We start from the raw sequence: 55,839 nt of genomic DNA on the forward strand, positions 1-55,839 counted from the left end.
ATTAAGAGAAAGAGGAAAAGGGCATTACGTAGCTGTTGGCGCCGTAGCCAGAAAGCTAACACATATTATTTTCGCCATATTACGAGATAACAAGCCATATGAACCACATGTTAAGTAAATAAAATTCGAACATACTTTCCCTTGAAACACCTCTCACATGAGGTGTATTTTCGCATGTCTTTTTTTAAATGAAAAATAATTCTTTAAAAATTACATCTTTATGGTTGACTTTCCATAGCTGGTCTTTCCGTGGGGTTTGCCCTTCAGCTAACTTTTTCGAGCAGAAACCGCTCGAAAAAGTTAGCTGAAGGGCAAACAGGTCCCACAGGAGTGGAAGTGGGCGGCCTTCGTTAAGATATACTCTGCAACACTTATCCGAAATCAGCCAGTCGATTTCTCCACCATATGTAGCAGAATTACATCCGATTAGCACTGTAACAAAACAGAAAAATATAGTATCATGATTTCATTTCTTACTATAATCAGAGAATAAAAATAGCGTAGGCAGAATACGGAGACTCCTGTGGGACTCACGAGAGCTGAAGATCCATTTTGTAAAGTGGTTTTCTTTGCAAAGTTAGCTAAAAACCGCCCACGGGAAAGCGCAGTATTCTGCCGGAGCGTATGGCAGTACTCATCAAATTCAGTACGGAAGAGAGCAAATCCATGTCCAGTTATTTCGCAGTATATGTATTTTGTACTGTTATTATATAAAGGAAAAACCCTGTAACTTTGGTGAGTTACAGGGTTAGTCGTTCATGTTTTGTAGTCGGTCGAAGAATAGGTCAGCTTCCTGTTCTACATCGATTTCGTTAATATCTTCTGGTAACGGTGGTAAATCATCAATAGAACTTAAGCCAAAATAAGTTAAAAACTCGATAGTTGTCCCAAACAAGATTGGTCTCCCTACACCTTCTTTACGACCTACTTCCTCAATTAATGCTCTGGAGATAAGGGTTTGTAATGGTCGTTCACTTTTCACACCGCGAATTTGTTCAATTTCCGTCCTGGTAATTGGTTGCAAATAGGCGATAATTGCTAGTGTTTCTAAGGCTGCTTGAGATAGCTTAGCATGCACTTTCGCTTCTTTCAATTTCGTAAAATATTCACTATGCTCTGGCTTTGTAGTTAAAAATAGCACTTGTTGTGATTCCATTAACATAATGCCTCGTTTAGCATGTTCATATTCAAACTTTAACTCATTAATTAAATGATCAGCCATATCTTTATCTAAATCTAACACTTTTCGCAGTTCTTTCTTATGTATCCCTTCGTCTCCGGCAGCGAATATTAATCCTTCCATTATCGCCTTAATATCATTTATATCCAACTTGATAACCTCCATCAATCATTAATCATTAGGATTGGTAACGATATACGATCAATTCATCCAATTGTTTTTCCTGTTTACAATTTATCTTTCCTTGTTTCATCAATTCCAGTATCGCAATGAATGTCGCAACAATATATGTTCTTGTTTTAGTTGGGAAAAGTTGATAAAAAGAAATAGGATGTTCGAATTCATCTAATTTCTCCATAATTTCATCCATCCGTTGATCAATTGGTATTTCTTGCCGTTGCACAGAGGTCTCCATTGGCCGGTTCCACTTTTTTCTTTCCAATACTTTTCCAATTGCTTCAATCATATCATATATATTGGCACCACCTTCAGGTAATGGATATGATTCTTCTTGCCCCATTTGCAGTGGTGGTCTTGTGTGTACTTGGCTTTGCTCTACTTCTCTTTCTTTAAGATGCTCCGCTGCTTCCTTATATTTTCGATATTCAATAAGACGTCGCATTAATTCTTCACGTGGATCTTCTTCATATTCTTCTTCAATTTCTACCGTTGGGTTAGGTAATAACAGTTTACTTTTGATTTCCAGTAATGTAGCTGCCATCACTAAATACTCACTAGCAATATTTAGCTCCAATTGTTGCATCGTATGGATATAAGCCATATATTGTGCGGTTATCTCTTTAACCGGAATGTCATAAATATCGATTTCATATTTATTAATAAGATGTAATAATAAATCTAATGGACCTTCAAATGTCTCTAATTTAACTTGATAATGGTCGGGCATAATGAATACCTCCAACATGAAAATAAAGATTTATAGGCTATTTCTTATAAACGCCTATACCATATAAATAAAATTGCATACATTAATGTTGAGAAATCAATTTTATAATTGATTAATTACATCTTTAGGAGGTTTGAAAATGGGATACTCATACGGCGGTGGCTTTGCTTTAATCGTTGTGTTGTTCATTCTTTTAATCATTGTTGGTGCAGCTTGGTTCTAGAATAAAGTTTACCATAGCTTATCACCAAATTGGTGATAAGCTTTTCTATTGGATAAAAAAATATACAATCCATACGGAAAAGAACCTTTGCTATTTCATGATTAGCAAAGGTTCTTTACGATTTTATTCATCCGTATTTGCATTGCATTTTTGTAGAAATTTTTCAGTTTGTTTATTTGCAATCACTTCATAAGTAGCACCATAATGTTTTTTTAAAGCATTGACCATTTTCTTTCCTATCCCCAAGTTGCGGTGGGATGGATTAACTGTTAAATGCTGAACAACTGCAGACTCGGATTCTTTATCCAGGTATACGCCAATTGCTCCTAGAACATCTTCTTCTTCTTTCCAAAGAAATAACTGCCAATCTTCATTTGATTCGTATTCTTTAATGGTATCTTGAAGTTTTGAAACTTCTTTTTCTTCGGGCATAAAGGAAAGTAAACCCATTGCTATTTTTTCAAATCTTTTTTTAAAGCGAATTAACATATTGAACCCCTCATTATTCATAACAATTCGTATATTGACATGTTATGTTTTCGTACAAAAGTCGTTACTATTAATCATTTCCAATTACTAGGAAGAAAATACAATCCCAAACCAATAATAACAACCCCACACAATACTTAAAATTAGTAAAACAAGAAAAAGTATACTATTTTTTCTACGCATATCTATCGTTCCTTCGAGTTCATAGAATATGAGCTTTCCTTCACTTACAATATTATATTCCCATTTGGATGTCAATCTTTATCTAATTATGGTAACTGAAGAAGTTGGTTTTATAATTCTGAAACGCGTACAGTTTTCATGGTATCTCCTTGACGGATACGAAGAACTGTATCCATTCCCTCTGTTACTTGACCAAATACAGTATGAACACCATCAAGGTGTGGTTGTGGCTCATGTACTAAGAAAAATTGGCTGCCACCAGTATCTTTCCCAGCATGTGCCATCGATAGTGAACCTGCTACATGCTTGTGCGGGTTGCCCTCTGTTTCACATTTTATTGTGTATCCAGGTCCCCCCATACCAGTCCCTGTCGGATCACCGCCTTGTGCAACGAAACCAGGAATTACACGATGAAAAATCACGCCATCGTAAAACTTATCATTTGCTAATTTTTCAAAGTTAGCTACCGTATTAGGAGCTTCTTCTTCAAATAACTCTATAACAATTTGTTCTCCATTTTCAAATTCTATTACTGCTTGTTTCATGTTTATCCTCCTATTCATATGACAAATCATTTTGGATCATATCTTTAAATGACTCTCGTTTAATAACTAGTTTATCTTGCCCATCTTCAACAAAAACTACAGCAGGTTTGGGAAAACGATTATAATGATTAGACATCGAGTATCCATAAGCTCCGGTTGATAAAACGGCAATAATATCATCCTGCGTGACTTTAGGTAATTCTATATCCCAAATCAGCATATCACCAGATTCACAACATTTTCCTGCAAGAGATATTTCTTCTTTATTCGTTCCATTGACATTATTGGCAATAACTGCATCATACTTGGCGTTATAAAGCGCTGGACGTAAATTGTCCGTCATGCCACCGTCAACGGACACATACTTTCTCACATTTGGTATTTCTTTGACCGACCCAATGGAATACAATGTTAATCCTGCATCTCCGACAATGGAACGACCAGGTTCTATCCAAATTTCAGGAAATGCCATCTCATTTTCATTTACTTGTTCGCGAATTTTATCAATTAAAGCTTTAACATAAGTTGAAAGTGGCAAAGGATCATCTTCAGCTGTGTACCTAATACCAAATCCACCGCCAACATTTAATACTTCCGATTCAAAATTATAACGATCTTTCCACCCTTTCAACGTTTGAAAAAGTCTTTCAATCGCCATTGTAAATCCATCTGTTTCAAATATTTGTGATCCAATATGACAATGTAGTCCTTTTACATGGATCTCATCAATTTTCATTAATTTCTGTAAAGCTTCTTCAGCTTGACCATTTGTTAAATCAAAACCGAATTTTGAATCTTCATTTCCAGTTAAAATATAATTATGTGTATGTGCTTCAATTCCAGGGGTAACTCTAATTAAAACATCCATCTTTTTATTCTGTTCTTTTAAAACATGCGCTAATAAATCTATTTCATAAAAATTATCGACAACAATACAACCTATATTATATTCTACAGCCATCGAAATTTCATCGATATTTTTATTATTCCCATGCATATGAATTTTTTCAACAGGAAAATCTGCTTGCAATGCTGTATATAACTCACCTTGAGATACGACATCTAAGCTTAAATTCTCTTGTTTAGCAACCTGCACCATCGCTACAGATGAAAATGCTTTACTCGCATATGCAACCTGTGCTTGCACACCTTCTTCTTTAAATGTATCTACAAAGGCTCTTGCATTTTCACGAATTTTATTGACATCATACACGAATAGTGGAGTACCGTATTTTTTAGTAAGATCAACTGCATCCAAGCCACCAATTGTTAAATGGCCATCGCCATTCACTGCAAACGGATGTAACATCTTGAACCCTCGCCTTCTCTCTAGCTTCTACCTCTATTCATCAAACAAAAATCCCTTATCCCCATCTTTCTTAAAGAAGACAGGTAGACAAGGGATAAAAGAATTCCCATTTCTACAAAATCTAACAAAGTATAAAGATAATTTATCACAGGCTTATCTCCAGTTCAAGTGTTTACAATTAAGATTATGCTTGTTTTTGATTATTTTTAGGTTTCACTATACTAGGTCTTGTTTTAGACAATGGCATCGACACCCGGAATAAAATTTGCCATAGGGCTTTGTCGTTAAAAGGCAGAAATGGCCATAAATATGGCGTTTGTAAGGATCTCGTCGAAATCAATAGCAAGAGAAAAATCGTCAGTCCAATAACTAGTCCTTTCACTTGAAAGATAAAAGTTAAAATAATTAAAATAATTCTTGCCATTTTATTTGCGACACTTAATTCATAACTCGGTGTGGCAAATGTCCCAACTGCACTTATCGCAACATATAAAATGACTTCTGCACTAAATAAGCCTACATCTATCGCAATTTCCCCGATTAATACCGCTGCAATCAAGCCCATCGCAGTTGATAAAGGCGTTGGTGTATGTATGGCTGCCATCCGCAAAAATTCGATACCAATATCTGCTAATAATATTTGGACAATGATTGGCACGTTCCCTGTTTCATTGGGACCGATAAATTGTAAATTATCAGGTAATAGTGATGGGTCTATCACTAATAATAACCAAAGTGGTAATAAAAATAAGGAAGCAAAAATCCCGATGAACCTGATCCAGCGGACAAATGTACCTACTGCTGGAGATTCTCGGTATTCTTCAGCGTGCTGCACATGATGAAAATACGTAGTTGGCATAATTATCATACTTGGGGATGTGTCAACCATTATGAGAACATGTCCTTCAAATAAATGGGTAGCAGCTACGTCTGGTCTTTCTGTATATCTGACAAGTGGATAAGGGTTAAAGCCTTGTTGCACCAAATATTCTTCTATAGTCTTGTCGGCCATTGACAGCCCATCTACTTCAATTTGTTCTAATTCATTTTTAATTAAATCTACTAGACCTTTATCAGCTACATCTTGAATATAGGAGATACAAATATCTGTCTTAGATCGTTCACCAACTTGCATCATCTCATGACGTAGGCGTTCATCCCTTATCCGTCTTCTGGTTAGGGCAGTATTTTCAATAATATTTTCGGTATAGCCATCTCTAGAGCCTCGTATGACTTTCTCTGTATCAGGTTCCTCCGGTGACCTACCGGGATAGTGACGAACATCAACGATAAAGCACTCGTCTTGACCATCAACTAAGATAACAAGTAGTCCAGATAACATTTGATCGACTGCTTCATCCATTGTTTTCGCCTTTTCAACCTGTTGATGAACGATACGATTATTCAATACTTCATAAATTTCACTATTGTATTCTTCTTCATCATTAATGGAAATTAGCTTTTTCATTACTTCAATCACAAAGTCAGTATCAACTAAGCCAGTAACATAATATAACTGGATTTTCTTCTCAAAAATAGTCAGTTCACGAAATCCGACATCAAAAGATACATCAATACCTAGCCTTGTTTCCATGTATTCTTGATTCTTTTTTAGTAACTTATTAACTGGTGTTTTATTTTTCTTTTTATTCATAATGAACTCCTTCTCTAAAAAATATCTACGAAGATGATCCAATGAAACAAAGACCCGGTTATTTTACCGATCACAATTGCCATTAATAACCATAGTAATTCTTTATCTATCCCTAATCTTTTCATCAAAATTGGAAAAACATTTAATACTTCTGTTAATGCAGCAGCCAACATTCCAATAAAAATACCGTGTAATAACCCCCAGAAACCTAAGATGTAAACTGGAAGGTTCAACGTCCACTCTGTGAAGGATAAATATGTACCTAGTAAGGCACCAACGATAACACTTGCTTGATAATGTTTCATCCAGTCAATTGATTTACTTAGCTGGACTAATCTCGGTATAATTCCTAATACAGTTAAAAAAGCTACAAAGCCCGCACCTACCATTAGCCCTGATCCAAATCCTATTGCGATTTCCACTACAATATATACTATTTCACGAGTCATTGCGCTTATTTAGAACATTCTCATGATATATTAAATAATGATCAAGGTCCTGTTGATAGTTAAACATTTCAACTTCTAACGGGCTTGGTTCTTCATTGAAACGTTTTTTGAAAATATGGTTAAAGAAAAGGATCATCCCTAAGCCTAAACCGATTGAATAGGGAATTTGAATCCATAGTGGTTTATTCTGTTGTTCCCCTGTTAACAAGAAATACAACCCTTGATGTACCTCTTCCATACTGACATCATAATGGAAATTCATAATCGCCATTGCAGAACCAATGCAAAGAAGTAGCCAGATTAACAGGATTAAAAAGATATTAGCTTTTTTGTCATTTTTTTTAATCTCTACAATTACTTGATTTGAGCCTAACAATTCAACACTAAGGAAAGGATAAGTTTCTACTAGGGTATCTAATAAATGGAAACCATCAATAACAGAAACATTTTGATCTTTCTCTGTAATTTGATAAATTTTTAAAGTTTTTAATTCTTTCAGATAATCAATATTTCCGGTGATAAAGGCAATATCGTTTAAAGTAATTAAATGTTGTTTATCCACTTCAATCTTTTTTTTGAGTCGTATATATACTTTTTCTTCCTGCACATTACATCATCCTTTAACTTTTAGCTTGCTTGTGAGGAAAATGGTGTTCTTAGTATAAGTTGATTTTAAATATTCATTCATAACAGCACAGAAAAACAACACACTCTATTTAGAAATGTAGGTACATCCTGCGAAGTAATGAAAATACTGTTTGTTCGAAACTAAATGCACAGTCGCCTATGTAGTAATTTTGATATATATCGTGATCATAACCGCCACTCCGGGTGCCCACTTCCCTTTCCGTGGGGTTTACCCTTCAGCTAACTTTTTCGAGCAAAAACCGCTCGAAAAAGTGGATCTTCAGGTCAAACAGGTCCCACAAGAGTGGAAGTGGGCGGCCTTCGTTAAGATATGCTCCATAACACTAATCCAAAATCAACCAGTCGATTTCTCCAACATATATAGCATAAGTTCTAGTATGCTACAGGGGCATTCACAGCCGATTAACACTGTAACAAAACAGAAAAGTTTAGTTCCATGAGTTCATTTCTTTCTATAATCAGAGAACAAAAATAGCGTAGGCAGAATACGGAGACTCCTGTGGGAACTCACGCGTGCCGAAGATCCACTTGGTAAAGTGCTTTTCTTTACCAAGTTAGCTGAGGACGTGCCCACGGAAAGCGGAGTATTCTGCCGGAGCGGTTTGTCTCACTCTCTAAGTCAAGAATGGAAGAGAGCAAATACAAAGTTACTTCTTAGTTTATGAATATTTGTAAATTTTCCATAAAAAAAGACTATCCCGGAGGATAATCTTAATTTGTGATTTCTTCTTTTATTTTTTCTAATATTTTCTTTTCTATTCGGGAAACCTGAACTTGTGATATTCCCAGTCGGTTTGCAACCTCTGTTTGGGTTTTATCCTTATAATATCTTAAGTATACAATCAACCGCTCTCGTTCATCTAGATCTTTAATAACCTGTTCCATCGTCATTTTATCAAACCAATTGTCATTGACGTCTGCAATCTGATCCAGTAACGTAATAGGATCACCGTCATTTTCATACACGGTTTCATGAATGGATTGCGGTTTCTTTGTCGCTTCTTGCGCATGGATGATATCTTCAGGCGTAAGATCTAGCTTTTCCGCAATTTCTTGCACTGTCGGGGCTCGAGCGAGTTCTTTGGTTAGCTCATCTGTTACCCTTCTTATCTTATTGCCAATTTCTTTTAAGGAACGACTAACCTTTACTGTTCCATCGTCTCGTATGAAACGTTGGATTTCACCAATAATCATCGGTACAGCATAAGTGGAGAATTTGACATCGTATTCTAAGTCGAATTTATCAATTGACTTTAGTAAACCGATGCAACCAATTTGAAACAAATCATCTTGATCATAACCTCTATTGAGAAAACGCTGAACAACAGACCAAACGAGGCGAATATTTTTCTCTACCAATAATGATCTTGCTTCCTCATCTCCTTGTTGACTTAACTGGATATACCTCTTTACATCTTTATCATCTAAAGGCGATGCGTTAGACATTTGTGTTTTCATAGGCATCACCTAATTACACATGGTTTTGCTAGTTTGAAAATCTTTTGTCATTCTCACCTTTGTGCCTTCTCCTGGATGTGAAATAATTTCGACTTTATCCATGAAGTTTTCCATAATCGTAAAACCCATTCCTGACCGCTCAAGTTCTGGTTTAGAGGTATATAGTGGTTCTTTCGCTAAATCGATATTATCAATTCCCATTCCTTCATCCTCAATTAAAATGGATAATGTCTGATCAGTTAAGGAACAAGAGATATAGACGTATTGGTTTGGGTCCTCTTCGTAACCATGAATAATAGCATTAGTTACTGCTTCCGAAACAACAGTTTTGATTTCTGTTAATTCGTCCATATTTGGATCAATTTGTGATACAAATGCAGCAACTGAAACTCTAGCAAATGCCTCATTTTCACTGACACTTCTAAACTTTAATTCCATTGCATTATTCATGATGCCACCCCCAAACTGGAAAGAGCAAAATCTTCATTTGACTCTAGCCTAACAATTTTGAATAATCCCGACATATTAAATAACCTTTTTACTGCTGGGTTGACAGAACAAACAATCATTTCTCCTCCTAATTGCTTTACTTCCTTATAACGCCCTAATACAACCCCTAAACCTGAACTGTCCATAAAATGTAAGGCATCAAGATTTAAAATGACGTGCTTAATCCCCTCTTGATGCAGGCGATCTTGCCATTCTATTTTTAATCGAGCAGCAGAATGGTGATCTAGTTCACCATCCAATCGGACGATTAATACATCTTCGACTACAGTAAATTGAGTCTGTAATTGCATATATTTCCCTCCCAGTTTTTTTCTATATTACTTTTTTCTATATCTCTCATCCCTAATCCTGCTAATTGACAAAACTAGAACGAAATCGTCTAAATAAGCTTATATTCGACCTATTCTTTTCTTTTCATTAAAAGAATGATTGAAATGTTCGTTTAAACAGCTGAAGTACATTAGCATGCTTAATATCTTCTAATACAATTAAATCTGTTTCACTAATAATGTCTTCTCCCTCTACCACTTGGAGCTTACCAACCATTGTTCCTTTTTCTAGCGGTAACTCTACATCTTGATTAATTTTTATTTTCGTATCGATTTCATCTAAATTGGTTCCTTTAGGATAAAGAATCGATACTGAGTCGTTGGTAACAACATCCACCTTCTGTTTATTTGCTTTTAACCATTCGAATGACGTCACAGCCTGATTTTTCTCATATAATGGCTTTGTTTCGAATTTCGCATAAGCATAATCTAACAATTGGCTTACATCACTATTTCGATCTTTCGTACTTTCTGCTCCCATAACAACAGCTATAGTTCTCATACCATTTTTCTCTGCAGTTGCCGTCAAACAATATTTCGCTTCGTTTGTGTATCCTGTTTTCAGACCATCTACACCTTCATAGAAACGAACTAGTTTATTGGTGTTAACAAGCCAAAACTCATCTTCAGTGTCTTTACGCAAATAATCCTCATAAATACTTGTGTAATGTGTAATATCCTCGTACTTTAGTAACTCCTTAGCCATAATCGCCATATCATGAGCAGTACTATAATGATTTTCTGCAGGTAAGCCAGTTGAATTTTGGAAATTAGTAGATTTAAGCCCCAATTCTTCAACTTTTTCGTTCATCATTTCCACAAAAACTTGCTCACTGCCAGCAATTCTTTCTGCCATTGCCACACTAGCATCATTACCTGATGCAATAGCAATACCCTTTAACAAGTCATCTACTGACATTTCTTCTCCAGCTTCTAGGAAGATTTGTGATCCCCCCATTGATGCAGCATTTTCACTGACTCTGACTTGTTCATCTAAGGATAATTCCCCCTTTTCAATAGCTTCCATAATAAGTAGCATAGTCATAATTTTAGTCATACTAGCTGGTGGTAATTCTTCGTTAGAATTTTTATCATATAATATATTACCTGTATCACGCTCAATAAGTATCGCTGATTTCGAATTTGTGGCTAAATCTAATGATTCACTTTCACTTACTTCACTTGATACGTGATTTTCTTCATGGTGAGCAAATACGTTTCCTTGACTGACCACCACCATACTTATAACAATGAGTATCATTATGCTTATTCTTTTCAACATCTTCACCTCCGATTTATAACATTTCTATTTTTTCCAAAATAATCTAAAAGTATAACTTGTACTTTGAAATATTTTAAAAAAGACAGCAAAAAAGATAGCGAACATCGTCGCTATCTTTTCTACTCCCTATTTTATGACTTCATAAATCATTTTTTGGCGGGTTGCTTTTTCAGGTTTTATCGTATAAGCATTTTTTACAATAGAGATGATTTGTTCGACATCTTCTTGATCACTGTTTAATATAGCTAAAGTATCGCCTTGGTCTACATAATCACCGATCTTCTTTTGGAGGGTAATGCCAACCCCGTGATGAATAGCATCATCCTTGGTTGCTCTTCCAGCACCTAGATGCATAGCAGCCACCCCTATTTCATCTGCCTCCATTTCATGTATATAGCCGCCTTGATCAGCTTTCACTTCCATGTGATAAGATGATCCAGGGAGTTGAGACAGGTCTTTAATAACAGTTATATCACCGCCTTGTGCTTCTATAAAGTCCATAAAGTATTGTAACGCGTCACCGTTATCGATTAAGCTTTCTAATGATTGGGTTGCCTCTGAATAATCCTGATACACACCAGCTAATATTGTCATATGAGCCGCAAGTTCAATTGCTAATTCTCGAAGATCTTCTATTCGTTTTCCTTGTAATACTTCAACTGCTTCTTTTACTTCATTAGCATTTCCGATCTCATATCCTAACGGTTGATTCATGTCACTGATCACGGCAACGGTTTGTCTGTCTAATTGTTTACCGATCGTTACCATTTCTTTCGCTAATCGTTTAGAATCTTGCAATGATTTCATAAAAGCCCCTGAACCTGTTTTAACATCCAGGACAATACTGTCAGCTCCTGAAGCAATTTTTTTACTCATGATCGAACTTGCGATTAATGGAATTGAATCAACTGTTGCTGTAACATCTCGCAAAGCATATAATTTCTTATCAGCTGGAGCTAAATTACCCGTTTGGCCAACTACAGATAACTTGAATTTATTGACATTATCAATAAATTGTTGGTTTGTTAATTCGACCTTAAAGCCAGGTATGGATTCTAACTTATCTATAGTCCCTCCTGTATGACCTAACCCTCTTCCCGACATCTTTGCTACTGGGATACCTGCTGCAGCAACTAAAGGACCAACGATAAAAGTTGTCTTATCACCGACACCACCAGTTGAATGCTTATCTACTTTGTGACCTTTAATCGGGCTCAAGTCAATAATATCACCGGATTCAACCATGTTTTTTGTTAAGGATGCAGTTTCTTCTTGTGTCATACCTTGATAATAGATTGCCATCATCAATGCAGACACTTGATAATCGGGAATATTTTCTTTCATATACTCTTTGATAAAGAAAGAAATTTCTTGTTCTGTTAACGTTTCACCATTTCGCTTTTTGGCGATAATATCAACCATTCTCATTCCAATCACCTCTTTTTGAAGTCATTTACACAATTACTCTTTTACTATTCTTCCATTTTCTTAGCAGTCAAGGTTCAACCTAAAGGAAAAACTCGGACTAGCCTTTCTTTTATGAATCCCTATTAAAGGGAGACAATTTAGAAGTTAGAAAATCTTATTTTATATCACTCAAAAAACTCTTACCATATTGAGGACGTTTCACTTTAAAATTGTCCGCAATTGTAGCTCCAACATCAGCAAATGTTTCTCTTAATGGCAACTCTTTTCCTACATCTATCCCGTGATGATAAACAAGTAACGGTACATATTCTCTGGTATGGTCTGTTCCATGATGAGTAGGATCATTACCATGATCTGCTGTTATGATAAGTAAATCAGCTTCTTGTAATTTATCTAAGACTTCCGGTAAAAATTGATCAAACTTTTCTAGCGCTTCTGCATACCCATCTGGATTTCTTCTATGACCATATTTAGCATCAAAATCAACTAAATTTAAGAAATTCAGACCGTGAAACGATTTATCCATTGATTGTATAAATTTTTTGATCCCATCTTCATTATCTTCTGTTCGAATTGATTCCGTGACTCCTTCACCATCATAGATATCCGTAATTTTACCTAACGCAACAACATCATAGCCACCATCTTCCAAAGAGTTCATAACAGTATATCCAAAAGGTTTTAGGGCATAATCATGTCGATTAGCAGTCCGTTCGAAATGATCTGGCTCACCGACAAATGGTCTGGCAATTACACGCCCGATCATATATTTTTCGTCTAAAGTCAGTTCACGGCAAAACTCACAAATTTCATATAATTCTTTTACAGGAATTATTTCTTCATGGGCTGCAATTTGTAATACGGAATCAGCTGAAGTATAAATAATAAGATTTCCTGTTTCCATATGTTGTGGACCTAATTCCTTAATAATTTCTGTACCTGAAGCTGGTTTATTGCCAATTACTTTTCTTCCCGTTTTCTGTTCAATCGTTTCAATTAACTCTTCAGGAAATTGTTCAAATGTTCGAAAAGGAGTATCAATATAGAGGCCCATCATTTCCCAATGACCTGTCATTGTATCTTTTCCATTGGACGCTTCTTGCATTTTCGTATAATGAGCCTTTGGCTTAGCTGTCTTTTCTATGCCATTAATTTCCTTTATATTACTTAAACCCAGTTTTCCCATATGAGGCATATGCAATCCATTTCGATGTTCGGCAATGTGACCCAATGTATCAGCACCAATGTCATTAAAATCTGCCGCGTCAGGTGCTTCTCCTATACCTACAGAATCAAGTACAATTAAAAAAATTCGATTAAAAGTTGGCATGCTAATCCCTCCTATTCTTCCATACCCTCCCTATCAACGTAGTATGCCTCATATTAGTATATTCATTAATGAAATATGCATTGTTCCAGAATAATTGTTATGATAGAGGAACAAAAAAGAAGCTAAATCGATACACCTATGTAAACAAATAAATCGCCACGATGATAATCGTGACGATTTTAAGCTCTTGGATGATGTGTTTTATAAATATCTTTTAATCTAGATTTAGAAACATGTGTATAAATTTGAGTTGTAGATATATCTGCATGACCAAGCATTTCTTGGACTGCTCTTAAATCAGCACCATTCTCTAGCAGGTGTGTCGCAAAGGAATGGCGTAATGTATGTGGAGACAGCTCCTTTTCAATACCTGCATCTCTGGCAATCTCTTTAATAATCTTCCAAAACCCTTGACGTGACAATGGATTTCCATGATGGTTGACAAATACTGTTTCGGTTTGCTTTTTTTTAACTAAATCGTGTCTAGCAGATTGAATATATAAATCTAAAGCATCTTTAGCAATATCACCTAAAGGAACAATCCGTTCTTTAGATCCTTTCCCAAAGCAGCGAACAAATCCCATTGTTAAATGCAAATCGTTCATCTTTAAATTAATCAGTTCTGAAACACGCAACCCTGTTGCATAAAGGGTTTCTAACATTGCTTTGTTACGTATGGAATATTTATCTGTAGCCGGAATATTCAGTAATTTATCAATATCTTTTGCAGATAATACTTTTGGCAATTTTCGGTTTGCTTTTGGCGTTTCGATATGTAAGCTTGGATCCTCTTTTAGCTGATATTCTCTTATTAAAAATTGGTGAAATAGTCTTAATGTGGACAACATTCTTGCGATAGTAGCGGGTGATTTACCCTGGTCGTTCAACTGATACAAAAATTGCATAATATCACGACGACCAGCCTCGTTCCATTCCGTTAGTTCTCTTTCTTCCTTAAGAAAATGATAATACTTGAGAAGGTCTCGTTTATAAGCTTGCAAAGTATTATCAGATAATCCTCTTTCTATTTTTAAAAAGTGAAAAAACTCTTCTACTGGATATTGCATCTCATCCATGATTTATTCTCCCAATCGAAAAAAGATACTCAAACGCTCCCAAACATCGGGCTCTTCCTGCTGAAACACTTTTACAGCATTTCCTTGAGGATACTCATAGCGATCTAATTTTTCATACTCTTGATGTAACGCTTTGATCACATAATAAAACAAAATGGTACACAATACAAAAATAATAAAAAACTTCATCATTTCAAAAAAAATTTTTACAATGGAAGACATATGGCATTCTCCTAATAGAATAGACTCTATTAGAATTTATACCGATATTATATAAAAATATACCTATTTAGCGGATAATTTTTTTGCTTCACAATTTCGACAAATTCGATCTTGACATTTTTGACATATTCCATGGAATGTTAATCGGTGATCTTTGACAATAAATCCCCAATCAGTTTGAACAATTTGCTCGACTTCTTCCAACAAGTCATCCATTATTTCTTCTACTGAGCCACATTCCGTACAAACTAAATGATGATGGAAATGCTTTGCCCCTTCTTTGCGAAGATCGTAGCGAGAAACCCCATCACCAAAGTTAATTTTATCGACAATTTCTAATTCCGTTAATAATTCTAGAGTTCTATATACAGTTGCTAAACCTATTTCAGGTGATTTATCTTTTACTAATAAATAAACATCTTCCGCACTAAGATGGTCTTCTTCTCTTTCCAATAATACACGGACAGTTGCTTCACGCTGTGGAGTTAATTTATAACTTTGAGCGTGCAATTCCTTCTTAATACGGTCTAATCGGTGTTCCATAATGAAGACCTCCTTACATATGTACATTATAAATATTCCAATGTAAGGTGTCAATTAAAATAATTATAAAAAACGCAAATAAACTTTTATTTTTTAATAATTATTATCAATTAATAAATCTGTCAGATATTAATCTCATCGTTTCAAATGAAACAATCGATTCCAATAAAGCTGCTATGCTAACCACGATCATTAAGCAGATAAAAACAGCGGTATATCGGTAAAAAATCTGTAAAATCGGTTGTTTATAACGTCTCGAAAACATACTCTGTAACAAAGTTAATGAGAATATCATAGCGAAACTGCTAGCCATTATATAGATCGGAATGAGAATCAAGTTTTGTGGTGCTATTGCAGAGAATGAGAACAACAATCCTTTGATACCTAGTTGATTAACAAAAAAACCAACAGTAAATCCGATTGCTACTCCTTTTACAAATAATAACACCCAAATGATAGGTAATCCAATAACAGCTAATCCTAGGAAAAAAAGCAAAGATAGAAATTGAATGTGATAAAATATTGCATTTTGAAATAATGCTTGTTTCGATATATCTTCATCTTGTAAATAACCAAGAAAGAATCGTTCTAAATAAAAAAATAAATCTTCTTTTTGAACAAAATTCATACTGTTGACGATAATTGCGCCAAATATGATCCCGGTTATAAAAAGAATAATCGTAAATATATAGATGGTATGGTATTTTGCAAGATGATTGGAGATGGGTTTTCTGCTTTTTGGTAGTTTCAATTCATTCACATCCTCTAATTATGTTCTCGTTTCCAATCTATGATTGGAATAATAGAAATAGAACTCAACTAGAGTTTATTTTAATTTTACATAATGTTATTACGGTCAACTTTCAACTTTTCCATATCGTCCGCCTCCACCTTCAACCACCATTAACTTCCCTTTACGTAATTTAATAATCATTTCAGCAAGATTATCTCCAACAACTTTTGCTAAATCAACTTCTGGTATATAGTGAATAATATTCATTTCGTTACCAAAATGATCTAATAACTTGTCCATCGTTTTTGGCCCCAGTTTAGGCAAATATTCAAGGGGGACTTGATATATATAATCTGGTCGCTTACTAGCAGTAACTTGGTCGGAAGCTAATTCTCGTATTCGATCTGATACACCCTTAACATATTTACTAGAACCGCATTTTGAACATTTATCTCCTTTAAATGAGGCAAGACAGTTGGCACACACTGTTGCATAATATTTTCCTAATTTAGGATTCATTCCAAAATTTCGGTTAACACACCGCCCGACTTCATTGTTTAATGCCATTTTTAATTCTTTAAAACTTGGTTCTGCTAAAAGTAACTGTTGATATTCTCTTGCTATTTTCGGCAACGAATGGGCATCTGAATTCGTTAAATACGTGTACTGGTGTAATTCTTCAATTTGATCAGCCATCTTGGTATCAGAACTTAAACCAAGTTCAATGGCGTCCACTTGATCTGGATCTAATACCTCTGTTAAAGAATAAGCTACTCCTTTCCCGAACAAGCTCTTAAATGGTGTAAAAACATGAGCAGGAATGAATAACCCATCCAGCTCATGTGTTTTTGTTTGTAAAGTAACAGCATCACCGTAATAACGTTGTGAACTCAGTTCAACGTTTTTCATATGTGAAGACAGCCAAAGGGAAAATGCCTTCATATTTCGAATAAAGGGAAAGAAACATAACACATGTATCGGCCCTTTACAATTCTTGTCATATACCTCTATTTCGCTACCTAAAATTAACGTTGTGTCCCCAAATTGAACACCACCATCTGCTAGTTCCGCTGCCTTCCCTTGTTCAACAGCTAGCTCAACCTCGTTTAGAACCGTTGGAGCATGACAGTCAATAACACCGACAATATCTATCCCTTTCCGTTCACTGGCCTCTTGCATAATATTCATCAATGTTAAATGTTGGGAAGCAGTAATCTTCACTGGCTTCCCCTTTAAATTACGTCCAATATGAATATGTAAATCGGTAAAAAATTCTTTTAGCATTTTACTTCAAACCCTTGTGTTGTAAATAAAGAATCGCATAAGCTGTTTTTGCATCATGTATTTTTTGTTCTGTAACTAACCTTTCTGCCTCTTCCAATGATAGTTCGATTAATTCAACAAATTCATCTTCGTCCATTGCTTTTGGCTGCTCTACTTTTTTCAATGAACTTGTTTTATATAGGTACATTATTTCATCCGCAAAGCCGGGAGAGGTGTAAAAAGAAGTCACATATGTTAATTGATCTGTCGTATAACCTGTTTCTTCTTCTAATTCTCTTAATGCCGTTACTTCAGGTGCCTCATCTTGTTCCAGTTTTCCCGCTGGAATCTCCACTAATGTTTTTTCTAGTGGCTTACGATATTGTTTGACAAAAATAATTTTATTATCCTCCGTTACTGGAATTATCGCAACAGCCCCTGGATGCTTTACAATTTCTCTTTTTGATGTTTTCCCATTTGGCAAGGTGACGTCATCTACTTGCACATTAATCACCTTTCCTTCAAAAATAGTTGTTGTATGAATGGTTTTCTCATTAAAATTAGTCATAATATTTCATCCTTTCTCTTTCCTACAGTCTCTTTCATTGTATTTCTTTGTTACGATTTGTACAATGAATTTATATGGATGATGTAGAAAGGATGAACAATATGAAAAAAACGAAACTCGGAATGTCCGAACTTGAGGTTTCTCAAATTGCACTTGGTTGTATGTCTCTAGGTACCTCCCCAACCAAAGCCAGTGAAATTATTGATGAAGCATTGGAAGTTGGTATTAATTATTTAGATACAGCTGATTTATATGATCAAGGTGTAAATGAAGAAATTGTTGGTCAATCGATTAAAAATAAACGAGATCAAATTGTATTAGCTACAAAAGTAGGGAATCATTTAAAAGACGATGGCAGTTGGTTTTGGGATCCTCGAAAAGCTTATATTAAAGAACAAGTTAAAGAAAGCTTAAGAAGACTACAAACGGATTACATTGACTTATATCAGTTACATGGCGGTACGATTGAGGATCCGATAGATGAAACGATTGAAGCTTTTGAGGACTTGGTGAAGGAAGGTGTCATACGCTATTATGGTATTTCTTCGATCAGGCCAAATGTCATTCATGAATATATTTCAAAATCTAATATCACTAGTGTGATGATGCAATACAGCATGCTCGATCGTCGTCCGGAAGAAGAAGTGATGACACAGTTAGCTGAACATCAAATTAGTGTAGTAACAAGAGGATCACTAGCTAAAGGCATGTTAAGTGCTAAAGGTCCAGAAGTTGTTTCAGCAAAAGGTAAGAACGGATATATAGATTATGATGCAAGTACCTTAAAACATACGGTTGAGCAGTTACGAGGGGTGTTGCAGGATAACCAGACATTGAACGGCTTGGTATTGCAATACGTATTACAAGAACAAGCTGTTGCTTCTGTCGTAGCTGGTGCGAGCTCGATTGCACAATTAAAAGAGAATGCCGAAGCATTAAATCAACATTTTAACCCTGAACAATTTGCAAAAGTTAAAGAAATAACCAAAGCCAATACCTATCAACAACACAGATAAAAAACTAGCAAACCCCGCCACTTCATCATTAAATGCTAAGTAGACGTGGATTACTTTGGTAGTAATGATGAATATTTGAACAGCTTGACCACCACTAGCTGCTTCCTTTTCTTTCCTGGGGTTTGCCCTTCAGCTAACTTTTTCGAGCAAAAACCGCTCGAAAAAGTGAATCTTCAGGCCAAACGAATCCCAACTATTTATGCCGTAATACCACCAACAATTCGATAATAACAGCGATTTTATACATCTCTTTTATAGTTAGGCTATTACTGAATGTATGTGGATAAACGGATTTAACATTTCATTCGGACTTGTTAATCGGAACGTTGCACCATTATAATCTAATTTCATTTTTTTACTAAAAAATGTAGCTTCTTGGTTATGAACAACTACATCAAATTGATCACATTCCACCTCTATGTGATTTGCTTCTCGTCTAGGAATTAGTGAAATAGTAGGCATGCCGTTAACACCACAGCCACAGCCCTCTGTGTCATACGTTAAAGCTAAGATAGTGTTTTTAGAATTCGCTAATGAATTTATTTTTTCTAGTGCATTTTCTGTAATCATCAATTGCATAATACCCCTCCATTACTTCTTCTTAAATGCGGGTTTTAAAATGGTTTCCATTATTCGTGGAAAGTTTTGATATAGCTTACTTCCCGCATGCATCCAAAATGGTAAATTGATTTCCCTTTTATTCTTAAAAAGGCATTTGGTTATGTGGTTCGCTACATCATTTGGATCTAACATATGCTTTGCGACGCTTCTTTGATAATCCCCGTTTGGATCTGCAGTTTCAAAAAAAGCAGTTTTTACCGGTCCAATATTTACCGATGTAACAGGTATCATTCCTTCCAGTTCCATACGTAAAGCATTAGAGAAACTAATAACACTTGCTTTTGTAGCACTATATACAGCAGATTTAGGTGTAGCTATTTTCCCTGCTTGAGAACCGATGTTAACTATATGTGCGACTGGTTGATTCATAAGTGTTGGAAGCATATAGTAAGTAGTAAAAAACAGAGAATCCAAATTGAGCCGAATCATGTTATCAATCTGTTCCCAATTTAATTGATCAAATGCCTCAAAATAACCTACTCCTGCGTTATTGATCAGGATGTCTATTTTACCAGATTCCTTGAGAATTTGGTCCATTCCCTTCTGCCACTCTTTACGATCTGTAATATCAACTGGATACGTAATCGACTTGATTCCATACATTTTGTCTATTCTTCTTGCAATCTCGATTAATTTACTTTCTGTTCTGGCAACTAAGACAGGAATAGCTTTATGTTCCGCTAAAGCAAAGGCCAAAGCTTCACCAATACCGCTGGAAGCACCAGTAATCAATACATGTTTTTCTTTTAACTGATTCATTCTATCAACTCCACCCTTATCATATCATATTCCATAACATGGACAGAACCAATTGATTTTGAATTGTATGTAAATTTTTTGTTAGAAATAACGAATTTATTAGCTAGATCATTGACTTTTCCTAATAAATTAAAGACAATCATGAAGAAGTTAAACTTTTACTTAGAGGTGAAATGATGTCTACCATTATTTACGCACATCGCGGCGCTAGCAAATATGCACCAGAAAATACAATGCCAGCTTTTGAATTAGCATATAAACACGGTGCAGATGGTATTGAAACAGATGTACAATTAACGAAAGACAACATCCCTGTCTTAATTCATGATGAACAACTAAACAGAACTACTAACGGGAAAGGTTTTGTGAAAGATTTTACTTATGACGAACTGAAACAATTAGATGCAGGAAGTTGGAAATCTTATCATTATAAGGACACAACAATACCGACCTTAGATGACCTACTTGCATGGAACCAGGATAAACAATTAAAATTAAACATAGAACTTAAAAATAATATTATTTTCTATCAAGGGTTAGAAGACATAGTCTGCCAAAAATTAGCTAAATACAATATGACAAAACAAACGGTTATTTCGAGTTTTAACCACGATAGTATTACAAAAATTTATGATAAAAGAGTTGATATCGATTATGCTTTATTAACAGGTAGACATAATAAAGCTTTGGTGCCATACAGTACAAAAATTAAAGCAAAAGGTATCCATATCAGTTTTCGCCTACTATCGAACAGGTTAGTTGCGCTGGCAAATGATAATCAATTATATGTCGCAGTATATACAGTAAATTCATCAATTGCTATTAAGAAAGCGATCCGTTTAGGGTGTCATGCCGTTTTTACAGATGTACCTAAATTAGCGATCGATATCAAAAATAGAAGGTTTGCAGAAAGGAATTAATCGATGCACATACACTTTTTAGGAACAGGGGCTGGATTACCTAGTAAAGATCGTAATGTTACATCCATCGTACTAGATTTGTTACAAGAGCGTAATGGGCTTTGGATGTTTGATTGCGGAGAAGCAACACAACACCAAATATTACATACCTCAATCAAGCCGAGGAAGATAGAGAAAATATTCATCACACATTTACATGGAGATCATATTTTCGGGTTACCTGGCTTGTTAAGCAGTCGATCTTTTCAAGGTGGAGAGGAACCAGTAACTATTTACGGTCCAGCAGGAATTAAACAATTTATAGAAACTGCATTAACGGTTAGTCAATCCAAACTATCCTACCCCATTATGATAGAAGAACTGAAAGAGGGGATTATTTTTGAGGATAATCAATTTTCCGTCTCTGTGAAAAAGTTAGACCATGCGATTGACAGCTTTGGATTCCGCATTGATCAAAAAGACAGTCAGGGTTCATTATTAGTAGAGAAATTAAAAAAAGATGGTATTACACCTGGTCCGATTTATCGTCAATTTAAAACAAAAGAAACAGTACAACTCCCCAATGGTAAAACAGTTCATGCCAAAGACTATATAGGAGAGCCGAAGAAAGGTAAAAGCGTTGCCATTTTAGGTGATACCAGAACTAAAGAAGAATATGTCTCCTTTGTCCAAAATGTGGAGTTATTGATTCATGAAGCTACTTTTAACAAGGAACAGGTACAACTGGCACATGATTACTTTCACTCTACTACAGCACAAGCTGCAAAAATCGCACAAAAGGCAAATGTAAAGAAACTGATTCTTACCCATATATCATCGAGGTTTCAATTGGATGAAGTAGATCAATTATTATTAGAGGCTAAACAATATTTTGAAGAAACGGTTATCGCACATGATTTTTATTCAGCCTCCGTAAAGTAAGACTATGATCAGTGTGGGGGTTTTAACCCCCACTGATCATTAGCGAACCTTATCAAGGTGTTAGCTCACCTGACCACTCACTTAGTCTTAGTCAAATCCTAATTGGGCTCATCTAAATAATGAAACAGATCTAACTGGTAAGTAATATCTTCTTTCTTTACCGCATTTTGTACAGTAATACCTAGTAACCTAACGGGATCAGCATTCCAATGCTCTTCCAATAATTGTTCGCTGTAAAATAATATGTCAGAAGCTTTTTCAACGTACTGATTCAATCTCATTCTTCTCGTGATTGTTTTTCTATCACTGTAACGGATAGTTAACTGAATAGTATCACCTACAGCAGATTTTCGATGCAGACGCTTTTCAACGCTTTCCGAAAGAACTCGTAATTGTCCAAGTAGTTGCTCATAATCAGATACATCAACAGGGAAAGTCTGAGAGCTTCCGATACTTTTAAAACTGCTCGCACTTTCTGGATCAACTGGACGTGGGTCTTCTCCCAACGCTCTCGTTTTTAACCTCTCCCCATTCACTCCTAGTAACCCTTTTAATAGCACTGTATCTGTTTCTACTAAATCTTCAATTGTTTCGATTTGATATTTCTTTAATTTTTCGGCTGTTTTATTTCCAATTCCATACATTTCTTCAATTGGCAACGGCCATAGCTTAGAGGAGACATCTCTTTTTCTTAATATCGTAATACCGTTTGGCTTTTTCATATCTGAAGCCATTTTCGCCAGAAATTTATTAGGTGCTATCCCGATACTACAAGGTAAGTGTAAATCATTTGCGAGATGTTGTTGAATAGCATCGGCAATATCGAGCGGATTTCCTAGATCATAGCTGTCTGTAATATCCAGAAACGCCTCGTCAATCGAGACAGGCTCCACATATGGTGTATAATCTTCCAAAATACGAAAAATTTGATTGGAAACTTCTCGGTAGCGATCAAAATTTGGTCTTTTTACAATCAATTGAGGACAATGTTTTTTCGCTTCCCATAGAGACATCGTAGTTTTTACACCTTTACTTCGTGCTTCATAACTACTTGTAACAACAATTCCTTTACGTTCATCAGGATTACCTGCAATAGCAAGCGGCTTGCCTTTTAACTGTGGATTATCTGCTATTTCTACCGATGCATAAAAGCTATTCATATCAACATGTAATATGACACGTCCGTTTTTCGGATACCATGATTTCATATCATCACGCTCATTCAGTTGATTTTTTAACAATTTCATATAATAAAACAGGTACCTCTGTTAAATCTGAAATACTAATCCTTTCATCTTTTGTATGAATATTTTCGTAACCTACTGCTAAGTTAACTGTTGGAATTCCCTTTCCAGATAGATGATTTGCATCACTGCCACCACCACTTACTTTTAATGCAGGGGTCTTGCCTACAGCTTTTACAGCATCCTTAGCCACTTGTACGACTTGATCCATTTCTGTAAATTGATAATTTGGGTACATGGCTTTAACTTCTATATCAACCGTTCCACCCATTTGTGAAGCTGTTTCTTCCAACGCATGACACATTACGTTCACCTGTCTATCTAATTTATCTTTTGATAAAGACCTTGCTTCTGCAACTAACAATACTTGCTCACATACTATATTTGTCGGTCCTTTCCCTTCAAAACTCCCTATATTTGCAGTAGTTTCTTCATCGATTCGACCTAATGGCATATTCGTAATTGCTTTAGCAGTCATACTTATCGCAGAAATTCCTTTTTCCGGACTCACCCCAGCATGAGCAGCCTTTCCGTTTATCGTGGCATATAATTTTGCTTGTGCTGGCGCAGCTGTAATAATGGTGCCAATCTCCCCATCACTATCCAGCGCATAACCGTACTCCACCGGTAAGTGCTTAACGTCAAATTCACGGGATCCTACAAGTCCAGATTCTTCTCCACTCATAATCACAAAATAAATATCACCATGTTCTATCGGGTTTTCTTTCATGATATGAATAAGCTCTAAAATAGCTGATATTCCAGCTTTATCATCCGCACCTAAAACCGTTGTTCCATCAGAATAGATGATACCATCACGTATTTCTGGCTGAATCCCTTCACCAGGAGCAACAGTATCCATATGTGCGGTAAAATAAATGCCCGGCATGTTTTTATTGGTTCCTTCTAGTCGTGCAATGATATTACCTGCTTCATGTCCTGTTACTTGATTGGTTTGATCTTCTTTTACTTCTAACGCTAATTGCTGAAATAGATTGATTAGATAATCAGCTATTTTTCTTTCTTTTCCCGTTTCTGAATCCATTTTTACTAACTCAATAAATTGGTTAACAATACGTTCTTGATTGATCAAAGTTTATACCCCTTTTCTTGATATGTACTTGTCCATTCTTTTAATTAGTTGTAAAATATAGTTTAGTATTGCTCATAAAGGAGGATTTAATATGGCATCTAAGCGTGAAAAACGAATGAAACTGGTTATATATATTATGATTGTAGCAATGGTATTATCAACTTTAACAGCAGGTTTAGCAATGTTTGTTAACTAACTTTGACTGTTCAGTATTTTGAAATGATAACGATTAGATAATAACAAATTTAAACCCGTTTCATTCGTGATTGAAACGGGTTTAAAACTTCTCACGCTATGGTATGAAATCTCGCCGATTACACTTCCTCACAATACTGATCAAACAATCCTTGCAGTTTATTCACTACTTCTACTGGGCTATGCCCTTCTATTTCATGTCTTTCCACCATTTTCAGTATTTGTCCATCTTTTAATAAAGCAAATGATGGTGACGATGGTTGATAACCTTCAAAATATTGACGTGCTACTTCTGTAGCTTCTCGATCCTGTCCAGCAAAAACTGTCACTAGCTGTTCTGGTCTTTTATCATAATGAATAGCACTAGCTGCAGCAGGTCTTGCAACACCGCCTGCACATCCGCATGTGGAATTCACCATTACTAATGTGGTACCACTTTTAGATAAAGCTTCTTTCACATCTTCAGGCGTTCTAAGTTCTTCAAATCCTGCTTGTGTGATTTCGTTTCTTGCTGATTCCACTATATCTCCCATAAATAAGTTAAATTCCATTTTGCTCGCCCTCTCTAAATAAAGTAGTTTTTTAAATAGTAACAATTGACATCAACTTTTTCAATTAACTGAACTTTTAGTCTTAATAATAGGCAGTGTTATTTTAAATGTCGTTCCTGAAGAATCGCTGGAAACAACAGAAATGTCACCTTGATGATTTTTAATAATTCTACAAACGACATTTAATCCTAATCCAGTTCCGTTAGATTTAGATGTAGAGAAAGGTTCAAACAAGACATCTTTAACAGAAGCTGGAATACCTGATCCCGTATCGCTTATATATATATGGTACTTATTATTTTCCACTTTACTTTCTATTTTTATTGAACCACTATCCCCTATTGCATCCTTACTATTTCGCAAAAGATTTAAGAATACTTGCTTTAACTGCTTTTGATCGGCAAGTATGTATTCGTCAGTTATATCTGTCTCCACTTTAATATTTTTTGCTTCCAATGAATTATACATAAGCGGGAGCAAGTCATTTAGCATGTCTTTCAATAATACCATATCTTTTTCTGGCTTTTTATGATTTGACATTAATAACATCTGTTCCACAATGGAATAAAGTCTGTGAATCTCTTTCATTATTAAATGAAAGTTGTATTTTTTCATTTCCTCTTCTGACATCGACTCCTTCATAAGTGATAAGAAGCCATGGATAACTGTTAAAGGATTTCTTATCTCGTGAGCTGAACTAGCCGCCATCTCCCCAACTAAAGCAAGTTTTTCTGACTGAATGATACGATTTTCTAGTTTCGTAGATTCCGTAACATCAATAAAGAAAAGGATTTTTCCTGTTGTCATTTGATGACGATCTTTCAATTTACTCTGCGAAACTAGTAAGACATACTCTTTATTGCGAATAGTAATATGAAGCTTTTTATTTTGGAAAGACTCATTAGAAACAAGCATTTTAAGTATAGGATATTTATTTTGCTTTTCTATAATATCTTTATCCGTAATGATTTCATTGCTCAATTCAAATAAATCACGTACATATGAATTTGCCAAATATTCATTGCCATTATTATCATACGTAATGATACCTACAGGCAACGAGTTTAAAATTTGTTCATGCTTCATTTTATCCGAAATGATTTGCTGGAACGACTGTTGCAAGCTGACGGACATTTGGTTAATCGATTTAGCTAAACTTTGCAATTCCAACTGGGTTGTACTAGATACGGTTTCCCCATAATTACCATTTGCAATTTTGTTTACCTTCGATACCATCGATTCGATAGGTTTTGTAATACTCTTACTCATTTTAAATGAAAAATATAAAGAAATTAAAACACCGAATATCGTAATGATAAGTAAAAAATATAAGGACTTTTCAATAATCTCGGGGTATGTATTAGTATTTTGTTGTAAAGAACTGTACTCATTATCTCTCTGCGTAATGATTGTTTCTTTAAGTGATTCTAAAACGGGTAAGTATTCTGATTCAATCACATTTTTAGCTGCTTCTGCTTCACCATATTCAAGCAAACCAAATACTTTGTTGGTCACAGTGAAATCTAATAACATAAGTTGCTTATGTATGCCTTCAATACTTTCTGGTATTGGAATTTCATCCTCTAATTCCATACTACTGGTGGCAATCTCATTCTCTTCAAATGCCTGTTGGAAATCATCTTCAAAATTAGTATGAGAATGACTGAGAACTATCTGTTTTTTTATTTCTAATTCCTTTTCCCACTGATTCAACCATACGATTTCAGGTAAGTTTTCATCTTTGATAGAGTTCGTTACATCACTTACTTCTTCAATGGATTGAATTAATAAAAGCGAAAAGCCACTAAAAATAACCATTACAGTAAGGAGAATGCATAGTAATTTATTGCGTAATGAAAATTTTCGAAAAGAGGAAATCATTTGGCATTTCTCCTATCATTAGCTAAAATTATCGCGGTATTTTATGATCTGTTGCTTCTTCGATTAATTCAATTTCATCTTCTGAAAACATCGGACCAAAAGGTGCAATACCGTAAACTCCATCATTATCATCCAAGTATTTCTTTTCAAACTTAATTCCTTCTTCACTTAGAAAATCTTCCAAAATGGCATTATAAGCCATAGGCACGTTATTTAGAACACTAGTAAGAACCTTGTTTTCAGCCATATAAGATTGATCTTCTAAGTAACCTATTGTATATATACCTTGCTCTTTTGCATAATTAATAACTTCTTGATTGTAGCTGTTCCCTTTCGTATAGATGACATCTACACCTTGATCAATTAATTCCGCGGCAACTAATTTTGCTGCTGATTTACTTGTTCTTTCAGGGACTACTTTGTACAACAATTCTATTGAATCATCAATTAATTCAATTCCTTTGGGAAATCCCCAGTCCTTATGACTGTTTTCAACAGCATCTATTAAACCAATTTTATTCGACTTTGTTTTTAAACCAGCAGCCATACCTGCAATCACTTCTATTTCATTTTGATTAAATGTGTAAACAGCCAGGTTTTTCGCTATATTATCACCATGTAATGTCACAAATTGAACATTTTTATACTGATTAATTATTCGGTAAAAAGGTTCAGAGAATTCTCTTCCATGACCAATAACTAACTCATAACCTTCGTCAACATACCGTTCTACAAGGGAAGAGGTATCTCTTTCTGCATTGACTTCTCCAAGTACTTCAGCAGTTACATTATACTCTTCTTCTATAAGGATTTTTCCTTTATAAGCTAAACTTCCCCAGCTTTGATCATTTAATCGGTCAGTCGTTAAGATTAATACTTTAGTAGGAGCTGATTCAGAAGCATTCATATTATTCATTATCTGATTAGATTTGAACACTAAAAAAATAACAAAGATCGATACGACAATCAATGTAATTGCTAATATGTATTTTACCTGTTTTTTTGCTTCCATTTGCCCTCATCCTTATTCATAGTAACAAGTCCATTATACATAAAAAGACAAGATTTGAACACACTTTTACAATTTTCATTTATTTTCGACATTTTTCTTCCGTAAATAATAGTCATATCGACAAAGTAGACGAGCATATAGTTAAACGATACAGGATTTAGTAGCTATAAGGGAGGAGAGTAATGCATTGAATATATCATTGTTTGCAGGAATAGATTGGATCAGTTTATTACAAATAATCTCAATTGATATAGTATTATCTGGAGATAATGCTTTAGTTATCGCGATGGCAACAAAAAATCTCCATAAAAAAAATCAAAACAAAGCTATTTTAATTGGGGTTGCTGGAGCTATTATCCTTAGAATAATCTTTGCGACTGGAATTATTTATCTGCTGAAATTCCCGCTAATTTACCTTATAGGTGGTATTTTATTAATTTGGATCGGTTACAAGATTTTAATAAAAGAGGAGGAAGCACAAGAAATTACGTCACATCACTCTTTATACAAAGCTGTAATGACCATTATTCTTGCGGATGTCATCATGAGCTTAGATAATGTTGTAGCAATCGCAGGTGCTTCCAAAGGTAGTGTTACATTACTGGCATTAGGTGTTATCGTGAGTATTCCGTTAATGATATTTGGAGCTAAATTTATTGTTCATCTTCTAAAACGTTACCCATATCTCATGTATATCGGATCAGCTATACTAGTTTACACTGGTGTGGATATGCTAGTACATGAACCATTTGTTTATCAGTTTTTCCAACTGGAATCTGGACTGATTACTGTTTTATTAAGTGTTATCGTCACAATCGGTGTCATCATTTCCGGCTATATTACCAATAAACAAACTGAGCAAAATTCTTAATAATTGACCGTTCCTTTCTTAACTGCTGCTTTTTTATGAACAACTGGGACATTCCATTTACACTTGACCGCTAGCATACGAATTGTTAAAGTCACCGTTAGACATATATATAAGCTAATCGTTGGTGACAGCAATTCATATGTGCTGATTAATGCAATAGAACCTGCAATCGAAGCAATCCCGTATATTTCTTTGCGAAATACGAATGGAATTTCTCGAACAAATACATCTCGTAAAACACCACCGCCAATTCCTGTTACTAATCCCATTGCTACAATAAGGAATGGCTGAGAGTAGTCGAGACTTATGGCAGCATTGGCACCAACAGCGGTAAAAACGCCTAATCCAATCGCATCCGAGAACGTGATCCCATGTTCAAATTTGTCGATTTTGTCATAAAATAGTATGGTTGCCAAGCTTGCTAGTAAACTAACTAAAAAGTATTGCGGGTCTGCTAGATTAGTTGGTGGTATATTACCGATCATCAAGTCCCTAATCACACCACCAGCTAGTGCTGTAGTTAGCCCTAATAAAATGACACCAAATATATCTAAATTTTTTTTAATTGCAATTAAAGACCCAGAAATAGCAAATGCTATTGTTCCAATATAAACAAATGCTTCAATTAAAAACATGACTATCCCCCACTTTTCGTAGATGAAAATATCTGTTTCCTTTTATGCCAAATATCTTCTAGCTTATCAAATAACCATTGTAACACTAATCCTTGAATAATAACACCGAATATCGAGGTTATCGTTAATAGCAAAATACTAGGAAAATGGTTAATGCTTTCTAAACTATTCGCAAATATAAACAAATGCTGGAATACGACGAAAAATGCTTCATGCCAAAATTCTAATCTGTTCCCCATTTTCCAGATCATAATCGTTTCAATTAGTAACAATGCCGGTAGTGACAATAACAGTAGCATTTTTTTAGTATAGGTTAATTGTTTTATATAAGGTGTAACATAATATTTCGTGATCGTTTTGATTCGAAACAGATAGAACAATCGGACAATTCTTGCTACTTGAAAGAATTGATCAAATGGAATCACTGCAAGTAATAGAAAAGGATTTTTTTTAATGAATTGCCATTTATTATCTGCTAATATGATTCGAATGATATAATCAATTAAAAATACGATCCATACAATCAAATTAATGGTTGAATTTACCGTATGTTCAACCCATAGTGTCAATATAGTGACCATAACTAACAGAATCATGGCCATGTCATATATCATTCTAGCTTTTTGCTGCATTATTATCACCATTATTCTAAAAGAAAAAGCTGGCCTAATGCTCTAGTAATACTAGACAAGTGGACTGATATGCCCAAAGAATCACTGGCACCACTAATTTTCTCTGTCAGAATTATTTTAGATATTTCGTCAAACAAACTAAAGGGAAACCTCAACAACGATCACAGGTTTCCCTTACTTTATTTAGTATACTGTTTTCAGACTTAAATTGAAACTGTTTTTTACCATTTTCAATAAATTGGTGTTGTCTCACTTGAAATATTCTCTAAAATTGCTTTAACGTGTGACATAAACGCTCCACAGATTACACCATCTAACACACGATGATCTAATGATAAACAAAGGTTTACCATATCACGAGCAGCGAACATATCATCGATTATAACCGGTCGTTTTACTATGGATTCTACTTGTAGAATTGCTGACTGTGGATAGTTGATAACACCCATAGATTCTACAGAACCGAATGACCCCGTATTGTTCACTGTGAATGTCCCATCTTCCATATCGTCTTTCGTTAGCGTCCCTGTTCTTGCTTTATTAGAGAGCTGAGCAATTTCTTTGGCAATACCTTTAATACTCTTTTCATCTACGTTTTTAATTACAGGGACATATAATTCATGTCCATGAGCTACTGCAATCGATAGATTAATTTCATTACGCTGAATGATTTTATCTCCTGCCCAGCAACTATTTAATTCAGGGAATTTCTTCAAGGCTTTTGCCACAGCATTTAAGAAAAAGGCAAAATAAGATAAGTTATATCCTTCATTTTCCTTAAATTTATCTTTCTCAGCATTTCGATATGCAACCAGATTGGTAACGTCCACTTCAATCATCATCCATGCATGTGGTATTTCAGTTTTCGACCGTACCATATTTTGAGCAATCGTTCTTCTTAGACCTGTCACCGGTATTTCACGATCACCAGGTTTCGCTTGGACAGTTTTACGTCGAATGATAGGTGGCGTAAATTCCTCGAGGTCTTCCTGCTCCGCTGTACTCTCTTCTTGCGTTGACATTGGTTCAGTATTATCTACTGTCGATGTTTGCCCACTATCAATAACTTTTTCAATATCTTTTCTCGTTATGCGGCCACCTTTACCTGAACCTGTTACCGTACTTAAGTCTATTTGATGCTCTCCTGCTAGCCGCATGACTACTGGAGAATAACGGGTTTTCATATTTTGTTCTACCGACGCTTCATCATTTGATTCTGGTGCAGGAGCTGAGGATGTTTGCTCATTCTCTTCACCTTCTGCCTCGATGTAGCACATCAATTGACCGACTTCAATTGTTTCTCCTTCTTCAGCAATCAATTCTTTAATAACACCAGAATAAGATGAAGGAACCTCTGCATTCACTTTATCTGTCATTACTTCTGCAATTGCATCATATTTCTCGACGTAATCCCCTACCTGGACAAGCCAGTTACTGACCGTTCCTTCTGTTACACTCTCACCAAGTTGAGGCATATTAATTCGTAGCACCGTCAACATTCTCACTCCTTCTTAAAATTCCGCTAAATCACGAATAGCTTGTTCAATTTTTTCTGGACTTACCATAAATTCTTTCTCTAACGGTGGTGCATATGGCATTGCGGGTACTTCTGGCCCCGCTAATCTGCGAATCGGTGCATCCAAATCAAACAAGCAATGTTCACTTATGATGGCAGACACCTCTCCTATTATACTGCCTTCTTTATTATCTTCAGTGACTAATAACACTTTTCCTGTTTTAGAAGCAGCGTTAATAATCGCTTGCTGATCTAGTGGATAGACCGTTCGTAAATCAACAATCTCGGTATTAATGCCTTCTTGCTCCAGTTTTTCTGCTGCTTGTTTAGCGAAATGTACACATAATCCATACGTGATCACTGTTACATCATCGCCTTTTCGAACGGTGTTTGCTTTACCGATCGGAACGGTATATTCTTCTTCTGGCACCTCTTCCTTCAAAAGACGATAAGCTCTTTTATGTTCTAGGAATAGCACTGGGTCATCATCTCTAATAGCGGCTTTTAGTAATCCCTTTACATCATAAGGAGACGATGGCATTACAATTTTCAACCCTGGTTGATTTGCAAAAATAGCTTCAATTGATTGTGAGTGATAAAGTGCTCCGTGTACTCCTCCACCATAGGGTGCTCTTATTGTTATCGGGCAATTCCAATCATTGTTAGACCGATATCGAATCCGCGCAGCTTCAGAAATAATTTGGTTAACTGCAGGCATAATAAAATCAGCAAATTGCATTTCTGCAACAGGACGCATGCCATACATTGCTGCTCCAATTCCAACGCCTGCGATCGCAGATTCAGCTAGAGGTGTGTCTATCACTCGTTCCTCTCCAAATTGATCATATAAACCTGCTGTTGCTAGGAAAACACCACCTCTTTTTCCCACATCTTCACCAAGAACAAATACTTTCTCGTTTTGTTCCATTTCTTCTTTCAATGCTTGGTTAACTGCCTGGATATACGTCATAACAGCCATTAGTGATCCCCCTTTTCACCATAGACATAATTATTAATTGTAGAAGCATCTGCATATGGTGCGTTCTCAGCATATTCTGTCGCATCATTTATTTCTTTTTTAATTTCCGCTTCTAAATCGTCATTTATTGTTTCCGTAAGATATCCCTTTTCAAACAAGAAGTTTTGGAAACGTACTATACCATCTTTTGATTTTTCGTTCGTTACCTCATCTTTCGTTCGATAAGTCATGTCGTCATCATCACTTGAATGAGGTGTTAATCGATAGGAAACAGCTTCAATCAACGTTGCCCCTTCTCCATTTAAAGCTCGCTGATGTGCTTGTTTAACTGCTTCATATACTTCGATCGCTTCGTTTCCATCGACTTTAATTCCTTTTATCCCATAACCAATTGCTCGATCCGAAATATTTTCACATGCTACTTGTTTATTTAAAGGGACACTAATGGCATACTTGTTATTTTCTACCATAAAAATAACAGGTAATTTGTGAACACCAGCGAAATTCAACCCTTCATGAAAATCACCTTGATTCGAAGAGCCTTCCCCTAAAGTGACAAACGATACAGCAGGATTCTTTTCCATTTTTGCAGCTAGGGCAAAACCTGCAGCATGTGGTACTTGAGTCGTTACAGGGGAAGATCCTGTAACAATACGATTCTGCTTCTGACTAAAGTGACTTGGCATTTGTCGACCGCCAGAGTTTGGGTCTTCGCCTTTGGCATATGCCTGTAAAAATATTTCTCTTGTAGTCATACCGAAATGAATGACAACACCTAGATCACGATAGTATGGCAATACGTAGTCTCGCTCTTTGTTCAAGGCAAAAGAAGCTGCAATCTGCATTACTTCTTGTCCTTGACAGGATACAACAAATGGAATACTTCCCGAACGATTTAATAACCACATTCTTTCGTCAATTCTTCTTGCTAATAACATCTCACGATACATTGCTAGTAACGTATCTTTATCGTTTTCTAATGAATAAGTTTGATTAACCATGAATTTTCCTCCCCTCGGCTGCTAATGCAGCCTCTCCAATAATTTCACTTAAAGATGGATGTGGATAGACTACTTCAGATAATTCTAAAGCCGAACCATCGAAATATTTTGCAGTACTTGCTTGTCCAATTAATTCTGTTACTTGGTCACCTATCATATGAATTCCTAAAATATCATTTGTTTGTTTATCTATAATTATTTTGGTAAAACCCTCTGTATGACCATTTACATGCGCTTTTCCAATCGCCTGAAGCGATACTTTCTCCACACGATAGTCATATTCTTTTTGTTTTACTTGTTGTTCTGTATAACCAACCATTGCTATTTCTGGACTTCCATAGATACATGACGGAATTTCCTGTTGCGTTATGGAACTGCTACTAATTCCTGCGATATGTTCTACAGCTTTCTTTCCTTCATAAGTCGCAACATGTGCAAGTTGTTGTCCACCATTCACATCACCTATCGCATAAATGTGGCTCTCTTTAGTTTGAAAATGTTCATTCACCACAATGAACCCTTTTGGATCAAGTTGTATATCTGTGTTTTCTATTCCAATTTCTTTAGTATTTGCTTGTCTTCCTACTGCAATCAGCAATTTTTCGGCTGAAATATTATGTATTTCATGCTGTTGTTGATATTTTACTTGTATTTCAGCCCCTTTCTCAATAGAGCTAGGGTCTATTTTGGCTTGTTCAAGAATGGTAATTCCTTTCTTTGTTAATACTCGCTTCAATTGTTTCACTATATCATGATCAAATGTCGAAAGTATTTGGTCTTGTGCTTCCACAATTGTTACTTCTACACCAACATCATGTAGGAAAGAAGCCCATTCCATCCCAATTACTCCGCCACCTACAATGATGATCGATTTTGGTAAGTCAGTCATTTCTACTAAGTCATCTGAAGTAACGATATTTCTATGATCGATTTCCATATTAGGCAGTATACTTGGTGATGAGCCAGTTGCAATAATTACGTTTTTAGATACTAATATATCATTTTCTCTTTCGTCTTCATATTCGACTGAGATTGATCCAGCAATTGGCGAAAAGATAGATGGACCTAATATACGACCAACCCCCTCATAGACATCGACTTTATTGGTGCGGATTAAATGTTCGACACCTTGATGTAAAGAGTTGATTACCTTTTCCTTCCTTGCCATTGCTTGGTTCATATTAAATGTTGGGGCTGTTGTTTCCACACCAAAATCAGCTGCGTTTGTTACTTGTTGGTAAACGGAAGCACTCTTCAGTAAAGCTTTCGTAGGAATACATCCTTTGTGTAAACAGGTTCCACCAAGTTTTTCCTTTTCAACAATTGCTGTTGTTAAACCTAATTGAGCAGCACGAATTGCCGTAACATAGCCGCCTGTGCCCCCACCAAGAATAACAAGATCATAATTTAATGCCATGTAAGCCATTCCTTCCTTTAATTGTATTGCTTTACTTTCTCTATTCCTTGTAAAACTCTTAACGTACCTCGCGCAAGAGCTAACATCACATTTTCTCCAGGAAATACATAGGTGTCAGCAATCCAACTTACTTGCTCGATAATTTTTTGATTCAGATAATCGTATCCAGCCAGATCACCTGTTAGAGCAATTGCATTGACATTTCCAGATACAACCGTACTCATCTTTCCTATCTCTTTTGCTACCTGGTAGGCTAAAATATCAAATACTTCCTTCACTTTCTCGGGTTGTGATCTCAACAATATTTTTAAATCAGCGCTTCTTTCAATATCTAAATAAGCTTTGATTCCACTCTTGTTAATTAACTGATGTTGTAATGCTTCCTTCGACATACCTGAATCAAAACTTAATTGTATCAAATCTTTATTCGGAATCGAACCTGCACGCTCAAATGAAAATGGACCGTCTCCATCAAAACCATTATTAACATCAATTACCTGTCCGTACTGATGAACACCAACTGTTATGCCACCACCCATATGGGCAATCACTAAACAAAGATCTTCATATGTTGCATGAAGTTGACTGGCAAGCGATCTTCCTACAGATTTCTGATTCAATGCATGAAAAATACTTTTCCGTTCAATCGAAGGTATGCCTGTCTTTTTTGCTATATCCAGCATCTCGTCTACTACGACAGGATCGACAATATAAGCATTGACATTCCATTCGTTTGCTATGTCAAAAGCTAATAATGCACCTAAATTAGAGACGTGGGTACCATTAATACTATCATTTAAATCTTTTACCATTTGCTCATTTACCTGATAGGTACCACCTTCAATCGGACGTAGTAGCCCACCGCTTCCACAGACAGCATCAATTGTAGAAATATCGATACCAATGGATTGGATGCTATCCATAATATTTCGCTTTCTTTCATCTCGTTGCGCGATTATGCCTTTCGCTACACATACATCTGTTAAAACGACCAGCTGTTCATATAAGCATTCGTCATTCTCAAACAGTGCTATTCTCGTACTTTCCACCAATGGATTGATAACTAAAATACGATAAATCTTTTTCGTCATGGAGCACCTCGATCAATCTTATATTTATCCATCTTATAATATAAATTACGAACAGAAATACCTAAGGATTTGGCTGTTTTCGTTTTATTAAAATCATGTTGTTGTAAAGCTAACATAATATAATCTTTTTCAAACTGATCGATCGCAGTCTGTAACGGCATATGAGAGCTAGCTCTATGTAAATGACGGGTTTCTTTTGAGTCATCTTTTTCTAACTGCTCTTTTGTAATCACATGGGTAAAAGCATCAGCTTCTAGCACGAGATTTTCAAGCGTTCTTTCTAGCTGAGCAATATTACCAGGCCATTCACACTTTTTCCAATATTCAATAACTTCCTTGTCTATTTTTGATATATTTGTATGATACCGTCGGTTAAGTTTAGCTAAAAGTGTACCTACTAACAATGAGATATCTTCTTGCCTTTCTCTTAAAGCTGGTAACGTAATTTGGTAACGTTGAATCATATTGTAAAAAGAATCTTTCCAATGTTCGGACAGTAGACCCTGTGAACATCCAAAAATCACTCGCAATTCTTCTATATTATCTACAAAGCTCAGTAATTGTCCTTGTTTTTCTTTTTCAATTATTTCATCCATATAAAAATATACTGTTCCATTTCTTCCGGATCGCAATACATGTTCCAACTCCATGCTCATATTGTTCGAATTTGCTAATGCAGAAAAGTTACATCTTATAAAAGGATGTGAATACCTATCGCTTAGAGTATGGATGACTCTTGCCAGCATATATTTTCCTGTTCCCATTTCCCCACGAATGAGTAGAGGGGTTTCCATCTTTGCATACAACTTAGCATGTTCGCGTGCAATATTGATTGCTGGCGACTCCCCAATGATATCGTCTATTTGGTAAGTCTTTTCTAATGTTCTGATGATTTTTTTGGCGAATTGAAGTTCTTGTTCACTTTTATTTAACTTATCTGCATTTAAAAACTGCACACAACCGATTAACTTCCCATATTTTTGAATTGGCTTACTTATGATCTCAATATGATTAGACATAACCTTATTATCTTCAAAAGTCTCCTTGATTTCTCGTCTAGATTCCATCGCTATTTCGGCTAATTTATGGACCCACTTGTCAGCATGTCTACTGATTGCGTGTAATTCATCCCACCAATCCTCACTACTTAACCATTCACTATGATCTACAAGTACTACACGAAATTTTGCATGACTATTGCGTAATTCCTGCAAGACTCCTTGAACTAAATCGATATTCGTTAATTGACTGACACGCTCATGGAATAAAGATAAAGGCTCGACCAGAATGACGACCCCTAGCAATTCTCCTTGCTCACTTAAGTAAGGGCTATATAGCGTTACGACTTGCTTTCGATTTCTTTTGGTGATATCGCGTTTTTCTATAGGATCATGCATTTGTTTAACGTCAGTTGTAGAAGCATTTTCAAGTAATCCATTAATTGAAACAGTGCTTATATCCCCATCCAAATCAAAAATATCTAGAGCTATCTTGTTTAGATAATTTATTTTATCGTTTTTATCTACCAATAATAAGCCAACTGGTAAGTTATGAAATAAATGGTCATATCTATCCAATATGTTTGCAGTTATTTTCATCACACCTTGCATTATTTTTCATACTCTTATGATAAAACTTCTTGCAATTTTTTGCAAGAATAGATAATTTCTTTTATTGTCGTTTTTTGCTATAATAAAATAAGAATTTATCAGCATTACTATGCTGATGGATAGCGAAACTTATCGTCCATTATATTATCTCCCACATAGCATATGAAAATACTGTGGCTTACGGACGGTTTGCGCGTAATCCATATATTACCAACGCGTGGTAGGAGGAAGTATTGTGAGAATTATAGCGTTATTGCTATTAGCCTTACCTGCTATATTAGCAACTTATGGTATTAAATTAATGAGAGATGCATTTTTCGGTGAGCTTACTGATATATTTATGCACATTATTGTTCAGTTCATTGTGGGACTAGGACTTTTCGCGGGAGGCTTATATTTTATCGGCGGATTTATCCTTCACAGAGATCGCAAACGACATTTAATAAAAGGTGGAAAAAAAAACAGGTATTCCCAATGAGGAATACCTGTTTTTTTATTCAAAGAAAGTGTTATACAATGCTTTAACTGATTCATTTACTTTATCAGCTTTTATCCCAAACATCATAGAGACTTCTGATGAGCCTTGGTTCATCATCTCAATATTGACATTTGCTTTAGTAAAGGCATGGGTTGCTTTATCAGCTAAGCCTACTGTACTATCCATCCCTTCGCCAACAACCATAATTAAAGCTAAGTCTCGATCCACACTTACAGTATCTGGATCAAGCTCGTCTTTAATTCGAGCAATTACACGTTCTTCTTTTTCTTTTGTAAGGCTTGATTCACGGATTATGACCGAAAGATCGTCAATTCCAGAAGGAGTATGTTCGAAAGAGATATCTTCATCTTCTAAAATCGTTAATAGTTTTCGACCAAAACCTAATTCCCTATTCATTAAATATTTACTTACATAAATGCTAATAAATCCAGTATCACTAGCAATTCCTACCACAGGATTTGGCTGCGGTTCCTTTTTCGATACAATAATCGTCCCCATTCCTTGAGGGTTGTTCGTATTTTTAATACAAACTGGAATATCTGCTTTAAAGGCTGGAATTAGTGCCTCATCATGGAAAACAGAGAAGCCTGCATAAGATAATTCACGCATTTCTTTGTATGTTAAAGAAGTAATTTCTTTTGGATTCTCGACTATCGTTGGATTTACACAATACACAGAATCCACATCTGTAAAGTTTTCATAGAGATCAGCTTTTACACCTGCCGCTACAATTGAACCTGTAATATCTGATCCACCACGGGAAAATGTAATTAATTTACCATCTTTTGTGTAACCAAAGAAGCCTGGAATAACTACTATCTCATCGCGTTCTCTTAATTTATAAAGCTGATTATAACTCTCATCTAAAATTTGCGCACTACCAGGATTGTCGCTTACCAATATACCAGCTTCTCCTGGGTTTAAATACGTTGCTTTAAGTCCTAACGATTGCAGATAAGCGCTTAAAACTTTTGCTAATGAATCTTCCCCTGTAGCTTTTAGCGCATCCATTTTTAGTGCGTCACTATCATCAGAAGCAAGTATCCCTTCTACGCCATCTCTTATCTCTTGGATAATTTTATCTGTTATGTTGAGTTCTTTCGTAATTTCGTGAAAGCGATCTAATACAATTTGTAACTTTCCTTGGTAATCTTGCTTGTTAAAGTATGCTTCACCTAATTCAATAAGCAGGTCCGTTACTTTGATGTCATCAGAAAATCTTTTTCCAGGTGCGGATACGACAATTACTTTACGTTCTTTATCATCTTGAATAATATTTGCTACTTTCTGTAATTGCTCAGCATTAGCTACTGAACTTCCTCCAAATTTAGCTACTTTCATGTTTTAACCTCTCCAATAATTATTTTTATGCCAATAAAAATATTATCACACTTTTATCAGAATTGTTAAACAAAAGTAGTGTCTAAACGCAAAAATATTGGAGTATTTAACCGCTTATGTGAATAAGATGAATGACATCTTAAAATTTTGGTTTAAATCAAATCATATAAACAGAGATTAGTATTAGGTAGGTCTTCTTATTTTGCAATAAACATTTGTGTCCAATAATTCCCTGATTTTACATATCCTACACCTACATGTGTATATTCACCATTTAAAATATTTGCTCGATGGCCACTTGAATTCATCCAAGCCTGTACGACTTGATAAGGGGTTTCCTGTCCTTGAGCGATATTTTCTGCAGCCGATCGATAGTTAATATTAAAATCATTCATCATATTAAAAGGAGATCCATATGTTGGACTTTGATGACTGAAATAATTATTTTGCTGCATATCCTGTGATTTATAACGGGCAACCCGTGACAATTGCCAGTCAGGCCTTAGTGGAGATAATCCGTATTTTGCTCTCTCTTGATTGGTATATTGAATAACTTGATGCTCAATCGATTTTATTTCATCCTTGGTTGGGATGGTTACTTTCTGGTTAGGATAGATTAGATCAGGATTTTCAATTTGTTGATTGGCTTCTATGATTTCAGATAAACCAATTTGATGCTTTTTTGAAATTTTCCAAAGACTTTCGCCAGGCTGGACGATATGAGTTGCGGCAAAGATTGATTGTACCGGAAACAGAATCATACATAAAGTAAATATTATCCCTATTATTTTTTTCATACCTACAGCTCCTTGAATTTTTTTCTATATTTCCCCATACAGCTGTTAATATTCGCTTAAATAATTGGAAATAACAAAGCGATCATGATAAAGTATCAATAGGTTGAAAAGGGTGGAGGGTTAGACTTGAATTGGAGATTTTGGGAAAGCATTACTTATGATGATTATGTTAATATCGCCATAAGTATAGGAATCGTATTAATTGCATTTATCCTAAGGAAACTTTTTATTAAATATATCTTTTACTTATTGTTGAAGTTAGCTAAAAAAGGAAAAAGCGACTTTTTCAATTATGTTTTAACAGCATTCGAAAAGCCATTACGTATGTTAATCATGATTATCGGTGTGTATATTGCTATCGGTTATTTTCCTTATATCAATCAAGAAAATGAGTTATTCGGTAAGGTCATTAGTGTGAGTTTTATTATCGTGATAACTTGGGGGTTGTACAATCTATCCTCTAGTTCTTCACTACTCTTTATGAAGATAAATGACAGTTTTAATTTTGAAATTGATCAAATTTTAATACCTTTTCTTTCAAAAGCTGTTCGTGTAATCATCATCGCCATTAGTTTCAGTATTATTGCTCAGGAATTTGATTACGAGGTAAGCGGTTTTGTTGCCGGGCTTGGTCTAGGTGGTCTTGCCTTTGCATTAGCTGCACAAGAAGTAATCAAAAATTTATTTGGTGGCGTTGTAATTATTACAGAAAAACCGTTTTCTATTGGTGATTGGATTCAGTCACCTAGTATTGAAGGGGTCGTTGAGGATATTAGCTTTCGTAGTACGATCATTCGTACTTTTGCTGATTCTGTGATTACTATTCCCAATGCCACATTATCAAATGAACCGATAACGAACTGGAGTCAAATGGGAAAAAGACGAATTTTCTTTAATTTAGGTGTAGAATATGGTACATCTAAAGAGCAGCTCGAAGAAGTAATCAAGCAAATTAGAGCCTATTTAGAAAATAATGAAGATATTCATCCAGAAACCATTTTTGTACGTTTTTCCGAATACAATGATAGCAGCTTAGATATTATGCTTTATTTCTTTACAAACACAATTGTTTGGGAAGAATACTTAAAAATAAAAGAGGAAGTAAATTTTAAAATTATGGAGATATTAGAAGAACAAAATGTTTCAGTCGCTTTCCCTTCCCGTTCGCTTTATTTAGATCAGGAAAGCCACGAATTTATGAAGAGCTTCCGTAAGAACAGCGATCAAAACACTAACTAGATACAAACTGCGAAGTAATGTGGTAATTAGATGTGCGGTCACCTAAGCGATAATTTTGACATATATCGTGATGATAATTACCACTCCGGCTGCCCACTTCCCTTTCCGTGGGGTTTGCCCTGAAGATCCACAGGAGTGAAAGTGAGCGGCCTTCGTTAAGCTATGCTCCACAACACTAATCAGAAATCAACCAATCGATTTCTCCACCATATGTAGTTTCGGAAGACACATTTTCTACAGCTTAGTATACAATTCTGATTAAGTGACAAGAAATCAAAGAGTTTAGTTCCATGAGTTCTATCCCTTCTATAACCAGAGCACAACTATAGCGTAGTATTCTGCCGGAGCGTATGGTAGCACTCAGCTAAATTCAGAGTAGCAGAGAGCAAATCCATGTCTAAGTTACTTCGCAGTTTATATATTTTGCCGATCATAATTAAATATTTAAAATAAAGTACGACCCGTTCCTAACAATGAAACGGGTGGTACTTTTATTTGGTTATATATTTAATAGCACTTTTTTGAATTTCATGAGAAGGATTGTCACTTTAAATTTGTGACAAGGTATTTATTCGTTAAATTAGCTTGCGCGATGCTCTAGTCTCAATCGATCTGCAACCATTGCAATAAATTCAGAATTGGTCGGCTTCGCCTTTGAGACACTTACCGTATATCCGAATAATGAAGAAATGGATTCCATGTTACCTCTGCTCCATGCTACTTCAATCGCATGGCGAATAGCTCTTTCCACGCGTGAAGCAGTAGTATTGAATTTGGATGCAATGTCTGGATATAACACTTTCGTTATCGAACCTAATAATTCAATGTCATTGTAAACCATCGTAATTGCTTCACGTAAATACATATATCCTTTAATATGCGCAGGTACACCTATTTCGTGAATAATGTGTGTGATATTTGCTTCTAGATCGAACTTTTTGTTCTGACTGCTGTTAGCAGAAGATCTCTGCTCATTATGTACCGCAGTTTGAATACCATGAACTTGTCTTATTTGCTCTGCAAGATGCTCCAAATCGAATGGTTTTAAGATAAAATACGATGCACCCAATCCAACAGCTTTTTTCGTTACTTCTTCCTGACCAAACGCAGTAAGCATAATAACATTAATGTGTTTAGTGTTATTATTTTGTTTTAGTTTAGATAGAACTGCTAAACCATCTATATGGGGCATAATAATATCTAACACGACAACATCAGGATTTAGTTCTTCTAGATTATCCAGACATTCCTTACCATTATATGCCTTACCTACTACTTCGATATCATCCTGATCTAGTAAGTATTCATCCATTAATTCTACAAGCTCTTGATTGTCATCAACTAACATAACCTTTGTCTTTTCCACAAAAAGTTCCTCCTTCAATTCTATGCTACAATTTTGATCCCACCTAATAAATTCGACAAAAGGAAGAAAAATCCTTCTTATCTTCTTAAAAAAAATATTTTTCTTTTAACTATCAGGTTTGTCGAAAAATCTTTATTTTAGCATAGCAAAATTATTCCAACTCATCAATACTTTTTATAAAAATAATTCCCATTCAAAAAAGTTAACCCGTTTCCATCATTAGATGAAACGGGCTTTTCAAGTTATTCTGAACCTCTTGAAAACGGGAGGACTATAGTATTAGCTTGCCTTTTTCTCTTCCTGTTTGTAAATATCTATTCCTGCTTCATTCAACATCCATTCAATGTGTACGCCATAGCCACTAGTCGGATCATTGACAAAAACATGTGTAACAGCACCAACCACTTTATCATTTTGAATAATAGGACTACCACTCATTCCTTGGACAATCCCACCAGTTGCATCCAATAAACGCTGATCTGTTATTTCTAATATGAGCCCTTTGGTTGCAGGTGCTGATTGCTCAACACTGTTGACAATCTCTACATCAAATGCTTCCACTTTTTCCCCGTTAATTACAGTTAATATCTGGGCAGGCCCTTCCTCTACTTCATTTGGTAATGCTATCGGCATTGGTTTTGACCATTTGCCTTCTTTAGGTGGCTCTTTTAATGTACCAAATATACCGAAAGGTGAATTTTTGGTTATATTTCCTAATTGAACATCATTAAATTTAAAATCTGCTTTCTTTTCTCCAGGAATCCCATTTTCCCCTTTTTTTATGTCAGTTATTTCCGAGCGGACAATGGATCCATCATTGATTTCTACTGGTTTTCGTGTGTCCATGTCAGAAATAATATGGCCTAAAGCACCGTATTTTTCTGTTGCTGGATCATAAAAAGTCATCGTGCCAATTCCAGCAGCTGAATCACGAATATATAAACCAATACGATAATCTTCTTCTTTAATGTCATATTGAGGTGTTAAATCAGTTTCAATGGTCTGCTGTCCGCGTTTAATCTCAACATCTAATGATTTATTGTTTTCTCCAGCTTCCTTAACAATTGGTGCTACTTCCTCCATATTTGAAATGGATTTATCATTGATCGATATGATGCTGTCACCGACTTGAATATTTGCTTCCTCTCCTGGTGATGATGTTCCGTCATCAGTTGTAACTAAATGGTGACCAACAACTAAAACTCCCTCGGTTTGTAAATTGATTCCTATCGATTGACCACCAGGAATAATACGAAAATCATCATACACATCGACTTTTACTTTTTTAACTGGAAATTGACCTACTGTGTAGGTGACTTCATCACTTCCACTTTCCTCAAGTGAATACTTCATCAAATCTGTAGCATAATGAACGGAATCACCATTCATCGCGGATACCGAGACATCATCACCTAATGTTGGTAATGAAACAGGTTCTGGCTGAGAAAAGGTTTTAATTTGGTTTGGGATGGAAAGGTATATTTGAAATGGTGAATACCATGGAAGTACAAATAATATGACAAGGAGTATTAATCCTATACTTTTTCTTACATAATCATTTTTCACAACATCGCCCTCCTTGTAAGTACAGACTGTTTTTGATCTGTATCATTAATTTGACCTTAAGGAGGGCTTTTTAAACCCGTTAAACATAACAAAATCGGGTGAAGTTTTCCACTTGTAGAAATGTTTTGCCGGGATACTATTATCTTTTATGATTCATTTCAATTAATTCTTTTGCATGTGTTCTGGATGTTTCTGTTAATTCAGCACCAGTAATCATCTTGCCAATTTCATCAATTCTTTGATCAAACGATAATTCTTGGATAGTTGTATGTGTTCGATTTTGCTTTACAACTTTTTCAATTTTTAAATGCGTATCAGCTATGGAAGCTACTTGTGGCAGGTGCGTAATGCAAAGAACTTGTGATCCGACTGATATATTATAAATCTTGTCAGCCATCGCCTGGGCAACACGGCCACTAACTCCCGTATCGACTTCATCAAAAATGACACTTGTAATTCCTTGATGCTTCGAAAAAATATTTTTGAGCGCTAACATAATTCGTGACATTTCTCCACCCGAGGCAATTCGATCCAATTCTTTAACTGGTTCTCCAGGATTGGTTGAAATTAAAAACCTTACTTGGTCAATTCCATCTTCATGCGGTGTAACATTTTTCCCTTCAAAAGGAACACCTTTTTCTTTGGAAGGAATGAATACGTCCACTTGGAAATTGGTTTTCTCTAAATAGAGGTCCTTTAGTTCCATTAAAACGGCTTTTTCCAATTGTTTAGCAGCTTTCTTCCTAATGTTATGCAACTCTTTAGCTTCTAATAATAAATCATTTGCTGCTTCTTGTACCATTTCGGATAAATTGGCAAGATGCTGATCACGATTTTTGATTTCATCTAATTCTTCCTCAATTTTGGCACTATATGTCATAATTTCTTCAACACTTTGACCATACTTTCTTTTCAATTGATCGATTTCATACAACCTTGATTCAATTAATTCTAACCTGCCTGGTTCATAATCCATACTCTCAAGGTGTTGTCTGATTTGATAAGATATTTCTTCAATCAAATAGTAATGGTCTACATATTGTTGTTGCAATTTTTGAATGTCTTTATTATGTTCACCAGCTTCTTCAAGGTTATTAGCAGCATGTGACAACCAGTCCAACCCTTTTTGTTCACCGTGTAATGCATTATAAGCATCGTTTAAATTTTTATGGATCGTTTCGAAATGATGTAATTTATTGCGTTCATCGGTAAGCACTATGTCTTCGTTTGGTTGTAGATCAGCATTTTGAATTTCATTTAATTGAAATTCTAATAAATCAATTCGTTGAGCCAACTCTTGTTCATTTTTATTATTGGCTTCGTATTTATATTTTAGTTCTTTCCAATGCTGATATAACTTTTGATAGTGGTTCTTAAACCGGGAATGATTCGACTGATAAAAATAATCCAATAACTCGATGTGTTTATCCTGATTCAGTAATGCTTGTGTTTCATGTTGACTATGTATATCTAAGACGGTTTGTCCAATTTCTTTTAATATGGCTAAAGTTGTAAGTTTACCATTAATGCGACAAATACTCTTACCTGAATGGGAAATAGTCCGGTGAAGAACTAGCATATGATCTTCCATTATATCTATTCCTAATTCCTTTGCCTTCTGATAAACAGGGTGCTTAGTATCATCAATGATAAATAAACCTTCTAATTCCGCCTTCTTTTCACCGTGACGAACATATTCAACCGATCCCCTTCCACCAATCAACAAACCTACCGCATCGATAATAATCGACTTCCCTGCACCTGTTTCTCCTGTTAATACCGTTAGACCTTTTTGAAATGGAATATGAAGTTCATCAATAATAGCAAAATTTTTAATGGATAATTCGGCTAACATATGCTCACCACCTTATAACATATCTAAAAACTTTTCCTTAAGTGCTTCTGCTTCTTCTATTGTCTTACATATAATCAGAATCGTATCATCACCACAAATACAGCCGACAATTTCTTCCCAACCCAAATTATCAATTAACGCTCCCATTGCCTGTGCATTCCCTGGCAATGTTTTCATGACTATGAAATGTGTAGCTGTATCAATACTAATAAATGCATCCATAATAAATCTCTTTAATTTGTTTAAAGGATTAAATTTTTGATCAGCCGGTAAACTATATTTATACCTGCCATCTGTAGTAGGTACCTTCACCAAGTGCAATTCTTTAATATCTCGTGAAATGGTTGCTTGGGTAATACCATAGCCTTGACTTCTAAGTTCCTCAACTAAATCATCTTGTGTTTCAATTTCATTTTCGGTAATGATCTCACGAATTTTAATATGTCGTTGAGCTTTGTTCATGGTTCTTCCTCCCGGTTTACTTGTTCATATAAAGTGAGCAAAACTTATCAGGGAGTTCGCGTCTGTTACCCTTAAACTTATCCTTGTGTTACTTGAAGCTTGAAGTGGGACTTACAGACGTTTAGCACCGTGATAAAATGGACTACTTTAACAGGTAGTCCAATTGGATTTAATGATCTAATGCCTGGTGTGATTCTGCTACTATTTTTTCTGTTAAGGCCAAGAAGTCGGTTTCCTCGCTTGTTTCGTCTCTGGATTTCCCCAATAAGCCCAGATATTCGATGTTGCCGTCGCCTCCAGTTATTGGTGAAAATGTAACATCCAGAATTTGAAACCCTGTTTCTTTAGCAAAAGTCAATATATTTTGTAATACTTGTAAATGGATGGACGGATCTCTCACAATTCCTTTCTTCCCAACTTGTTCTCTTCCAGCTTCGAATTGTGGCTTGATTAAGATTACCGCCTGACTGTCTACTGATAACAAATGAAAGAGCGGTGGTAAAATTAAGCGTAAAGATATGAAAGAAACATCTACTGTAGCAAAATTAGGTATCTCCTTCGTAAGCATATCTGGTGTTACGTATCGAAAGTTGGTTCTTTCCATAACAACTACTCTTGGATCATTTCGCAATTTCCAATCTAATTGGTTGTAGCCCACATCAATTGCATAGCTCAATCTAACTCCGTTTTGTAATGCACAATCTGTAAATCCACCAGTAGACGAACCTACGTCAACCATTACTTTATCGTTTAAATTTAACGAAAAATATTCAATCGCTTTTTCAAGTTTTAATCCACCACGTCCAACATATGGTATCGCCTTACCTTTTATATCAATCGGGATATCATCTTTCACCTTAGTACCAGGTTTGTCCATACGTTGCCCTTCAGAAAAGACAAGGCCAGCCATGATCGTTCTTTTTGCCTTCTCCCTGGATTCACTTAAGCCGCGATCAACTATTAATTGATCTAATCTAATTTTTTTACTCATTATTCATCATGCCCTTTTTTGCTTATCATTACTTACGGCTAATAACTTTTTTAGTTCGACAACTATTTGTTCTTTTGTTAAGTCGATTTCCTCCAGTAATTCTTTGACATTACCGTGCTCAATATATCGATCAGGGATGCCCATTCTTTTGATTTGCGGATGATAATTATTTTCTTCTGCAAATTCAAGTATCGCAGAACCAAAACCACCTTTAAGTACTGCTTCTTCCACAGTTAATATCGGTATATTTTTACGCATTCTGTCATGCAATATTTGTTCATCCAACGGCTTAATGAACCTTGCATTAATGACTTCAACTTGAACACCTTGCTTTTGCAAAAATTCACTCGCAGCAAGAGACATAGCAATGGTAGTACCAAATGTTAAAATAACTGCATCGGTTCCTTGTTTTAATACTTCCCATTGACCAATCGGCAATGTTTTTAAATCTTGATCCATTTCTACACCTAATCCATTTCCTCTTGGGAACCGTACAGCAATAGGTCCTTCATTATAAGAAATAGCAGTGTTTACCATATGCTGGCACTCATTTTCATCTTTCGGCATCATAATGACCATGTTAGGTAAATGGCGCAAGAAAGCAATATCAAAAACTCCTTGATGTGTTTCACCATCAGCACCTACTAATCCCGCACGATCAATTCCGAAAGCAACGTTCAAGTTTTGCCGACAAACATCATGAACTAATTGATCATATGCCCTTTGTAAAAATGTGGAATATATCGCCAGAAAAGGTTTCATACCTTGTGTTGCCAGACCCGCAGATAATGTGGTGGCATGTTGTTCAGCAATTCCCACGTCAAATAAACGATCTTGATATTTTTCCTGGAATTTATCCAGTTTGGACCCAAGTATCATAGCTGGTGTGATTACAGCAAGGCGTTCATCTTTTCCAGCAATATTTTCTAATGTATCACTGACAACTTGGCTCCAAGCTGGTGCCGAATTAGCAGGCTTAATTTTTTCACCTGAATCGATTTTATAAGGACCTACCCCATGCCATTTATCTTTCTTATCAGATTCAGCAGGGTAATAGCCTTTTCCTTTTTGCGTGATTACATGAACAAGTACAGGGCCTTGTGTTTTCTTGGCATATGCAATATTTTCTTCTAAATCCTTAAAATCATGACCGTCCACGGGGCCAAAATAGGTAAAACCAAATTCCTCAAACAACATACCCGGAACCATAAAATATTTCATACTATCCTTCACTCGTTCCGCTGTTTGAGCAATCATACCACCGACTGCCGGAATTCTCTTTAGCAGGATTTCTAACTCATCTTTAACACGATTATATTTACCGGCACTTCTCATTCTTCCCAACGCATTATGTAATGCCCCGACATTGCCTGCGATGGACATTTCATTATCATTGAGTATAACCGTGATATTTTTCTTTTCGTGACCAATATGATTTAGTGCTTCCAACGCCATACCACCTGTTAAAGCACCATCGCCAATAATAGGAACTACATAATTATTAGCTTGTTTCATATCACGAGCAATCGCCATGCCCATGGCTGCAGACAGAGATGTTGAACTGTGTCCTGTTTCCCAAACATCATGTTCACTTTCCGTCATTTTAGGAAAACCACAAAGTCCTTTATACTGTCTCAAGGTATCAAATTGCTCTGTACGTCCTGTCAGCATTTTATGAATATAAGATTGATGTCCGACGTCAAAGATTAATTTATCTTCAGGACTATTAAATTGTTTGTGCAATGCAAGCGTTAGTTCTACTACACCTAAATTAGCTCCTAAGTGACCGCCCGTTACCGATAATTTTTCAATCAGAAACTGACGTATTTCACCAGCTAAGAGCTCTAGTTCTTCCGTGTTTAATTGTTTAAGAAATGTTGGATTTTTGATCCTGGTTAGATCCATGAAGGAATCCTCCCTACTATTATTCAAGATTCGCCTTATTTATTCGACAATACTTTTATTTTAAATTTTTCTTCTAAAAATGCAATTATTTTACCAACAATAAAAATAATGTTGGTTGAAGAGTGAATGGCTAAGAACTTCCCCAACGCCTTTCCTCCAACGGTTAAAGCTGCTACAAGGCTTGTAAGAATGACGTTAATGGATAAATGAAAGGAGGTACCTTCCGCATAACCAAACCCATTCGAAATTTGCAATACTACAATTGCAGATGCTGTCCCACTTATTATACCAGAAATGTCTCCAATCACATCATTACAAAAGCTGGCAAACCGATCAGCGTTTCTGACAATTTGTATCGCTTGCTTGGAACCGCTTACCTTCTCTGCTGCCATTGCGTGAAATGGAACTTCATCTGCAGCAGTTGCTGCTATCCCTAGCATATCAAAAAACACACCGATAAATACAATAATAAATACGATCACTAAACCAATGATCGACATTACACCACTTAATATCGAAGAAGACACTATTGAAAAAATAGCCGCTAACACAAACGTGATAACGGCAATGCTTAAACTGAATTTTATCGACTTTTGTAATTGTTTTTTATCCATATCAAAACCCCGTTAACTGGTTACATTATGTAGCAGGAATGGAATGGTCACTTAAAAGGTAAAAACTGCGGCTTAGGTCCAGTAGGTTTTCCCAGACAGGTACCGAGTGTTGCCACTCTGGCGGTTCCCCTTTAAACCTGTCTTAGCGCAGTCACCCAACGCTAGACTGGATTACCACTTAGTCCGCACTATAATCCCTTTTAAATGTCCTCTTATGGAACAGTCTAGGAGATTTCCTCAACAACCCTTAACCGTTCCCTAGCCTCTTTTGCAGTACGAATTTCATACAGAAAAACATGTCCTTAACTAGTGGCCATCCAGTTAAGAACACTTTGTTGCCTGTAATCCCCTTCGCACCACTCAAGGCAGGCTACGCTACGAATAAGGGTTTCCCCAACCCTTATTACATAGGTTCATACCCCATTCCATACTTTATTCTTGGCTAAGAATAAAATACAGAGATGGGCCTCCGCGGAAGAAGGGTCGTCGCCCACATGCCTTTGTGGATCGCCCTTCAACCTTAACTCCCAGCATCGACCCAAGGCTGGGCGCCTCAAGCCGACACAAGGAACTTCATCGATGTGCCCTTTGGCGGATTTTTAGGCCCGCCTTCAGAAACGGAGGATTGACTAGAATACTGCACCATCCCATTGACTTACTTTAAATATAACATGTTTCTTGTTTTTTCACAATATTATTACTGGTTTCGTTCACTTAAATAGCTACTTATCAAAGCCAGATCGGTATTTTCTAATCCGACTTTCTGCAAGCATCTTGCTGCTTCTTTAACATATTTCGTTTTATATTGTTTCGCTCCTTCTAATCCCATTATGCTTGGATATGTGCTTTTTTCATTATCAACATCACTGCCTACGCGTTTACCGATTATTTCCTGATCACCTTCGATATCTAAAATATCATCTTGAATTTGAAATATGATACCAAGGTAATCACCAAATTTCTTTAGTGTTTCCATTTTATCTAGTGAGACGCCTGCTAAGAATCCACCTATTTCTACCGCAAATGAAATAAGCCTTCCAGTTTTCAAATGATGGATTCTTTCTAAATTCGAAATCGATATAGTCTGATTTTCTGCTTCCATATCCAAATATTGCCCTGCTACCATTCCTTCTAAACCGCTTGCTTTCGATAATTTGGTAATGATGCTAACTTTTTCTTGATCGGTATATAAATTTGAAGTTGTAATGACATGAAAACTATTCGTGAGTAGGCCATCTCCTGCTAAGATAGCGGTGGCTTCGTCATACTTTTTGTGATTAGTAAGTTGTCCCCTGCGATACGTATCATCATCCATCGCAGGGAGGTCATCATGTATCAAGGAATACGTGTGAATCATTTCTAATGCTACTGCAGCAGGATATACCTTCTCCGGATCTCCACCTAGTCCTGTACAAGTTAGTTTCATCAAAAGCGGACGTAACCTTTTTCCTCCCGCTTCAATGGAATATAGAACAGATTCTCTTAATCGATCAGGTATATCTAGTCTTGTAATATAAGAAGTTAAAGCATTATTTAATTGTTGCTGTTCTTTATCTAATAAATTTTGCAATGATTGATCCACTTAATTTTCCTCCTGGATTTCGAAGCTAGAACGTTCGTTATCTTCACGTAAAATTTCTTTCATTTGTTTCTCGGCATTTACTAACTTATCATGGCATATTTTCGATAGTTTGGAACCTTCTGCATAATACTCCATTGCTTTTTCTAACGGAACTTCCCCTTCCTCCATCTTGTTGACAATCGATTCTAATTGGGCTAATGCTTCTTCAAATGATAATTCCTTCTTTGTTTCACTCATGTATTCTCTCCCTTTCTAATTTCTTGTGCTAGACATTCTACAAAACCGTCTGACAATTGGATGGTTAATGAATGATCCTTTTCCACCTGTTCAACACTGCGAATAATATCATTTTCCTCAGAGTATGTAATCGAATAACCTCTACTCATAATGCGAGTTGGATTTAAAAGATCTAATTGTGCTAAATGCTTACTAAAACGATTTTCCTTTTGATCCATCTGATGTTTGCTAGCTCGATATAAACGTTTTAACAAATGTTGTACTTGTTCGTTTTGTTTTTCCAGTTGCTTATCAATATGGAGACGTTGATAACGTTGATTCAAATATTTAAAATAATCTTCTTTTGATTGAACGGTATGATGTAACTGTTTCGTCAACTGATCCACTGCCCTGTCAAGCCTTTGTTCTTTTTCTTCTACTAATCGTCTAGGATACTTGAACACGTATGAACTTTCAATCGAAATCAACTTTTCACTGGAACGCTCGATTTTATTTCGAGTATTGTTCTCCAAAAACTGACGTATCTTCTTAAGCTTGTCTAATAATTCTAATTGCGATGGTACAGCCATTTCAGCAGCTGCTGTAGGAGTCGGCGCACGTAAATCTGCCACCATATCGCTAATGGTTACATCTGTTTCGTGACCAACAGCAGATATTACCGGAAGTTCAGATTGAAAGATTGCTCTAGCAACGTCTTCTTCATTAAAAGACCATAATTCTTCTAAAGAACCTCCACCTCTACCCACTATCATCAAATCAAGTTCATCGATCTGATTTGCTTTTTTGATCCCATTTACGATAGAGGTTGCTGACTGTTTTCCTTGCACTAATACAGGAATAATTAAAATGTTGGCAAGCGGATAGCGTCTTTCCATTGTTGTTAATATATCACGGATAGCTGCCCCTGTTGGTGAAGTCAATACCGCAATATGCTGCGGATATTTTGGTAAAGCCTTTTTATGTATTGGATCAAATAGACCTTCTTTTGAAAGTTTTTCTTTTAATTGTTCAAAAGCTAAATGAAGAGCACCAATTCCATCGGGTTGTAATTCCTGTATATATAACTGATATTGGCCTTGTGATTCAAAGACACTCACATAGCCGGTAATTAAAACCTTCATTCCATTCTCTGGTCGAAAAGAAAGATCTTGATTTTGTCTATGAAACATGACGGCACGAATACTTGTATGATCATCTTTAATAGTCATATACATATGACCTCTAGAGTGATGCTTAAAATTCGATATCTCACCCCTTAACCAAATATGATTAAGATGTCTGTCAACGTCAAATTTCTTTTTTATGTACTTTGTTAGCGCAGTCACGGATAAATATTTATCTTCCACAACATCATCCCTTTTAATCAATTCTTTTGCAATAAAAGGTCATTCTAATGATAAGAATGACCTTTTATTTCCATATTAAAATAACTGAAGCTGTTTCACAAGTTAATTCTTAAAGAGGTTGTTCAAAAAGCCGCCACCACCTGATAAGCGCGCATTTTTCTTTTATCTTGGCAACTTTTTAAATAAACACTTATAATAATCCGTTCGCTTTTTTAGCGGATTTAATTGTATTATGCATTAACATTGTTATCGTCATTGGACCAACACCTTTTGGAACTGGTGTTATATAACTAGCCTTTTCTTTGGCAGAATCAAAGTCAACATCTCCTGTAAGTGATCCATCTTCCACTCTGTTAACACCTACATCGATCACGATAGCACCTTCTTTTATATGATCCCCATTGATAAAATGAGCTTTTCCCACTGCCACTATCAATATATCAGCAGACGCTATGTATTGTTCCATATTTTTCGTCCGGGAATGACAATAGGTAACTGTTGCATTTTCACTTAAAAGCAATTGTCCTACTGGTTTTCCTACAATATTACTTCTTCCAATGACAACTGCATGCTTTCCTTCTAACGAAATATTTTTTGATTTCATCATTTGAATAATACCATAAGGTGTACAAGGATAGAATGTATCTTTTCCGGTCATCATACGACCAATACTTATGGGATGAAAACCGTCTACATCCTTCTCAGGCGAAATCGCTTCAATAATGACTTCCTCATCTATGTGTGCAGGTAGTGGTAACTGCACTAAGATTCCATGGACCGTATCTTTTTTATTTAATGTATCAATAAGAGATAATAATTCTTCTTGTGTAGTTGATTTTGGTAACTCAATTAATTCTGAATCAACCCCAACGTAATCTGATGCTTTTTGTTTACCTCTTACATATGATTTCGAAGCAGGATCATCACCTATTAAAACTACGGTTAATCCTGGAATAATCCCTTTATCACGGAGTCCTGTTACTTCATCCTTCATTTCATCTCTTAAAGATTGTGCTAACTCACTGCCATAAATAACTTCTGCTGACACAATAGCTCCCCCTTATTTTATCATTTTTGATAATACACCATTGATAAACTTTCCTGATTTATCATCACCGAAAACATGTGCAATTTCTATCGCTTCGTTGATTACCACACTTTCGGGTGCATCTTTTAAATAAAATAATTCATATACAGCCATACGAAGTAGTGTTCTTTCCACTAGGGCTACTCTTTCCAATGACCACTTCTCTAAATGACCTTTGATTCTTTCATCAATCTCTTGTTTGTTTTCAGCAACTCCGCGCACCATATTTAATATAAACGGATCGTGTTCGTTCTCATCTAATGTGTGTTCAATAGTAGTTGCCAAATCATATTCCTCAGTATCCAATGAAAATAAAATTTGTAATGCTTTCTCACGCGCAGTTCTTCGTTTCATGTACTTATTCTTCTCCTTATCACGGTCATATTCTTCACTTTCAAATGATATCATGTTATCAATCGGAATGCCATTAAATCTTATCTTTCCTCGACAGAAAATAAAGATACTAAGAAAAACCAAGCATTACCCCAGTTCTTATTAAATACTAGATACATACTGCGAAGTAATGAAAATTTGTGAAGTGTGGTCATCTTCCATTCTGATTGATGATGAGTGCTCACATACGCTCCGGCAGAATACTGCGCTTTCCGTGGGCTCGGCTTCAGCTAACTTGGTGAAGAAAGGCACTTCACCAAGTGGA

Annotated in this window: 56 protein-coding genes and 2 pseudogenes; 9 read left to right on the top strand and 49 right to left on the bottom strand. The window is 35.7% G+C overall.

The genetic code is table 11. From position 1 onward, the window contains the following. Positions 1-118, top strand: a pseudogene (locus tag D569_RS24815) (IS110 family transposase); the annotation flags it as partial. A 630-nt stretch (positions 119-748) separates the two neighbouring features. On the opposite strand, the gene scpB reads toward D569_RS24815, so the two are convergent. Both scpB and D569_RS0106550 read right to left on the bottom strand, forming a co-directional pair. Next, positions 749-1,330: an SMC-Scp complex subunit ScpB gene (scpB, locus tag D569_RS0106545; RefSeq protein ID WP_018931609.1), complete on the bottom strand. Its 582-nt coding sequence runs from the start codon at positions 1,328-1,330 to the stop codon at positions 749-751. Between the two features lie 28 nt (positions 1,331-1,358). Next, positions 1,359-2,087 (bottom strand): segregation/condensation protein A, encoded by a 729-nt coding sequence (locus D569_RS0106550; protein WP_018931610.1) that lies wholly within the window; start codon positions 2,085-2,087, stop codon positions 1,359-1,361. Positions 2,088-2,226: 139 nt separating this feature from the next. Between D569_RS0106550 and D569_RS22630 the strand changes: the two genes are divergently transcribed. Beyond that, the gene (locus tag D569_RS22630) at positions 2,227-2,310 is read left to right on the top strand and encodes a YjcZ family sporulation protein (RefSeq protein WP_018931611.1); all 84 of its coding nucleotides are present in this window, start codon (positions 2,227-2,229) and stop codon (positions 2,308-2,310) included. 123 nt (positions 2,311-2,433) lie between these two features. On the opposite strand, the gene D569_RS0106560 is transcribed toward D569_RS22630, so the two are convergent. From D569_RS0106560 to D569_RS0106650, 18 genes are all read right to left on the bottom strand, one after another. Further along, a complete protein-coding gene (locus D569_RS0106560; protein WP_018931612.1) occupies positions 2,434-2,799 on the bottom strand; it encodes a GNAT family N-acetyltransferase in 366 nt (121 codons plus the stop codon). A gap of 293 nt (positions 2,800-3,092) precedes the next feature. Next, positions 3,093-3,527: a peptidylprolyl isomerase gene (locus tag D569_RS0106565; RefSeq protein WP_018931613.1), complete on the bottom strand. Its 435-nt coding sequence runs from the start codon at positions 3,525-3,527 to the stop codon at positions 3,093-3,095. Between the two features lie 10 nt (positions 3,528-3,537). After that, positions 3,538-4,836, bottom strand: a complete 1,299-nt coding sequence (gene lysA, locus D569_RS0106570; protein WP_018931614.1) for a diaminopimelate decarboxylase — start codon at positions 4,834-4,836, stop codon at positions 3,538-3,540. Between the two features lie 184 nt (positions 4,837-5,020). After that, complete coding sequence (locus D569_RS0106575) at positions 5,021-6,490, bottom strand: spore germination protein (protein WP_018931615.1); 1,470 nt, start codon at positions 6,488-6,490, stop codon at positions 5,021-5,023. Between the two features lie 14 nt (positions 6,491-6,504). After that, positions 6,505-6,939: a stage V sporulation protein AB gene (locus tag D569_RS0106580; protein WP_018931616.1), complete on the bottom strand. Its 435-nt coding sequence runs from the start codon at positions 6,937-6,939 to the stop codon at positions 6,505-6,507. Beyond that, positions 6,929-7,546 (bottom strand): stage V sporulation protein AA, encoded by a 618-nt coding sequence (locus tag D569_RS0106585; protein WP_018931617.1) that lies wholly within the window; start codon positions 7,544-7,546, stop codon positions 6,929-6,931. Before D569_RS0106585 ends, D569_RS0106580 begins: the two co-directional genes overlap by 11 nt. A 752-nt stretch (positions 7,547-8,298) precedes the next feature. Then, positions 8,299-9,045 carry an RNA polymerase sporulation sigma factor SigF gene (sigF, locus tag D569_RS0106595; protein ID WP_018931618.1) on the bottom strand — a complete coding sequence of 249 codons (747 nt, stop codon included), beginning with the start codon at positions 9,043-9,045 and terminating at the stop codon, positions 8,299-8,301. Between the two features lie 9 nt (positions 9,046-9,054). Beyond that, positions 9,055-9,495 (bottom strand): anti-sigma F factor, encoded by a 441-nt coding sequence (gene spoIIAB / locus D569_RS0106600; protein ID WP_018931619.1) that lies wholly within the window; start codon positions 9,493-9,495, stop codon positions 9,055-9,057. Beyond that, on the bottom strand, positions 9,492-9,845 hold the full coding sequence (gene spoIIAA / locus D569_RS0106605; protein ID WP_018931620.1) for an anti-sigma F factor antagonist: 354 nt from the start codon (positions 9,843-9,845) through the stop codon (positions 9,492-9,494). Before spoIIAA ends, spoIIAB begins: the two co-directional genes overlap by 4 nt. 127 nt (positions 9,846-9,972) lie before the next feature. Then, positions 9,973-11,166, bottom strand: a complete 1,194-nt coding sequence (locus tag D569_RS0106610) for a D-alanyl-D-alanine carboxypeptidase family protein (protein ID WP_018931621.1) — start codon at positions 11,164-11,166, stop codon at positions 9,973-9,975. A 126-nt stretch (positions 11,167-11,292) separates the two neighbouring features. Continuing rightward, a complete protein-coding gene (locus D569_RS0106615) occupies positions 11,293-12,594 on the bottom strand; it encodes a pyrimidine-nucleoside phosphorylase (protein WP_018931622.1) in 1,302 nt (433 codons plus the stop codon). A 154-nt stretch (positions 12,595-12,748) separates the two neighbouring features. Then, on the bottom strand, positions 12,749-13,924 hold the full coding sequence (gene deoB, locus D569_RS0106620; protein ID WP_018931623.1) for a phosphopentomutase: 1,176 nt from the start codon (positions 13,922-13,924) through the stop codon (positions 12,749-12,751). A 179-nt stretch (positions 13,925-14,103) separates the two neighbouring features. Next, on the bottom strand, positions 14,104-14,991 hold the full coding sequence (gene xerD / locus D569_RS0106625; RefSeq protein WP_026287244.1) for a site-specific tyrosine recombinase XerD: 888 nt from the start codon (positions 14,989-14,991) through the stop codon (positions 14,104-14,106). 12 nt (positions 14,992-15,003) lie between these two features. Then, positions 15,004-15,222, bottom strand: a complete 219-nt coding sequence (locus D569_RS0106630; protein ID WP_018931625.1) for a DUF4227 family protein — start codon at positions 15,220-15,222, stop codon at positions 15,004-15,006. Between the two features lie 63 nt (positions 15,223-15,285). After that, positions 15,286-15,765: a ferric iron uptake transcriptional regulator gene (gene fur, locus D569_RS0106635; protein WP_018931626.1), complete on the bottom strand. Its 480-nt coding sequence runs from the start codon at positions 15,763-15,765 to the stop codon at positions 15,286-15,288. 106 nt (positions 15,766-15,871) lie between these two features. Beyond that, the gene (gene spoIIM / locus D569_RS0106640; protein ID WP_018931627.1) at positions 15,872-16,516 is read right to left on the bottom strand and encodes a stage II sporulation protein M; all 645 of its coding nucleotides are present in this window, start codon (positions 16,514-16,516) and stop codon (positions 15,872-15,874) included. A gap of 105 nt (positions 16,517-16,621) precedes the next feature. Continuing rightward, positions 16,622-17,782, bottom strand: coding sequence for an endonuclease Q family protein (locus D569_RS0106645; RefSeq protein ID WP_018931628.1), 1,161 nt, complete (start codon positions 17,780-17,782; stop codon positions 16,622-16,624). 1 nt (position 17,783) lies between these two features. Beyond that, positions 17,784-18,329, bottom strand: coding sequence for an NUDIX hydrolase (locus D569_RS0106650; RefSeq protein WP_018931629.1), 546 nt, complete (start codon positions 18,327-18,329; stop codon positions 17,784-17,786). 101 nt (positions 18,330-18,430) lie between these two features. Between D569_RS0106650 and D569_RS0106655 the strand changes: the two genes are divergently transcribed. Then, positions 18,431-19,345 carry an aldo/keto reductase gene (locus D569_RS0106655; protein ID WP_018931630.1) on the top strand — a complete coding sequence of 305 codons (915 nt, stop codon included), beginning with the start codon at positions 18,431-18,433 and terminating at the stop codon, positions 19,343-19,345. A 258-nt stretch (positions 19,346-19,603) separates the two neighbouring features. On the opposite strand, the gene D569_RS0106660 is transcribed toward D569_RS0106655, so the two are convergent. Together D569_RS0106660 and D569_RS0106665 are read right to left on the bottom strand one after the other, a co-directional pair. Next, positions 19,604-19,924, bottom strand: coding sequence for an iron-sulfur cluster biosynthesis family protein (locus D569_RS0106660; RefSeq protein ID WP_018931631.1), 321 nt, complete (start codon positions 19,922-19,924; stop codon positions 19,604-19,606). Between the two features lie 12 nt (positions 19,925-19,936). Further along, positions 19,937-20,725 carry an SDR family NAD(P)-dependent oxidoreductase gene (locus D569_RS0106665; protein WP_018931632.1) on the bottom strand — a complete coding sequence of 263 codons (789 nt, stop codon included), beginning with the start codon at positions 20,723-20,725 and terminating at the stop codon, positions 19,937-19,939. 176 nt (positions 20,726-20,901) lie between these two features. On the opposite strand from D569_RS0106665, the gene D569_RS0106670 reads away from it, so the two are divergent. Beyond that, on the top strand, positions 20,902-21,645 hold the full coding sequence (locus tag D569_RS0106670) for a glycerophosphodiester phosphodiesterase (RefSeq protein WP_018931633.1): 744 nt from the start codon (positions 20,902-20,904) through the stop codon (positions 21,643-21,645). A 3-nt stretch (positions 21,646-21,648) separates the two neighbouring features. Continuing rightward, the gene (gene rnz, locus D569_RS0106675; RefSeq protein WP_018931634.1) at positions 21,649-22,566 is read left to right on the top strand and encodes a ribonuclease Z; all 918 of its coding nucleotides are present in this window, start codon (positions 21,649-21,651) and stop codon (positions 22,564-22,566) included. Between the two features lie 116 nt (positions 22,567-22,682). On the opposite strand, the pseudogene D569_RS22635 reads toward rnz, so the two are convergent. Further along, positions 22,683-23,774: pseudogene (locus D569_RS22635) on the bottom strand (DNA polymerase IV); the annotation flags it as partial. 10 nt (positions 23,775-23,784) lie between these two features. Continuing rightward, the gene (locus D569_RS0106685; protein ID WP_018931636.1) at positions 23,785-24,903 is read right to left on the bottom strand and encodes a M20/M25/M40 family metallo-hydrolase; all 1,119 of its coding nucleotides are present in this window, start codon (positions 24,901-24,903) and stop codon (positions 23,785-23,787) included. A 91-nt stretch (positions 24,904-24,994) separates the two neighbouring features. Between D569_RS0106685 and prli42 the strand changes: the two genes are divergently transcribed. Next, positions 24,995-25,099, top strand: a complete 105-nt coding sequence (gene prli42, locus D569_RS24325; RefSeq protein ID WP_018931637.1) for a stressosome-associated protein Prli42 — start codon at positions 24,995-24,997, stop codon at positions 25,097-25,099. A 118-nt stretch (positions 25,100-25,217) separates the two neighbouring features. On the opposite strand, the gene D569_RS0106695 is transcribed toward prli42, so the two are convergent. From D569_RS0106695 to D569_RS0106705, 3 genes are read right to left on the bottom strand one after another with little or no spacing between them, the layout of a single operon-like run. Next, on the bottom strand, positions 25,218-25,649 hold the full coding sequence (locus D569_RS0106695; RefSeq protein ID WP_018931638.1) for a BrxA/BrxB family bacilliredoxin: 432 nt from the start codon (positions 25,647-25,649) through the stop codon (positions 25,218-25,220). 60 nt (positions 25,650-25,709) lie between these two features. Further along, positions 25,710-27,530 (bottom strand): ATP-binding protein, encoded by a 1,821-nt coding sequence (locus D569_RS0106700; RefSeq protein ID WP_018931639.1) that lies wholly within the window; start codon positions 27,528-27,530, stop codon positions 25,710-25,712. Positions 27,531-27,558: 28 nt separating this feature from the next. After that, positions 27,559-28,542, bottom strand: coding sequence for a BMP family ABC transporter substrate-binding protein (locus tag D569_RS0106705; protein WP_018931640.1), 984 nt, complete (start codon positions 28,540-28,542; stop codon positions 27,559-27,561). Positions 28,543-28,729: 187 nt separating this feature from the next. On the opposite strand from D569_RS0106705, the gene D569_RS0106710 reads away from it, so the two are divergent. After that, entirely contained in the window at positions 28,730-29,413 is a 684-nt protein-coding gene (locus D569_RS0106710) for a TerC family protein (RefSeq protein WP_018931641.1), read from the top strand. Here the strand turns inward: D569_RS0106710 and D569_RS0106715 are convergent. The 8 genes from D569_RS0106715 to D569_RS0106750 form a co-directional block, all read right to left on the bottom strand. Beyond that, the gene (locus D569_RS0106715; protein WP_018931642.1) at positions 29,410-30,048 is read right to left on the bottom strand and encodes a trimeric intracellular cation channel family protein; all 639 of its coding nucleotides are present in this window, start codon (positions 30,046-30,048) and stop codon (positions 29,410-29,412) included. The genes D569_RS0106710 and D569_RS0106715 overlap by 4 nt on opposite strands. Positions 30,049-30,050: 2 nt before the next feature. Further along, positions 30,051-30,680 carry a hypothetical protein gene (locus tag D569_RS0106720; protein ID WP_018931643.1) on the bottom strand — a complete coding sequence of 210 codons (630 nt, stop codon included), beginning with the start codon at positions 30,678-30,680 and terminating at the stop codon, positions 30,051-30,053. Positions 30,681-30,910: 230 nt separating this feature from the next. Beyond that, on the bottom strand, positions 30,911-32,179 hold the full coding sequence (locus tag D569_RS0106725) for a dihydrolipoamide acetyltransferase family protein (protein WP_018931644.1): 1,269 nt from the start codon (positions 32,177-32,179) through the stop codon (positions 30,911-30,913). Between the two features lie 12 nt (positions 32,180-32,191). Continuing rightward, on the bottom strand, positions 32,192-33,175 hold the full coding sequence (locus tag D569_RS0106730) for an alpha-ketoacid dehydrogenase subunit beta (RefSeq protein WP_018931645.1): 984 nt from the start codon (positions 33,173-33,175) through the stop codon (positions 32,192-32,194). Further along, on the bottom strand, positions 33,175-34,176 hold the full coding sequence (locus D569_RS0106735; protein ID WP_018931646.1) for a thiamine pyrophosphate-dependent dehydrogenase E1 component subunit alpha: 1,002 nt from the start codon (positions 34,174-34,176) through the stop codon (positions 33,175-33,177). Before D569_RS0106735 ends, D569_RS0106730 begins: the two co-directional genes overlap by 1 nt. Then, positions 34,169-35,593, bottom strand: a complete 1,425-nt coding sequence (gene lpdA / locus D569_RS0106740) for a dihydrolipoyl dehydrogenase (protein ID WP_018931647.1) — start codon at positions 35,591-35,593, stop codon at positions 34,169-34,171. The genes D569_RS0106735 and lpdA overlap by 8 nt, the downstream gene beginning before the upstream one ends. Positions 35,594-35,610: 17 nt before the next feature. Beyond that, the gene (gene buk, locus D569_RS0106745) at positions 35,611-36,684 is read right to left on the bottom strand and encodes a butyrate kinase (protein WP_018931648.1); all 1,074 of its coding nucleotides are present in this window, start codon (positions 36,682-36,684) and stop codon (positions 35,611-35,613) included. Then, complete coding sequence (locus tag D569_RS0106750; protein WP_018931649.1) at positions 36,681-38,294, bottom strand: sigma-54-dependent Fis family transcriptional regulator; 1,614 nt, start codon at positions 38,292-38,294, stop codon at positions 36,681-36,683. Before D569_RS0106750 ends, buk begins: the two co-directional genes overlap by 4 nt. Positions 38,295-38,529: 235 nt before the next feature. Between D569_RS0106750 and D569_RS0106755 the strand changes: the two genes are divergently transcribed. Then, entirely contained in the window at positions 38,530-38,772 is a 243-nt protein-coding gene (locus D569_RS0106755) for a DUF2627 family protein (RefSeq protein WP_018931650.1), read from the top strand. A gap of 15 nt (positions 38,773-38,787) precedes the next feature. Here the strand turns inward: D569_RS0106755 and D569_RS0106760 are convergent, their stop codons facing one another. Both D569_RS0106760 and safA read right to left on the bottom strand, forming a co-directional pair. Continuing rightward, positions 38,788-40,134 (bottom strand): aspartate kinase, encoded by a 1,347-nt coding sequence (locus tag D569_RS0106760; RefSeq protein ID WP_018931651.1) that lies wholly within the window; start codon positions 40,132-40,134, stop codon positions 38,788-38,790. Between the two features lie 197 nt (positions 40,135-40,331). Next, positions 40,332-40,931, bottom strand: coding sequence for a SafA/ExsA family spore coat assembly protein (gene safA, locus D569_RS0106765; RefSeq protein ID WP_018931652.1), 600 nt, complete (start codon positions 40,929-40,931; stop codon positions 40,332-40,334). Positions 40,932-41,057: 126 nt separating this feature from the next. Here safA and D569_RS0106770 point away from each other — a divergent pair, with 126 nt between their 5' ends. Then, a complete protein-coding gene (locus D569_RS0106770; RefSeq protein ID WP_018931653.1) occupies positions 41,058-42,170 on the top strand; it encodes a mechanosensitive ion channel family protein in 1,113 nt (370 codons plus the stop codon). Positions 42,171-42,750: 580 nt separating this feature from the next. Here the strand turns inward: D569_RS0106770 and spo0A are convergent. From spo0A to nusB, 12 genes are all read right to left on the bottom strand, one after another. Further along, a complete protein-coding gene (gene spo0A, locus D569_RS0106775) occupies positions 42,751-43,536 on the bottom strand; it encodes a sporulation transcription factor Spo0A (protein ID WP_018931654.1) in 786 nt (261 codons plus the stop codon). Positions 43,537-43,815: 279 nt separating this feature from the next. Then, positions 43,816-45,102 (bottom strand): SpoIVB peptidase, encoded by a 1,287-nt coding sequence (gene spoIVB / locus D569_RS0106780; protein WP_018931655.1) that lies wholly within the window; start codon positions 45,100-45,102, stop codon positions 43,816-43,818. Positions 45,103-45,241: 139 nt separating this feature from the next. After that, a complete protein-coding gene (recN, locus tag D569_RS0106785) occupies positions 45,242-46,957 on the bottom strand; it encodes a DNA repair protein RecN (protein ID WP_018931656.1) in 1,716 nt (571 codons plus the stop codon). 12 nt (positions 46,958-46,969) lie between these two features. Next, positions 46,970-47,419 (bottom strand): transcriptional regulator AhrC/ArgR, encoded by a 450-nt coding sequence (ahrC, locus tag D569_RS0106790; RefSeq protein WP_018931657.1) that lies wholly within the window; start codon positions 47,417-47,419, stop codon positions 46,970-46,972. Positions 47,420-47,588: 169 nt separating this feature from the next. Further along, positions 47,589-48,410 (bottom strand): TlyA family RNA methyltransferase, encoded by an 822-nt coding sequence (locus tag D569_RS0106795; RefSeq protein WP_018931658.1) that lies wholly within the window; start codon positions 48,408-48,410, stop codon positions 47,589-47,591. Positions 48,411-48,416: 6 nt separating this feature from the next. Then, positions 48,417-50,315: a 1-deoxy-D-xylulose-5-phosphate synthase gene (gene dxs, locus D569_RS0106800; protein WP_018931659.1), complete on the bottom strand. Its 1,899-nt coding sequence runs from the start codon at positions 50,313-50,315 to the stop codon at positions 48,417-48,419. A gap of 35 nt (positions 50,316-50,350) precedes the next feature. Continuing rightward, complete coding sequence (locus D569_RS0106805) at positions 50,351-50,929, bottom strand: hypothetical protein (RefSeq protein WP_018931660.1); 579 nt, start codon at positions 50,927-50,929, stop codon at positions 50,351-50,353. 697 nt (positions 50,930-51,626) lie between these two features. Next, positions 51,627-52,511: a polyprenyl synthetase family protein gene (locus D569_RS0106810; protein WP_018931661.1), complete on the bottom strand. Its 885-nt coding sequence runs from the start codon at positions 52,509-52,511 to the stop codon at positions 51,627-51,629. Next, entirely contained in the window at positions 52,512-52,748 is a 237-nt protein-coding gene (gene xseB / locus D569_RS0106815; protein ID WP_018931662.1) for an exodeoxyribonuclease VII small subunit, read from the bottom strand. Beyond that, entirely contained in the window at positions 52,745-54,094 is a 1,350-nt protein-coding gene (xseA, locus tag D569_RS0106820) for an exodeoxyribonuclease VII large subunit (protein WP_026287249.1), read from the bottom strand. The genes xseB and xseA overlap by 4 nt, the downstream gene beginning before the upstream one ends. 190 nt (positions 54,095-54,284) lie before the next feature. Next, complete coding sequence (folD, locus tag D569_RS0106825; RefSeq protein ID WP_018931664.1) at positions 54,285-55,142, bottom strand: bifunctional methylenetetrahydrofolate dehydrogenase/methenyltetrahydrofolate cyclohydrolase FolD; 858 nt, start codon at positions 55,140-55,142, stop codon at positions 54,285-54,287. 12 nt (positions 55,143-55,154) lie between these two features. Continuing rightward, the gene (nusB, locus tag D569_RS0106830) at positions 55,155-55,535 is read right to left on the bottom strand and encodes a transcription antitermination factor NusB (RefSeq protein WP_026287250.1); all 381 of its coding nucleotides are present in this window, start codon (positions 55,533-55,535) and stop codon (positions 55,155-55,157) included. Positions 55,536-55,839 lie beyond the last annotated feature (304 nt).

The organism is Gracilibacillus lacisalsi DSM 19029 (genome assembly GCF_000377765.1).
GTDB classification, from domain to species: Bacteria; Bacillota; Bacilli; order Bacillales; family Amphibacillaceae; genus Gracilibacillus; species Gracilibacillus lacisalsi.

Bases quoted from the DNA above. Each gene is read 5' to 3' on its own strand.
- D569_RS0106610 (WP_018931621.1), bottom strand. From the start codon at position 11,166: ATGTTGAAAAGAATAAGCATAATGATACTCATTGTTATAAGTATGGTG.
- dxs (WP_018931659.1), bottom strand. From the start codon at position 50,315: ATGGATCTAACCAGGATCAAAAATCCAACATTTCTTAAACAATTAAAC.
- safA (WP_018931652.1), bottom strand. From the start codon at position 40,931: ATGAAAAAAATAATAGGGATAATATTTACTTTATGTATGATTCTGTTT.
- D569_RS0106730 (WP_018931645.1), bottom strand. From the start codon at position 33,175: ATGGCTGTTATGACGTATATCCAGGCAGTTAACCAAGCATTGAAAGAA.
- D569_RS0106705 (WP_018931640.1), bottom strand. From the start codon at position 28,542: ATGGAAGCAAAAAAACAGGTAAAATACATATTAGCAATTACATTGATT.
- D569_RS0106660 (WP_018931631.1), bottom strand. From the start codon at position 19,924: ATGCAATTGATGATTACAGAAAATGCACTAGAAAAAATAAATTCATTA.
- D569_RS0106670 (WP_018931633.1), top strand. From the start codon at position 20,902: ATGTCTACCATTATTTACGCACATCGCGGCGCTAGCAAATATGCACCA.
- lpdA (WP_018931647.1), bottom strand. From the start codon at position 35,593: ATGGCATTAAATTATGATCTTGTTATTCTTGGTGGGGGCACAGGCGGC.
- D569_RS0106560 (WP_018931612.1), bottom strand. From the start codon at position 2,799: ATGTTAATTCGCTTTAAAAAAAGATTTGAAAAAATAGCAATGGGTTTA.
- deoB (WP_018931623.1), bottom strand. From the start codon at position 13,924: ATGCCAACTTTTAATCGAATTTTTTTAATTGTACTTGATTCTGTAGGT.
- D569_RS0106580 (WP_018931616.1), bottom strand. From the start codon at position 6,939: ATGACTCGTGAAATAGTATATATTGTAGTGGAAATCGCAATAGGATTT.
- D569_RS0106550 (WP_018931610.1), bottom strand. From the start codon at position 2,087: ATGCCCGACCATTATCAAGTTAAATTAGAGACATTTGAAGGTCCATTA.
- spoIIAA (WP_018931620.1), bottom strand. From the start codon at position 9,845: ATGCAATTACAGACTCAATTTACTGTAGTCGAAGATGTATTAATCGTC.
- recN (WP_018931656.1), bottom strand. From the start codon at position 46,957: ATGTTAGCCGAATTATCCATTAAAAATTTTGCTATTATTGATGAACTT.
- D569_RS0106735 (WP_018931646.1), bottom strand. From the start codon at position 34,176: ATGGTTAATCAAACTTATTCATTAGAAAACGATAAAGATACGTTACTA.
- fur (WP_018931626.1), bottom strand. From the start codon at position 15,765: ATGGAACACCGATTAGACCGTATTAAGAAGGAATTGCACGCTCAAAGT.
- prli42 (WP_018931637.1), top strand. From the start codon at position 24,995: ATGGCATCTAAGCGTGAAAAACGAATGAAACTGGTTATATATATTATG.
- D569_RS0106575 (WP_018931615.1), bottom strand. From the start codon at position 6,490: ATGAATAAAAAGAAAAATAAAACACCAGTTAATAAGTTACTAAAAAAG.
- D569_RS0106645 (WP_018931628.1), bottom strand. From the start codon at position 17,782: ATGCTAAAAGAATTTTTTACCGATTTACATATTCATATTGGACGTAAT.
- D569_RS0106665 (WP_018931632.1), bottom strand. From the start codon at position 20,725: ATGAATCAGTTAAAAGAAAAACATGTATTGATTACTGGTGCTTCCAGC.
- D569_RS0106565 (WP_018931613.1), bottom strand. From the start codon at position 3,527: ATGAAACAAGCAGTAATAGAATTTGAAAATGGAGAACAAATTGTTATA.
- D569_RS0106650 (WP_018931629.1), bottom strand. From the start codon at position 18,329: ATGACTAATTTTAATGAGAAAACCATTCATACAACAACTATTTTTGAA.
- sigF (WP_018931618.1), bottom strand. From the start codon at position 9,045: ATGAAAACACAAATGTCTAACGCATCGCCTTTAGATGATAAAGATGTA.
- buk (WP_018931648.1), bottom strand. From the start codon at position 36,684: ATGACGAAAAAGATTTATCGTATTTTAGTTATCAATCCATTGGTGGAA.
- D569_RS0106750 (WP_018931649.1), bottom strand. From the start codon at position 38,294: ATGCAAGGTGTGATGAAAATAACTGCAAACATATTGGATAGATATGAC.
- D569_RS0106720 (WP_018931643.1), bottom strand. From the start codon at position 30,680: ATGCAGCAAAAAGCTAGAATGATATATGACATGGCCATGATTCTGTTA.
- lysA (WP_018931614.1), bottom strand. From the start codon at position 4,836: ATGTTACATCCGTTTGCAGTGAATGGCGATGGCCATTTAACAATTGGT.
- D569_RS0106760 (WP_018931651.1), bottom strand. From the start codon at position 40,134: ATGAAAGTAGCTAAATTTGGAGGAAGTTCAGTAGCTAATGCTGAGCAA.
- spoIIAB (WP_018931619.1), bottom strand. From the start codon at position 9,495: ATGAATAATGCAATGGAATTAAAGTTTAGAAGTGTCAGTGAAAATGAG.
- D569_RS22630 (WP_018931611.1), top strand. From the start codon at position 2,227: ATGGGATACTCATACGGCGGTGGCTTTGCTTTAATCGTTGTGTTGTTC.
- xseB (WP_018931662.1), bottom strand. From the start codon at position 52,748: ATGAGTGAAACAAAGAAGGAATTATCATTTGAAGAAGCATTAGCCCAA.
- D569_RS0106695 (WP_018931638.1), bottom strand. From the start codon at position 25,649: ATGGAATTTAACTTATTTATGGGAGATATAGTGGAATCAGCAAGAAAC.
- nusB (WP_026287250.1), bottom strand. From the start codon at position 55,535: ATGAAACGAAGAACTGCGCGTGAGAAAGCATTACAAATTTTATTTTCA.
- D569_RS0106715 (WP_018931642.1), bottom strand. From the start codon at position 30,048: ATGTTTTTAATTGAAGCATTTGTTTATATTGGAACAATAGCATTTGCT.
- D569_RS0106795 (WP_018931658.1), bottom strand. From the start codon at position 48,410: ATGAGTAAAAAAATTAGATTAGATCAATTAATAGTTGATCGCGGCTTA.
- D569_RS0106700 (WP_018931639.1), bottom strand. From the start codon at position 27,530: ATGATTTCCTCTTTTCGAAAATTTTCATTACGCAATAAATTACTATGC.
- xerD (WP_026287244.1), bottom strand. From the start codon at position 14,991: ATGCAATATCCAGTAGAAGAGTTTTTTCACTTTTTAAAAATAGAAAGA.
- D569_RS0106615 (WP_018931622.1), bottom strand. From the start codon at position 12,594: ATGAGAATGGTTGATATTATCGCCAAAAAGCGAAATGGTGAAACGTTA.
- D569_RS0106655 (WP_018931630.1), top strand. From the start codon at position 18,431: ATGAAAAAAACGAAACTCGGAATGTCCGAACTTGAGGTTTCTCAAATT.
- ahrC (WP_018931657.1), bottom strand. From the start codon at position 47,419: ATGAACAAAGCTCAACGACATATTAAAATTCGTGAGATCATTACCGAA.
- D569_RS0106630 (WP_018931625.1), bottom strand. From the start codon at position 15,222: ATGTCTTCCATTGTAAAAATTTTTTTTGAAATGATGAAGTTTTTTATT.
- rnz (WP_018931634.1), top strand. From the start codon at position 21,649: ATGCACATACACTTTTTAGGAACAGGGGCTGGATTACCTAGTAAAGAT.
- D569_RS0106725 (WP_018931644.1), bottom strand. From the start codon at position 32,179: ATGTTGACGGTGCTACGAATTAATATGCCTCAACTTGGTGAGAGTGTA.
- D569_RS0106805 (WP_018931660.1), bottom strand. From the start codon at position 50,929: ATGGATAAAAAACAATTACAAAAGTCGATAAAATTCAGTTTAAGCATT.